Origin of the sequence: Herbaspirillum sp. YR522 (genome assembly GCF_000282575.1) — a bacterium.
Taxonomy (GTDB): domain Bacteria; phylum Pseudomonadota; class Gammaproteobacteria; order Burkholderiales; family Burkholderiaceae_D; genus Herbaspirillum.
Genome location: NZ_AKJA01000017.1, coordinates 1 through 56387, shown reverse-complemented (window position 1 = coordinate 56387; position 56387 = coordinate 1). Strand labels below are relative to the sequence as shown.

At 65.1% G+C, this 56387-nt stretch carries 55 protein-coding genes and 2 tRNA genes (1 of these 57 running past the window's edge); 22 read left to right on the top strand and 35 right to left on the bottom strand.

The genetic code is table 11. The features are described 5' to 3' along the window. Positions 1-122, bottom strand: partial view of a hydroxyacylglutathione hydrolase gene (gene gloB, locus PMI40_RS03565; RefSeq protein WP_008112171.1) — the beginning only. It extends 700 nt beyond the left edge of the window; only the first 122 of its 822 coding nucleotides appear in the window; it begins with the start codon at positions 120-122; its stop codon lies beyond the left edge, outside the window. A 12-nt stretch (positions 123-134) separates the two neighbouring features. Here gloB and PMI40_RS03560 point away from each other — a divergent pair, with 12 nt between their 5' ends. The 14 genes from PMI40_RS03560 (at position 135) to PMI40_RS03495 (ending at position 14239) form a co-directional block, all read left to right on the top strand. Further along, positions 135-914, top strand: coding sequence for a class I SAM-dependent methyltransferase (locus tag PMI40_RS03560; protein WP_008112170.1), 780 nt, complete (start codon positions 135-137; stop codon positions 912-914). Positions 915-960: 46 nt separating this feature from the next. Further along, complete coding sequence (gene rnhA, locus PMI40_RS03555) at positions 961-1395, top strand: ribonuclease HI (protein WP_008112167.1); 435 nt, start codon at positions 961-963, stop codon at positions 1393-1395. A 45-nt stretch (positions 1396-1440) separates the two neighbouring features. Further along, a complete protein-coding gene (dnaQ, locus tag PMI40_RS03550; protein WP_008112165.1) occupies positions 1441-2181 on the top strand; it encodes a DNA polymerase III subunit epsilon in 741 nt (246 codons plus the stop codon). Between the two features lie 114 nt (positions 2182-2295). Continuing rightward, positions 2296-2370, top strand: a tRNA-Val gene (locus PMI40_RS03545). Positions 2371-2763: 393 nt separating this feature from the next. After that, on the top strand, positions 2764-4173 hold the full coding sequence (locus tag PMI40_RS03540; protein ID WP_008112163.1) for a DHA2 family efflux MFS transporter permease subunit: 1410 nt from the start codon (positions 2764-2766) through the stop codon (positions 4171-4173). A gap of 162 nt (positions 4174-4335) precedes the next feature. Continuing rightward, positions 4336-4998 carry a response regulator transcription factor gene (locus tag PMI40_RS03535; protein ID WP_008112162.1) on the top strand — a complete coding sequence of 221 codons (663 nt, stop codon included), beginning with the start codon at positions 4336-4338 and terminating at the stop codon, positions 4996-4998. Between the two features lie 10 nt (positions 4999-5008). Beyond that, a complete protein-coding gene (locus PMI40_RS03530) occupies positions 5009-6379 on the top strand; it encodes a sensor histidine kinase N-terminal domain-containing protein (protein ID WP_008112159.1) in 1371 nt (456 codons plus the stop codon). 114 nt (positions 6380-6493) lie between these two features. Further along, positions 6494-6712 carry a hypothetical protein gene (locus tag PMI40_RS03525; RefSeq protein WP_008112157.1) on the top strand — a complete coding sequence of 73 codons (219 nt, stop codon included), beginning with the start codon at positions 6494-6496 and terminating at the stop codon, positions 6710-6712. Beyond that, on the top strand, positions 6709-7200 hold the full coding sequence (locus PMI40_RS03520; protein WP_008112156.1) for a hypothetical protein: 492 nt from the start codon (positions 6709-6711) through the stop codon (positions 7198-7200). Before PMI40_RS03525 ends, PMI40_RS03520 begins: the two co-directional genes overlap by 4 nt. A gap of 89 nt (positions 7201-7289) precedes the next feature. Further along, on the top strand, positions 7290-7943 hold the full coding sequence (locus PMI40_RS03515) for a DUF1345 domain-containing protein (protein ID WP_008112155.1): 654 nt from the start codon (positions 7290-7292) through the stop codon (positions 7941-7943). 189 nt (positions 7944-8132) lie between these two features. Then, positions 8133-11672 carry a response regulator gene (locus tag PMI40_RS03510; protein WP_008112154.1) on the top strand — a complete coding sequence of 1180 codons (3540 nt, stop codon included), beginning with the start codon at positions 8133-8135 and terminating at the stop codon, positions 11670-11672. Between the two features lie 13 nt (positions 11673-11685). Further along, the gene (locus PMI40_RS03505) at positions 11686-12513 is read left to right on the top strand and encodes a protein-glutamate O-methyltransferase CheR (RefSeq protein ID WP_008112153.1); all 828 of its coding nucleotides are present in this window, start codon (positions 11686-11688) and stop codon (positions 12511-12513) included. Then, entirely contained in the window at positions 12510-13124 is a 615-nt protein-coding gene (locus PMI40_RS03500; RefSeq protein WP_008112152.1) for a chemotaxis protein CheB, read from the top strand. The genes PMI40_RS03505 and PMI40_RS03500 overlap by 4 nt, the downstream gene beginning before the upstream one ends. Further along, a complete protein-coding gene (locus PMI40_RS03495; protein ID WP_008112151.1) occupies positions 13121-14239 on the top strand; it encodes a hybrid sensor histidine kinase/response regulator in 1119 nt (372 codons plus the stop codon). Before PMI40_RS03500 ends, PMI40_RS03495 begins: the two co-directional genes overlap by 4 nt. A 53-nt stretch (positions 14240-14292) precedes the next feature. Here the strand turns inward: PMI40_RS03495 and PMI40_RS03490 are convergent, their stop codons facing one another. Next, positions 14293-14550, bottom strand: coding sequence for a hypothetical protein (locus tag PMI40_RS03490; protein WP_008112150.1), 258 nt, complete (start codon positions 14548-14550; stop codon positions 14293-14295). A gap of 249 nt (positions 14551-14799) precedes the next feature. Further along, positions 14800-17562 carry a magnesium-translocating P-type ATPase gene (gene mgtA / locus PMI40_RS03485; RefSeq protein ID WP_008112149.1) on the bottom strand — a complete coding sequence of 921 codons (2763 nt, stop codon included), beginning with the start codon at positions 17560-17562 and terminating at the stop codon, positions 14800-14802. 877 nt (positions 17563-18439) lie between these two features. Here mgtA and PMI40_RS03480 point away from each other — a divergent pair. Further along, the gene (locus tag PMI40_RS03480) at positions 18440-18622 is read left to right on the top strand and encodes a hypothetical protein (RefSeq protein ID WP_008112147.1); all 183 of its coding nucleotides are present in this window, start codon (positions 18440-18442) and stop codon (positions 18620-18622) included. Positions 18623-18747: 125 nt separating this feature from the next. Here PMI40_RS03480 and PMI40_RS03475 read toward each other — a convergent pair whose 3' ends face one another. Beyond that, a complete protein-coding gene (locus PMI40_RS03475; protein WP_008112145.1) occupies positions 18748-20016 on the bottom strand; it encodes a diguanylate cyclase in 1269 nt (422 codons plus the stop codon). A 148-nt stretch (positions 20017-20164) separates the two neighbouring features. Between PMI40_RS03475 and dacB the strand changes: the two genes are divergently transcribed. Both dacB and pyrF read left to right on the top strand, forming a co-directional pair. Beyond that, positions 20165-21604: a D-alanyl-D-alanine carboxypeptidase/D-alanyl-D-alanine-endopeptidase gene (dacB, locus tag PMI40_RS03470; RefSeq protein ID WP_008112143.1), complete on the top strand. Its 1440-nt coding sequence runs from the start codon at positions 20165-20167 to the stop codon at positions 21602-21604. A gap of 59 nt (positions 21605-21663) precedes the next feature. Beyond that, complete coding sequence (gene pyrF / locus PMI40_RS03465; RefSeq protein ID WP_040501632.1) at positions 21664-22482, top strand: orotidine-5'-phosphate decarboxylase; 819 nt, start codon at positions 21664-21666, stop codon at positions 22480-22482. A 66-nt stretch (positions 22483-22548) separates the two neighbouring features. Here pyrF and PMI40_RS03460 read toward each other — a convergent pair whose 3' ends face one another. The 3 genes from PMI40_RS03460 to thiL form a co-directional block, all read right to left on the bottom strand. After that, on the bottom strand, positions 22549-23031 hold the full coding sequence (locus PMI40_RS03460) for a CinA family protein (RefSeq protein ID WP_008112139.1): 483 nt from the start codon (positions 23029-23031) through the stop codon (positions 22549-22551). Between the two features lie 106 nt (positions 23032-23137). After that, complete coding sequence (locus PMI40_RS03455; protein WP_040501612.1) at positions 23138-23683, bottom strand: phosphatidylglycerophosphatase A; 546 nt, start codon at positions 23681-23683, stop codon at positions 23138-23140. Beyond that, positions 23680-24645 carry a thiamine-phosphate kinase gene (thiL, locus tag PMI40_RS03450; protein ID WP_008112135.1) on the bottom strand — a complete coding sequence of 322 codons (966 nt, stop codon included), beginning with the start codon at positions 24643-24645 and terminating at the stop codon, positions 23680-23682. Before thiL ends, PMI40_RS03455 begins: the two co-directional genes overlap by 4 nt. A 434-nt stretch (positions 24646-25079) precedes the next feature. Here thiL and PMI40_RS03445 point away from each other — a divergent pair, with 434 nt between their 5' ends. The 4 genes from PMI40_RS03445 to PMI40_RS03430 all read left to right on the top strand — a co-directional run bounded on the left by PMI40_RS03445 (position 25080) and on the right by PMI40_RS03430 (position 32243). After that, positions 25080-27392 (top strand): NADP-dependent malic enzyme, encoded by a 2313-nt coding sequence (locus PMI40_RS03445; RefSeq protein WP_040501611.1) that lies wholly within the window; start codon positions 25080-25082, stop codon positions 27390-27392. Positions 27393-27686: 294 nt separating this feature from the next. Continuing rightward, the gene (locus PMI40_RS03440) at positions 27687-29015 is read left to right on the top strand and encodes an MFS family transporter (RefSeq protein ID WP_008112131.1); all 1329 of its coding nucleotides are present in this window, start codon (positions 27687-27689) and stop codon (positions 29013-29015) included. Between the two features lie 91 nt (positions 29016-29106). Continuing rightward, positions 29107-30918 carry an ATP-binding protein gene (locus tag PMI40_RS03435; RefSeq protein ID WP_008112129.1) on the top strand — a complete coding sequence of 604 codons (1812 nt, stop codon included), beginning with the start codon at positions 29107-29109 and terminating at the stop codon, positions 30916-30918. Beyond that, the gene (locus tag PMI40_RS03430) at positions 30915-32243 is read left to right on the top strand and encodes a sigma-54 dependent transcriptional regulator (RefSeq protein ID WP_008112127.1); all 1329 of its coding nucleotides are present in this window, start codon (positions 30915-30917) and stop codon (positions 32241-32243) included. The genes PMI40_RS03435 and PMI40_RS03430 overlap by 4 nt, the downstream gene beginning before the upstream one ends. Positions 32244-32267: 24 nt before the next feature. Here PMI40_RS03430 and PMI40_RS03425 read toward each other — a convergent pair whose 3' ends face one another. The 28 genes from PMI40_RS03425 to PMI40_RS03290 form a co-directional block, all read right to left on the bottom strand. Then, complete coding sequence (locus tag PMI40_RS03425) at positions 32268-32642, bottom strand: hypothetical protein (protein WP_008112126.1); 375 nt, start codon at positions 32640-32642, stop codon at positions 32268-32270. Positions 32643-32709: 67 nt separating this feature from the next. Continuing rightward, entirely contained in the window at positions 32710-33369 is a 660-nt protein-coding gene (locus PMI40_RS03420) for a DUF799 domain-containing protein (RefSeq protein WP_008112125.1), read from the bottom strand. After that, a complete protein-coding gene (locus PMI40_RS03415) occupies positions 33366-33743 on the bottom strand; it encodes a DUF4810 domain-containing protein (protein ID WP_008112124.1) in 378 nt (125 codons plus the stop codon). The genes PMI40_RS03420 and PMI40_RS03415 overlap by 4 nt, the downstream gene beginning before the upstream one ends. 24 nt (positions 33744-33767) lie before the next feature. Further along, complete coding sequence (locus PMI40_RS03410; protein ID WP_008112122.1) at positions 33768-34433, bottom strand: CsgG/HfaB family protein; 666 nt, start codon at positions 34431-34433, stop codon at positions 33768-33770. 132 nt (positions 34434-34565) lie between these two features. Next, positions 34566-35354: a hypothetical protein gene (locus tag PMI40_RS03405; protein WP_008112120.1), complete on the bottom strand. Its 789-nt coding sequence runs from the start codon at positions 35352-35354 to the stop codon at positions 34566-34568. 80 nt (positions 35355-35434) lie between these two features. Further along, positions 35435-36172 (bottom strand): 4'-phosphopantetheinyl transferase superfamily protein, encoded by a 738-nt coding sequence (locus PMI40_RS22855; protein ID WP_008112118.1) that lies wholly within the window; start codon positions 36170-36172, stop codon positions 35435-35437. 29 nt (positions 36173-36201) lie between these two features. Then, positions 36202-36648, bottom strand: a complete 447-nt coding sequence (locus PMI40_RS03395; protein WP_008112116.1) for a hypothetical protein — start codon at positions 36646-36648, stop codon at positions 36202-36204. A gap of 45 nt (positions 36649-36693) precedes the next feature. Then, positions 36694-37938: a beta-ketoacyl-ACP synthase gene (locus PMI40_RS03390; RefSeq protein ID WP_008112115.1), complete on the bottom strand. Its 1245-nt coding sequence runs from the start codon at positions 37936-37938 to the stop codon at positions 36694-36696. Continuing rightward, positions 37935-38672, bottom strand: a complete 738-nt coding sequence (fabG, locus tag PMI40_RS03385) for a 3-oxoacyl-ACP reductase FabG (RefSeq protein WP_008112114.1) — start codon at positions 38670-38672, stop codon at positions 37935-37937. Before fabG ends, PMI40_RS03390 begins: the two co-directional genes overlap by 4 nt. Continuing rightward, positions 38669-39142 (bottom strand): hotdog family protein, encoded by a 474-nt coding sequence (locus tag PMI40_RS03380; RefSeq protein WP_008112112.1) that lies wholly within the window; start codon positions 39140-39142, stop codon positions 38669-38671. Before PMI40_RS03380 ends, fabG begins: the two co-directional genes overlap by 4 nt. Positions 39143-39144: 2 nt before the next feature. Beyond that, positions 39145-40344, bottom strand: coding sequence for a beta-ketoacyl-[acyl-carrier-protein] synthase family protein (locus PMI40_RS03375; RefSeq protein WP_008112110.1), 1200 nt, complete (start codon positions 40342-40344; stop codon positions 39145-39147). 19 nt (positions 40345-40363) lie between these two features. Further along, positions 40364-40909, bottom strand: coding sequence for a DUF3261 domain-containing protein (locus PMI40_RS03370; RefSeq protein ID WP_008112108.1), 546 nt, complete (start codon positions 40907-40909; stop codon positions 40364-40366). Beyond that, the gene (locus PMI40_RS03365; RefSeq protein ID WP_040501610.1) at positions 40897-42138 is read right to left on the bottom strand and encodes an NAD(P)/FAD-dependent oxidoreductase; all 1242 of its coding nucleotides are present in this window, start codon (positions 42136-42138) and stop codon (positions 40897-40899) included. Before PMI40_RS03365 ends, PMI40_RS03370 begins: the two co-directional genes overlap by 13 nt. After that, a complete protein-coding gene (locus PMI40_RS03360) occupies positions 42135-44528 on the bottom strand; it encodes an MMPL family transporter (RefSeq protein WP_008112106.1) in 2394 nt (797 codons plus the stop codon). Before PMI40_RS03360 ends, PMI40_RS03365 begins: the two co-directional genes overlap by 4 nt. Beyond that, positions 44521-45138 carry an outer membrane lipoprotein carrier protein LolA gene (locus PMI40_RS03355; RefSeq protein ID WP_008112105.1) on the bottom strand — a complete coding sequence of 206 codons (618 nt, stop codon included), beginning with the start codon at positions 45136-45138 and terminating at the stop codon, positions 44521-44523. Before PMI40_RS03355 ends, PMI40_RS03360 begins: the two co-directional genes overlap by 8 nt. Then, positions 45135-45599: a thioesterase family protein gene (locus PMI40_RS03350; RefSeq protein WP_008112104.1), complete on the bottom strand. Its 465-nt coding sequence runs from the start codon at positions 45597-45599 to the stop codon at positions 45135-45137. Before PMI40_RS03350 ends, PMI40_RS03355 begins: the two co-directional genes overlap by 4 nt. Further along, positions 45592-47166: a histidine ammonia-lyase gene (gene hutH, locus PMI40_RS03345; protein ID WP_008112103.1), complete on the bottom strand. Its 1575-nt coding sequence runs from the start codon at positions 47164-47166 to the stop codon at positions 45592-45594. The genes PMI40_RS03350 and hutH overlap by 8 nt, the downstream gene beginning before the upstream one ends. Beyond that, positions 47144-48127, bottom strand: a complete 984-nt coding sequence (locus PMI40_RS03340) for an acyltransferase (RefSeq protein WP_008112100.1) — start codon at positions 48125-48127, stop codon at positions 47144-47146. The genes hutH and PMI40_RS03340 overlap by 23 nt, the downstream gene beginning before the upstream one ends. Beyond that, a complete protein-coding gene (locus PMI40_RS03335; protein ID WP_008112098.1) occupies positions 48127-48879 on the bottom strand; it encodes a glycosyltransferase family 2 protein in 753 nt (250 codons plus the stop codon). The genes PMI40_RS03340 and PMI40_RS03335 overlap by 1 nt, the downstream gene beginning before the upstream one ends. Next, entirely contained in the window at positions 48876-50615 is a 1740-nt protein-coding gene (locus tag PMI40_RS03330; RefSeq protein WP_008112096.1) for an AMP-binding protein, read from the bottom strand. The genes PMI40_RS03335 and PMI40_RS03330 overlap by 4 nt, the downstream gene beginning before the upstream one ends. Further along, positions 50608-51165 (bottom strand): hypothetical protein, encoded by a 558-nt coding sequence (locus PMI40_RS03325; RefSeq protein ID WP_008112095.1) that lies wholly within the window; start codon positions 51163-51165, stop codon positions 50608-50610. The genes PMI40_RS03330 and PMI40_RS03325 overlap by 8 nt, the downstream gene beginning before the upstream one ends. Next, on the bottom strand, positions 51152-51430 hold the full coding sequence (locus PMI40_RS03320) for an acyl carrier protein (protein ID WP_008112093.1): 279 nt from the start codon (positions 51428-51430) through the stop codon (positions 51152-51154). The genes PMI40_RS03325 and PMI40_RS03320 overlap by 14 nt, the downstream gene beginning before the upstream one ends. 8 nt (positions 51431-51438) lie before the next feature. Continuing rightward, positions 51439-51696, bottom strand: coding sequence for a phosphopantetheine-binding protein (locus PMI40_RS03315; protein WP_008112090.1), 258 nt, complete (start codon positions 51694-51696; stop codon positions 51439-51441). Between the two features lie 3 nt (positions 51697-51699). Next, positions 51700-52500, bottom strand: coding sequence for a 1-acyl-sn-glycerol-3-phosphate acyltransferase (locus PMI40_RS03310; protein ID WP_008112089.1), 801 nt, complete (start codon positions 52498-52500; stop codon positions 51700-51702). Then, complete coding sequence (locus PMI40_RS03305; RefSeq protein WP_081496396.1) at positions 52493-53275, bottom strand: beta-ketoacyl synthase chain length factor; 783 nt, start codon at positions 53273-53275, stop codon at positions 52493-52495. Before PMI40_RS03305 ends, PMI40_RS03310 begins: the two co-directional genes overlap by 8 nt. A gap of 384 nt (positions 53276-53659) precedes the next feature. Then, a tRNA-Leu gene (locus PMI40_RS03300) sits at positions 53660-53744 on the bottom strand. Between the two features lie 60 nt (positions 53745-53804). After that, the gene (locus tag PMI40_RS03295) at positions 53805-54239 is read right to left on the bottom strand and encodes a surface-adhesin E family protein (RefSeq protein WP_008112085.1); all 435 of its coding nucleotides are present in this window, start codon (positions 54237-54239) and stop codon (positions 53805-53807) included. 181 nt (positions 54240-54420) lie between these two features. Continuing rightward, on the bottom strand, positions 54421-55347 hold the full coding sequence (locus tag PMI40_RS03290) for a D-hexose-6-phosphate mutarotase (RefSeq protein WP_008112080.1): 927 nt from the start codon (positions 55345-55347) through the stop codon (positions 54421-54423). A gap of 207 nt (positions 55348-55554) precedes the next feature. Here PMI40_RS03290 and PMI40_RS03285 point away from each other — a divergent pair. Next, a partial coding sequence (locus PMI40_RS03285) for a glycoside hydrolase family 5 protein (protein WP_008112078.1) occupies positions 55555-56387 on the top strand: 833 nt, incomplete at its 3' end.

Here is a 56387-nt window from a genome sequence, read left to right as displayed (position 1 = left end):
ACGGCGGCCTGGTGGCCGTCATGGATCAGCCACAAATAGTTGTCGTCGAAGGCCGGCACGGCCAGGACGGCCAATGCAGATTTCGGATCCCGGGTGGCTGGCGTGGCTGGCTGCTCGGTCATAGGCGTGATTGAATGATTGAAAATGCGCAAGCGCAGATTATAGACCTGGCCTCCTGGTTGCAGACCCCGACCGGGACTTACCTGCGCCAGTGGGAGCAGCAGCATCTCAATACCCTCACGGCCGACATCTTCGGCTTCAACGCGGTGCAGCTCGGCTCGCCCCAGATCCACGCCTTGCAGGCCAACCGCATGCCGTATCGCTGGTTGACCGATAACGTGATGCCGGGCGAGAACCAGTCGCAGCTCGAGATACCGCAGGTGCTGGTGCATGATTTCTGCGAATTGCCGTTTGCCTCGCAGAGCCTGGACCTGGTGGTGCTGCCGCATGTGCTGGAATTTGCCGCCGAGCCGCACCAGGTGTTGCGCGAGGTCGAGCGGGTGCTGATCCCGGAAGGGCAGTTGATCATCTGCGGCTTCAATCCCAGCAGCTTGTGGGGGTTGCGCCAGGCGGGCGGGCGCCTGACCGGCGCCCATTTCTTGCCGCGCGATGGCGAGTTCATCCGCCTGCCGCGCCTCAAGGATTGGCTCAAGCTGCTCAACATGGAAGTCAATCGCGGCCATTTCGGCTGCTACGCACCGCCGTGCGAAACCGAGAAATGGCTGCAGCGGTTTGGCTTCATGGAACAGGCGGGCGACCGCTGGTGGCCTTACTTCGGCGCGGTCTACATCGTACAGGCGATCAAGCGCGTGCCGGGCATGCGCCTGGTCGGGCCGGCGCTGAGCCGGCAGAAGGTCAAGGCGCCGCGTGGCGTGCCGGCCACCAACCGCATTCACAAGTCCGACGGCCAGTGATCGGGTATGATCGCGGCCTCGCATTGATGCAACAACGGACAAGAGCATGGACAAGGTAGATATTTATTCGGATGGCGCTTGCAAGGGCAATCCCGGGCTGGGTGGCTGGGGTGCCCTGCTGGTGTTCAACGGCCAGGAGAAGGAAATCTTCGGTGGCGAACGCAATACCACCAACAACCGCATGGAGCTGATGGCGGTGATCCAGGCATTGACGGTGCTCAAGCGGCCCTGCGAAGTGGTGGTGCACACCGACAGCCAGTACGTCCAGAAGGGGATCAGCGAGTGGATCCACGGTTGGAAGGCGCGCGGCTGGAAGACCGCCGCCCGCGAGCCGGTCAAGAATGCCGACCTGTGGCAGGCGCTCGACGCGGCCCAGGCCGAGCACCAGGTCGAATGGCGCTGGGTGCGCGGCCACAATGGTCATGCCGGCAACGAGCGCGCCGACCAGCTGGCCAATCGCGGGGTCGAGACGGCACGCTGAGCCGGTCATCGAGCCAATCGAAAGTCTTCACCAGGAATAGCCCTCATGCGCCAGATCGTCCTCGATACCGAAACCACCGGGCTGTCGCCACGCGCCGGCAACCGCATCCTCGAAATCGGCTGCGTCGAACTGCTGAACCGCCAGCTGTCGGGTCGCAACTTGCACTTCTACATCAACCCCGAGCGCGACTCGGAAGAAGGGGCGCTGGCGGTGCACGGCCTGACCACCGAGTTCCTGTCTGACAAGCCGACCTTCAAGCAGATCGCCGCCGAGTTCCTGGACTACGTGCGCGGGGCCCAGATCATCATCCACAATGCACCCTTCGACGTCGGCTTTCTGGACGCGGAGCTGGCCCTGCTGGGCCTGCCCAAGTTCAGCGAGCACGTCGACAGCGTGATCGACTCGTTGCAGATGGCCAAGGAGCAGCACCCCGGGCGCCGCAATTCGCTCGATGCCCTGTGCGACCGCTACGGCATCTCGAACGCGCACCGTACCCTGCATGGCGGCTTGCTCGATGCGGCACTGCTGTCGGAGGTGTACCTGGCCATGACCCGCGGCCAGAACACGCTGACGATGGACCTGGGCAGCAGCGAGGACCAGGCGGCCAATGCCTTGGCGCTCGAGGCTACGCCACTGGCCGACATCATCGTGATCGCCGCCAGCGACGAGGAACTGGCCTTGCACGAAGGCGTGCTGAACCAGTTGGACAAGGAAGTCCGGGGCGCTTGCGTATGGCGCTTCGAACCGCCGCCACCGGAAGCGGTGGCGGATGCCGCGGCTGCCTGAGGACAGTGTGCGAACTATTTGAGAATTTTGTGAAGAGGGCTTGCCCGCTTTGCGAAAACTATGTAATATCTTGCCTCTCGACGCATGAGCAGTAACCAGTAGCGTCAAGAAAACGGAAGGTTAGCTCAGGGGTAGAGCACTGCATTCACACTGCAGGGGTCGCAAGTTCGAAACTTGCACTTTCCACCAAATTCAGAAAAGCCCGCCTAGTGCGGTAATGCCGTTCAGTCAACGCTGAGCGGCATTTTTGATTGATAGACCGTTCGCACTGAGGTGATGCGCAGGATGGCCTCTAAGGCGCGCTGGCGACAAAGTCAGCCGAGCCTTCGATACGCTGCCATGGCAGCTACCCAGTACGAACGGGAAATAGTTTACTGTTTATCGATCACCCAACCACCGTTCGGACTGAGGTGGTCCGCAGGACCGTATCGAAGGCGTACCGACGCCGAACGGAAAATAATCGCGGCGCGCCTGAGCGACACCGGCAAACGAACTAGAATAGCGGCTATCGCTTCGTCAGCAAGCACACGACCTCAAGGGGCACCGGAACGATTGGTGTCCCGTTTTTTCGCGCCCGATTCCATGTCATCGTCCTCGACAGACCATTCCACCGCATCCAGCCCAGACCGACAACAACCCCCCGCACAGCGCGCCCTGCTGTGGATCGTCGCGTCCGGCTTCTTCATGCAGACGCTCGACACCACCATCGTCAATACGGCCCTGCCAGCCATGGCCGGCAGCCTGGGCCAGCCGGTGCTGGCAATGCACCCGGTGGTCGTGGCCTATACCTTGACCATGGCCTCGCTGACCCCGGCCTCGGGCTGGCTGGCCGACCGTTTCGGCACCCGTCGCATGTACTTCGCCACCATCCTGGTGTTCGTGATCGGCTCCATCCTGTGCGCCACGGCCACCACCTTGCCGCAGCTACTGGCCGCGCGGGTGGTCCAGGGTATCGGCGGCTCGATGCTGTTGCCGGTAGGGCGACTGGCGGTGCTGCGCAGCGTGCCGGGCGCGCAATACATCGCGGCGCTGGCGTCGATCTCGATCGCCGGCCAGCTGGGGCCGGTAGTGGGGCCGGTGCTGGGTGGCTGGCTGGTGCAAAGCCTGTCATGGCACTGGATCTTCCTGATCAACGTGCCCATCGGCACCGTCGGCATGCTGGCGGTGCTGCGCTACCTGCCCGACGATTCGCTGCCGGCCGCGCCGCGCTTCGATGTGCGCGGCTGTGCCTTGCTCTCGGGATGCATGGTGGCCTTCTCGCTGGCGCTGGATGTGCCGGCCGAACAGCATCGGATGGCCTGGAGCGCGCTGCTCCTGACCCTGGCCGCGGCGGCGGTGTGGCTGTACGTGCGGCATGCCCGGCGCGACCCCGATCCGCTGTTCAGGCTGGGCCTGTTCGGCGAACCCAATTTCAGCATCGGCCTGGCCGGTAACCTGGTGTGCCGCATCGGCTCGTCGGCCGTGCCGTTCCTGCTGCCGCTGCTGTTACAGGTGCGACTGGGCTATACCCCGTTGCAGTCAGGCCTGGTGTTGCTGCCGGCGGCCATCGCCGGCACCATCGCCAAGCCGTGGATCGCGCCGCTGGTCAGGCGCCATGGCTATGACAGGTTCCTGCTGGTCAATACGGCAGTGGTGGGGTTGGCCATCGTCTCGTTCGCCTTGATCACGCCCAGCTGGCCGCTGGCGCTGGGCATCGCGCAACTGGCGATATTCGGGGCCGCCAATTCGATGCAATTTGCCGCGATGAACAGCGTCACCCTCAAGGGCCTGGGCCGGGCCGATGCCGGTAGCGGCAACAGCCTCTTCTCGATGGTGCAGATGCTGGCCATCGGCCTGGGCGTGACCATCGGCGGCGCCCTGGTGAACCAGTTCAAGGATGTCTCGGGCGCAGCCACCAGCCTGTCGTTCCAGATCACCTTCGTGATCGTGGGGCTGATCACGCTGGGATCGGCCTGGGTATTTCGCCGCATGGATGCGCGTTATTTCAGCTGAGGGTCATGGCTGCACTGACAAAACGCTGACTCCGGCAAAACTGGCACATAATCCCCGGCATGCGCGCGTACCGGGAAAACCCTGATTGGCAGGGCCGCCGCGCTTGAAATACGATGAACCGTGGCGCCGGATCTGGCGTTCTCCTTTCTGCCCTGAAGCCCTATGAACGTATTGCTGGTCGAAGACGATCCGGTACTCACCGACGGCCTGTCGCGAGTGCTCAATTCGCACGGGTTCACCGTGCATACCGTCAACAATGGTACCGATGCCCTGTCGCAACGCTTCAACGCGTCGGTGCTGGTGCTCGATATCGGCTTGCCCGACATCGATGGCTTCGAGGTGCTGCGGCGCATGCGCGCGGCCGGCAACAATACGCCGGTGCTGCTGCTGACTGCGCGCGACACCATCCCCGACCGGGTGCATGGCCTGGAACTGGGCGCCGACGACTACCTGGTCAAGCCCTTTGCCACGCCCGAACTGGTAGCGCGCATCAAGGCACTGATCCGGCGCAGCGCACCGCAGCCGGCGCAGCTGCTGGTCGGTGGCCTCTCGCTCGACAACGCCACCAAGCGCGCCGATATCAACGGCCGGCGCATCGAACTGTCGCTGCGTGAATGGACCGTGCTCGAATACCTGATGCAGCATGCCTCGCGCGTGGTGTCCAAGCAGCAGATCATCGATGCCGTGCTGCCCTGGGGCGAGGACTTCACCATCAATGCGGTGGAGGTGTATGTCTCGCGCATCCGGCTCAAGATCGCCGACTCGGGCGTGGCCATCCGCACCATCCGCGGCTTTGGCTACATGCTCGAGAAAAGCGATAACTGAGCCACCACCGATGGCGGCCTCGCACACCAGCATCCGGCGCAACCTGCTCAAATGGCTGATTGCGCCGCTGTTGCTGATCAACCTGGTAGGCGGCGGCGTGACCTACTGGCTGGCCTGGCTGCCGGCCCAGCACGCGTTCGACCAGAACCTGATGGATTCGACCTGGGCCCTGTACGCCCAGGTGCGGCATCGCCAGGAGCACACCACCGCCGAACTGACCCAGCAGGCCGAGCAGATCCTGCGCAGCAACCATTCCGACACCACCTTCTTCGCCGTGCGCGATATCGATGGCCAGATCGTGGTCGGCGATCGCGGCTTTCCGCCCATGGTCGAGAGCGACGTCTTCGACCGCCCGATCAGCTATGACGCCGTCATGCGTGGCGAACCGGTGCGCATCGCGGCGTTGCAGGTAAAGGTCAAGAACGGCGTGATCTCGATGGCGGTGGCCGAAACGGTGCGCAAGCGCAATCGCGCGCACTACACCATCCTGTTGTCGCTGCTCATCGCCGAAGGGGTGCTGACCTTCATCTCGGTGGCGGTGGTGATGCTGGCAGTGCGCCGCGGACTGCGACCGCTGCGCAGCCTGCAGCGCAATCTCGAGCAGCGTGGCCACGGCAAGCTGGGTGCCATCGACAATGCCGGTGCGCCGGTCGAGCTGGTGCCGTTGATCGGCGCCATGAACGAATTGATGGGGCGCATCAGCAAGGGCGAGCAAGCGCAGCAGAACTTCCTGGCCGATGTGGCGCACCAGTTGCGCACACCCTTGACCGGCCTCAAGCTGCAAGTCGAACTGTTGCATGCCAAGCATGCCGACGATGGCGACACCATCCGCTCGCTGGCGATGATGAATTCGTCGGTGGAACGGATGATCCGCCAGAGCCGGCAGTTGCTGGCGCTGGCGCGTTCCGAGCCGGGCCTGTTCGAGCAGCGCAAGCTCGAGACGCTGTCGCTGGACAAGCTGGTGGAAGAATCGATCCAGCATTTCATCGAGCAAGCCGACAAGAAGCAGATCGATCTCGGCTTCGACCTGATGCCGGCGCGCCTGGCGGGCGACCGTTTCCTGCTGCGCGACCTGATCGACAACCTGATCGACAATGCGATCCGCTATTCCCCCGCCGGCGGCAGCGTCACGGTGCGCTGCCTGGAACAGCAGGGCGCCACGCTGCTGAGCATCGAGGATAGCGGTCCGGGCATCGCCCCCGAGCACCGCGAGCGCATCTTCGACCGCTTCTATCGCGCCAACGACAAGGTCGCCGGCAGTGGCCTGGGGCTGGCCATCGTGCGCGAGATCGCCCATGATCATGGCGCCACCATCACGCTGGCCTGTGGCGAGCAGGGCGCGGGCACGGTGATCACCGTGCGCTTTGCGCAAGCAAGGTAATGTTAATTTTTTGTTAATTTAGTTTCTTTGATGAAACAGTGAGCTCGCCAGCGCTCGAACCACCGCACCGTCATTATGTCTAACTGCCACTTTGACCATCAGACCGGAGGCAGCATGAGCGACAAGGTATTGCAGAGCGGCACCCATATTGCCCGTTACGACGCCCAGAAGAATCCCGACGACACATTCGAGGCACAGGTCTTCGTACGGCTCTCGCGTGAGCCCGAACTGGCCGAGACGTATATTCCGGTCGGTATCTTCCCCACCGAGGCCGAGGCCCTGGCAGGCGCGCGCGAGCGCGCCGAGCGGGCCTTGAAGGAGCATGAGTTTTGAGCGCCGCCATCGCCACCCGCGGCGGCTGGCGCGGCGCGCTGGCGGCCGTCGCAGCGCTGGCCGTGATGGCCGGCTGCGCCAGCGGCGGCGACCCGAGGCCGGCCAGCCAGACGTTCGAGTTGCGTGGTGCCACCACCGCGCCCGCCGAAGGATGGACCAGGGCGACCAGCAATGATATTCCCGGCATGGTGGTCTACCTGGCGCCGCAACCCATCCTGGGGGCGGCCGATGTCGAGCGCGCCACCGTGCAAAAAGATGCGGCGGGGCGCTCGGTCCTGCTGCTGCAGTTCACGCCCACCGGTACCGCGCGATTGACGGCCGGCACCCGTGAGCTGGTCGGCCGCCAGTTGGCCGCCGTGGTCGAGGGCCGGGTGACCAATATCGCCAAGGTGACCGAGCCGATGACCATCAATACCATGGCATTGACCGGGTTTGCCAGTTTCGATGACGCCACCCGCGTGGCACATGCGATATCGGCCCGTCGCTAGGGGCCGCACGTTGATTGGCGACGGCTGAAACATGTTATGTTTCAGCCGTTTCGCCATGTGCGTCCACCATCACCACCCATCTTCTCCCTATGTCCGTCGCCCGCCATATCGTCCAGGTTCATCCCCGCTTGTTGGTCGCTGCCGCCATTGGCGTGGTCGCTGGCGTGTGCTGGCCTTCCGGATCCCTGATCTCGCAGTGCCTGATCGGGTGGAATGTCGGTGTCTGGCTGTACCTGTTCTTCCTGTGGTCGATGATGCTGCGGGCCGATGCCCTGGCGACCAAGAAGCGCGCCGAGCAGGAAGACGAAAGTGCGCAACTGGTGCTGGCGATGGTCTGCGTGGCGGCCATTGCCAGCCTGGTGGCGATCCTGCTGGAACTGGCCGGTGGCCAGGGGCAGCAGGGACGGTTGGGGCGCTACGCATTCACCGGCGCCACGGTGCTGGGTTCATGGCTGATGATCGGCACCATCTTCACGGTGCACTATGCGCGCCAGTTCTATGCCGATGACGATGATCCGTCGGCCTTGCCACTGCGCTTCGCCGATGGCGTGGCGCGTCCCGATTACTGGGACTTCCTCTATTTTTCGTTCACCATCAGCGTGGCCGTGCAGACCTCCGACGTCGGCGTGGCCACCCGTGCGCTGAGAAAGACGGTGCTGGCCCATTCGCTGATCTGTTTCATTTTCAATGCCGCCATCATCGGCTTGTCGATCAATATCGCCGCCAGCCTGGCCGGAAGCTGAGCGCCGGATTGAACCGAACCACGCAAGCCCGGTCCTAGCCGGGTTCGAGCCATTGCCGCGCTGCACGATGGCAGGCCTGAGCGCTAATAACCAAGTATAATTTTCGGCATTTTTGCCACGCAGAAATGCGCAGGGAGGGGGATCACGGTCCCTCACAGCTCACCAGAATCTATTAGAACGGAGCGCACCGTGCCGGTTTTTTCCAGCCAAGCCGAAGAACGCATTGCCACATTCAAGCGCCAGAGCAAGGGCGCATTCTCGGGGCCGCCGCTGCCGCCCGGGCCGCTGGTCGGGTTTGGCATCGCCGTCCTGGCGGTGATCCTGATCTCGATCTTCACCCTGCAAGCCTCGATCACCCGCACCGAGGCCGCCGATGCGGTCTCGCACACCATCGACGTGCGCGAGCAGCTGCAGGTGCTGATCTCGGCCATGAAGGATGCCGAGACCAGCCAGCGCGGTTTCCTGCTGACCGGCGCCGAAAGCTACCTGGCACCGTACAACCAGGCCCGGGCCTCGTTGCCGGGCGAATTCGACAAGTTGCGTCGCCTGGTGTCGGATAGCAGCGAGCAGTTGCAGCGGCTGTCCCAGGTCGAGTCGATCACCCGCGAAAAGATGGAAGAGCTGGGTGAGACCATCACCCTGCGACGCAACGGCGACTCCGCCGGCGCCTTGGCCGTGGTGCAGTCGGACCGTGGCAAGATGGCCATGGACCGGGTGCGCGCGGTGGTGCGCGAGATGGAAAACCACGAGCGCGCCCTGTTGGCCACGCGCCAGGGCGACTGGCAGGACGCGGTAGCGTTTTCCAGCATGGTCACCTGGGGCGGATCGGCGCTGCTGCTGCTGTTGATCCTGACGTCGGCCGTGATGACCTCGCGCGACTATCGCAGCCGCGAGAAGCAGACCTGGATCCGTTCCGGGCAGATGGGCCTGGCGCAACGCCTGCAAGGCGACCAGCGCCTGGAGCTGCTGGGTGACAACACCCTCAATTTCCTGGCCAACTATCTCAATGCGCAGATCGGTGCGATCTACCTGCGCAAGGGCAATGGCCAGTTCGAGCGCTTCGGTGCCTACGCCATGCCGGCCAGCGAAGGCGCGCTGGCCCTGCGCGACGGCGAAGGCCTGCTGGGCCAGGCGGTGAAGTTGAACCAGGCGATGCATATACGCGATGTGCCCCGGGATTATTTCACGGTGTCGTCGGCGCTGGGGCAACGCCCACCCAGGGAATTGATGATCGTGCCGGCGGCCGCCGAGGGCCAGGTACAGGCAGTGGTCGAACTGGGGTTCCTGCGTCGCATCCGACCCGAGGAAGAAGAACTGCTGGCGCGCCTGTCGGACCAGATCGCCATCGCCGTGCGCTCGTCCAAGGACCGCAGCCGCCTGGAAGAACTGCTGGAAGAGACCCAGCGCCAGGCCGAGGAATTGCAGGCCCAACAGGAAGAATTGCGGGTCAACAACGAAGAGCTGGAAGAGCAGGGCCAGGCCTTGAAGGCGTCGCAGCTGCGGCTCGAGACCCAGCAGGCCGAACTGGAAGAAACCAACGCCCAGCTGGAGGAACAGGCGCAATTGCTGGAAACCCAGAAGGACGACCTGGCCAAGACCCAGGTGGTGCTGGTGGACAAGGCAACCGAACTGGAACGCGCCAACCAGTACAAGAGCGAGTTCCTGGCCAACATGAGCCACGAGCTGCGCACCCCGCTCAATTCGACCTTGATCCTGGCCAAGCTGTTGGCCGACAACAAGCACGGCAATCTGACCGAAGAGCAGGTGCGCTTCGCGCAGACCATTTCGTCGGCCGGCAACGACCTGCTGGCGCTGATCAACGATATCCTCGACCTGTCGAAGATGGAGGCCGGCAAGCTCGATATCCTGCCCGAGCCGTTCCCGGTGGCCAAGCTGGCCGATGAACTGCGCGCCGTGTTTGCGCCCACCGCGCAACAGAAGGGCCTGGCCCTGCGCGTGAGTGTCGACCCGGCGGCGCCGACGCAGATCGAGACCGATATCCAGCGCCTGGGCCAGATCCTCAAGAACCTGCTGTCCAATGCCATCAAGTTCACCGACAAGGGAGAAGTGAGCCTGACCGTGCGCGATGCCGGCGCCAGCCATGTCGCTTTCGTGGTGCGCGACACCGGCATCGGCATCGGCGCCGAGCAGCACCAGTTTATCTTCGAGGCCTTCCGCCAGGCTGACGGCAGTACCCACCGCAAGTACGGCGGCACCGGGCTGGGATTGTCCATCTCGCGCGACCTGGCCCGCTTGCTGGGCGGCGATATCCAGGTGCAAAGTCGCGAGGGCGAGGGCAGCATCTTCACCCTGACGCTGCCGCGCGTGTATGCCGGCGACGGCGAGGCGCCCTCGGGCATGTCCGGCGCGCCGTCGTCGTCGCCATCGCTGGCGTGGCCCGGCGCCGCACCGACGCTGTCACCGGTCTCGGCCGGTGCGGTGGCGGCATCGCCCGATGTGCGCTCGCACCAGACCCATCCGCGCCAGGGGCTGACCGAGATCGCCATCGAGGATGACCGCCATCGTATCGAGCCCAATGCGCGCCTGATCCTGGTGGTCGAGGATGACACCGCGTTCGCCCTGATCCTGCGCGACCTGGTGCATGAGATGGGCTTCCAGTGCGTGCTTACCCACTCGGCCAACGATGGCGTGGCCGCTGCCGACATGTATCGCCCCAGCGCCATCCTGCTCGACATGAACCTGCCGGACTTCTCCGGACTGGGCGTGCTGGACCAGATCAAGCGCAATCCGCGCACCCGGCATATCCCGGTGCATGTGGTGTCGGTGGCCGACTATGCCCAGGAAGCGATGGAGCGCGGTGCGGTCGGCTATGCCTTCAAGCCGGTGCAGCGCGAAGAACTGGTTGGCGCCGTGCGCAAGCTCGAAGCCAAGTTCCTGCAGGACCTGCGTCACGTGCTCGTGGTCGAGGATGATGCGCGTCAGCTCGACAGCATCCGCCAGCTGCTCGCCGGCGAGAACATCAACATCGTCGGCGTGCATACCGCCGGCGATGCGTTGCGCCAGTTGCAGCAGACCACCTTCGATTGCATGGTGATGGATCTGAACCTGCCCGACCTGTCCGGCTACGAGTTGCTGGAAAAGATGGCCGAGCAGGACCAGGTGGCTTTCCCGCCGGTGATCGTCTATACCGGTCGTTCGCTCAAGGCCGAGGAAGAGCAGCGACTGCGCCGCTTCTCGCGCTCCATCATCATCAAGGATGCGCGTTCGCCCGAGCGCCTGCTCGACGAGGTGACGCTGTTCCTGCACCAGGTCGAGACCAAGCTGCCGGCCGAAAGCCAGCGCATGCTGAAGGTGGCGCGCGACCGCGAATCGGTATTCGAGGGACGCCGCATCCTGGTGGTGGAAGACGACGTGCGCAATATCTTTGCCCTGTCGTCGGTGCTCGAACCGAAGGGCATGAAGATCGAGATCGCCCGCAATGGCCTGGAGGCGCTGGCAGCGCTGGAGCGCAGTCGCACTGCCGAGCAGGGTGCCATCGACCTGGTGCTCATGGATATCATGATGCCCGAGATGGACGGCCTGACCGCCATGCGCGAGATCCGCAAGAAACCCGAATTCAAGAAACTGGCTATCATTGCCCTGACGGCCAAGGCCATGAAGGACGACCAGGAAAAATGCCTGGCCGCCGGCGCCAACGACTACATCGCCAAGCCACTGGACGTGGAAAAGCTGTTGTCGCTGGTGCGGGTGTGGATGCCCAAGTCGTGATCGGACATTGCGCATGACTGACAAGCACTTCGACATCGAGATGCAGTTGCTGCTCGATGCGATCTATCTCAAGTACCACTGCGATTTTCGCGGTTATGCCGGCTCGTCGCTCAAGCGCCGCCTGACCACGGCGCTGGGCCGCTTCGAGTGCACCACGTTGTCGCAGCTGCAACACCGCGTGTTGCACGATGCGACGGTTTTTCCGGCATTGATGGATTACCTTACGGTGCAGGTCAGCGAGATGTTTCGCGATCCGACCTACTTCCTGTCGCTGCGCGAGAAGGTGGTGCCGCTGCTGCGCACGTATCCCTCGCTCAAGATCTGGGTGGCTGGTTGCAGTACCGGCGAGGAGGTCTATTCGCTGGCCATCCTTCTGCGCGAGGAAGGCCTGCTCGAACGCACCCTGATCTACGCCACCGACATCAACCAGGCGGCGCTGAAGAAGGCCGAGGCCGGCGTGTACGACCTGGACCGCATCGCCGGCTTCACCAGCAACCACCAGAAGTCGGGCGGCAAGACCTCGCTTTCGGATTACTATACGGCGGCCTATGGTGCGGTGGTGTTCGACAAGTCGCTGCGCCGCAATGTGGTGTTCTCGGATCACAGCCTGGCCACCGACAGCGTATTTGCCGAGATGCAGCTGGTGTCATGCCGCAACGTGCTGATCTATTTCAATCGCCAGTTGCAGGAACGCGCGCTGGGCCTGTTTCGCGAGTCGTTGTGCCGCAAGGGCTTTCTTGGATTGGGATCGAAGGAGTCGCTGCGGTTCTCGGCCCATAACAGCGCCTTCGATGAAGTGGTGCGCGAAGACCGTATCTTCCAGAAGAAGGGCGAGCTATGACCCCGGCCATCGATTGTTCGGCAGTCGAGGCGGTGGTCATCGGTGCCTCCGCCGGTGGGGTCGAGGCACTGCTCGAGGTGTTGCCGGCGCTGCGCGCCGGGGTCGCGCCGCCGACCATGGTGGTGCTGCATATTCCGCGCGAGCGGCCCAGCCTGCTGGCGCAGATTTTCGATGCCCGCTGCGCCCTGCCGGTGGTCGAGGCCCAGGACAAGGACCCGCTGCTGCCGGCGACGATCTATTTTGCCGCGCCCGACTACCATCTGCTGGTCGACGGTAGCGATGCGGCGCCGTTGCTGGCCATGTCCAATGACGAGGCCGTGAATTTTTCGCGACCGGCCATCGATGTGTTGTTCGAGTCGGCCGCCGATCATTTCGGCCCGCGCCTGCTGGGCATCGTCCTGACCGGCGGCAACCAGGACGGCGCGGCCGGCCTGCAGGCGATCCGGGCCGCCGGTGGCATGACGATGGTGCAGGACCCGGGGCAGGCCCAGGCGCCCTACATGCCCGAGCAGGCGATCGCGGCCGGACCGATAGATTATGTATTGACGCTGGCTCGGATCGCCGATGTGCTGGCATCGCTGAGCGTCAAGGGTGAAAGGAAAAGCAGGTGATTGACAAAACCAAGGGACAGCCCCTGCCGCGCGTGAAGTTCTTGCTGGTCGATGACCTGGCCGAGAACCTGCTGGCCTTGTCGGCGCTGCTGCAGCGCGACGACGTGGAACTGCTGCAGGCACGTTCCGGCTTCGAGGCGCTCGAGCTGCTGCTGGTACATGACGTGGCCCTGGCCCTGATCGACGTCCAGATGCCGATGATGGACGGCTTCGAGCTGGCCGAGCTGATCCGGGGCAGCGAGCGCACGCGTAACATCCCGCTCATCTTCGTGACCGCCGGCACCCGCGACGAGCACCGCATGTTCAAGGGCTACGAAAGCGGGGCCGTCGATTTCCTGTACAAGCCGATCGAGCCGCACATCCTGCGCAACAAGGCCGAGGTGTTCTTCCAGCTGTACCGCCAGAAGCAGCAACTGGCGCTGGAACTGCGCGATCGCACCGAGACTCTGCGCACCAACGAGATGTTCGTGGCGATCCTCGGGCACGACCTGCGCAATCCCTTGGGCGCGGTGATGATGGCGGCCACGCTGCTGCAGCGGACCTATAGCGAGGAAGTGGCGCAAAAAGCCTCGCAGCAGATCCTCAACAGTGGCCGGCGCATGGCCAAGCTGATCGAGAACATGCTCGATCTTGCCCGGGCACGGCTGGGTGGCGGCATTGCGCTCTCGCGCGAGCAGATGGTACTGGGCGAGATGGCCGGCAAGGTAGCGCAGGAGTACCGCGCCACCTATCCGGACTGCGTCATCCTCAGCAGTTGCGTGGGCGACGATACGGGGCACTGGGATCCCGAGCGACTGGCACAGGTGGTAGCCAACCTGCTCGGCAATGCGCTGCAGCATGGCGTGCCGGGACAACCGGTGAGTGTGCGCATCGATGGCGCCGGTGAGCATGAGGTGATACTGCAGGTGGCCAATCAGGGGGTGATACCGGCCCATTTGCTACCGTCCATCTTCGATCCGTTCCGCGGTGGCGACAGTACCGAAGGCAACCGCCAGGGCCTGGGACTGGGCCTGTATATTGCCCAGCAGATCGTGGCAGCGCACGGTGGCCGGGTCGATGTGATGTCCAGCCGGGAGACGCAGACGGTGGTGTCGGTGCACCTGCCGCGCCATTGAAGGCCGGAGCCGGCGCGGTGCGTCGATCGCGTCGGTCAGGCAGTGGTAACGGCTCAGACCTGCTCGCCCAGGGCGGCCTGGATCGATGCCACGACATGGGCGCGCACCAGCTCCTGCAATGAATGGCCGGACAGGATGTTGTGCGAGATCGATCCCACCCGCGACAAGGCCTCGCGCGCGCCCCAGGTGACGCTGGCGCTCCACGAGATCGATTCGCCGCCGCGATAGTCGGCACGGTACTGGTATATCTTGCCGTCGGTGATGCTTTTGTAACTGCCTTCGCAGTTGCCTTCATGCAGAATTGCGTTCATTGATGCCCTCGGCTGCGCCGTGTCTTTTCGTGAGTTTTGTTCGATGTCGAGAGATTAACGACCACGTGTCAAGCGCACTATCGGGGAAACCCTGAACTTCAAGGTAAAAAAGCTTACCCCCTTGCCTGGGAGTAAGCTTTTTTGGTTTTACCGCATTATTTTCGCTCTGGCGTTCGAACGATCGCTAGCCGGGACGCGGCTTTCGCTGCGGCGCCGATCGAATGGATGCACGCCTGTCCGCAACGTCCGTCACTGCCATCCGTAACGTCGCGCGTACCAGTTCTTCATGACCTGGATCAGTACTGCATAGGCCAGCAGGATCGCCGCCAGCCAGCCGAAGTAGGCCAGCGGCAGCGCTTCGAGCTTGAAGTAGTGCGCCAGTGGCGACATCGGCAGGAACACGCCGGCGGCCATGATGACCAGCGTCATGCCCATCAGCGGCCAGGCGGCACGGCTCTGGAAGAACGGAATGCGGCGGGTGCGGATCATGTGGACGATCAATGTCTGCGACAGCAGGCCCTCGATGAACCAGCCCGACTGGAACAGGGTCTGGTGTTGCGGCGAGTCGGCGCCGAACACGAACCACATCAGCGCGAAGGTCGAGACATCGAAGATCGAGCTGATCGGGCCAAAGAACACCATGAAGCGGCCGATGTCGGCTGGATCCCAGCGCTGCGGACGGTCCAGGAATTCGCGATCGACGTTGTCGAAAGGGATCGCGATCTGCGACACGTCATACAGCAGGTTCTGCACCAGCAGATGCAAGGGCAGCATCGGCAGGAAGGGCAGGAAGGCGCTGGCGATCAGGACCGAGAACACATTGCCGAAGTTCGAGCTGGCCGTCATCTTGATGTACTTGAGCATGTTGGCAAAGGTCTTGCGGCCTTCCAGCACACCTTCTTCCAGCACCATCAGGCTCTTCTCGAGCAGGATCAGGTCGGCGGCCTCCTTGGCGATATCGACGGCGGTATCGACCGAGATGCCGATATCTGCCGCACGCAGCGCGGGTGCGTCGTTGATGCCGTCACCCATGAAACCCACCACATGGCCCTGGTCGTGCAACACGCGCACGATGCGCTCCTTGTGGGCCGGGCTCAGCTTGGCGAACACGGTCACTTTCTCGGCCGCCACGGCCAGCTCCTGGTCGCTCATCTTCTCGACGTCGCCACCCAGCAGCATGCCGTCGACTTCCAGCCCCACCTCGCGGCAGATCTTGGCGGTGACCAGCTGGTTGTCGCCGGTCAGGATCTTGACCGCCACGCCGTGCGCGCGCAGTGCCGCCAATGCCGGGGCGGTCGATTCCTTCGGCGGGTCGAGGAAGGCGATGTAGCCGACCAGCACCAGGTCCGACTCATCGGCCAGGCCGTAGGTTTCCTTGGTGGGAGGCAAGTCCTTGGCAGCCACCCCTACCACGCGCAGGCCTTCGGCATTGAGGCGCCCGGTGGTGGCGTGGATCTCGGCCAGTAGTTCCGGCGTGAGCGGCACCACGCGGCCGTCATGGCGGGCATGGGTACAGACCGAGACGATTTCCTCGACCGCGCCCTTGCAGATGAGCTCGTGATGGTCTTCCCGTTCGCTCACGACCACCGACATGCGGCGCCGCTGGAAGTCGAACGGGATCTCGTCGACCTTGCGATAGGCCGAGGCCACCGACATCTCGCGTTGCAGTTCGGCGTGCTCCAGCACGGCCACGTCGAGCAGGTTCTTCAGGCCGGTCTGGTAATAGCTGTTGAGGTAGGCGTACTGCAGCACTTCATCGTCGCGCTCGCCCCGGATGTCGGTATGGCGTTCGAGGAAGATCTTGTCCTGGGTCAGGGTCCCGGTCTTGTCGGTGCACAGCACGTCCATGGCACCGAAGTTCTGGATGGCGTCGAGCCGCTTGACGATCACCTTCTTGCGCGACAGCGCCACTGCGCCCTTGGCCAGGGTCGAGGTGACGATCATGGGCAGCATCTCGGGGGTCAGGCCCACCGCCACCGACAGCCCGAACAGGAAGGCCTCGACCCAATCACCCTTGGTGAAACCATTCAGGAAGAACACTACCGGCGTCATCACCAGCATGAAGCGGATCAACAGCCAGCTGACCTTGTTGACGCCCGACTGGAACGCGGTGGGGCTGCGATCGGTGGCCGTCACGCGCTCGGCCAGGGCACCGAAGTAGGTGCGCTTGCCGGTGGTGACCACCACCGCCGTGGCCGAGCCGCTGACCACGTTGGTGCCCATGAAGCACAGGTTGTCCAGCTCCAGCGGGCTGGCGGTGTTGAGATTGCTGGGGGTGGCGAATTTCTCGACCGGCAGCGATTCGCCGGTCATGGCGGCCTGGCTGACGAACAGGTCCTTGGCGCCCAGCAGGCGCAGGTCGGCCGGCATCATGTCGCCCGCCGACAGCAGCACGATATCGCCGGGCACCAGTTGCCGGATCGGTACCTCGACCCGACGCGCGCCACGCGAGTGCAACTGCACGTCGAAGTAGCGGCGCGCCTCTTCGGCGATGTCTTCGCGCAGGTCGTGGCGCATCACGGTGGCGGTGTTGCTGACCATTTCCTTGAGCTTGTCGGCGGCGGTGTTGGAGCGCGCCTCCTGGACGAAGCGCATCAATGTCGATACCACCACCATGGTGCCGATGACGATGGCCGCCTTCATGTCTTCCGTGTAGAACGAGACCGCCGCCAGCAACGTCAGCAGCAGGTTGAACGGGTTCTTGTAGCAGTGCCACAGGTGCACCGGCCAGGACAGCGGCTTTTCGTGCTCGACTTCGTTGGGGCCGACCTCGGCGCGGATGGCCTCGGCTTCGCTTTCGGTCAGGCCATCTGGGCGCGAGCCCAGGCGCTGCAGCAGCTCGGCACTGTCGGCGTGGGCCGCCTGGTGCAGTTGCTCGGCCAGCGTCTGGGGTACGTCGCGGCTGACCGGGGCGCTGCGGAACATGTCCATGCCCAGGCGGCGGAAATGACGATCCATGCCGCGGGCGCGGATGAAGGTGACGAAGGTTTCTTTCAACAGGTTCAGATTCATGATGCACTTCTTTTCTTGTTGTCTGCGCACTTCAGGTGCGCGGGGCTTGCCATCGGGCGCTGCGATGAGCGCTCGTCGTGTCGGCCGCAGGCCAGGTGGTCGACGGGAGATTCATGGTGGTTCCTGTTGCATCACAGCCTCCGCTTGGGTCGCAGGGAGCGCCTGTCGTTGGTACCTGGGACGCGACGCCGGCACCGCCGTCAAGCGGCGTCCGTCAGCAAATCGTCAGCATTGGCCTGCCCATGTGCATCCGTTCCCGGCGCCGTGAGGGCAGGGAGTGCATGTGGCCGCGTGAGCAGCAAAGGGATGGCCAAGCCGGGACGCTGTAGGCGTAGCGGTCGATCGTCGATCTGTCGTTGTGGGGAATGACGATGCGTGTGAGGCGATGCGCGTTGGTGCGCGGCCTGCATCGTTATGCCGTCATCTGCGCTGGGCAAAATGACGACAGGAGGAGTCCTGCGGAAATCTTGCCTGGCTTTAACCGGTAATTAACCGGCAACAACTGTCACCCGAACAAGTACCCATGAGAGGGACTCCATTTAATGAGAACGGACGAATTCTACGCTCGCGCTCAAAAATGGGTCAAGGCAATTCGCCCGTGAAAACTAACTTTTGTGCGTTCGCAACATCATTTGATTCGCGTTGTTGTCGCTGCTATGCAGCAACGAAAGTTCTAACAGATGCTTGTGTTATTGGGCATGAGGCCTATACTCGAATCAACAAGGGCAACAGCAAAGCCAAGGCCAGAGCCGGTTTCAGGTCTTTGTCAGGTTTTGCCAGTCAAGTCGGGCAACGTAGTGTTGGTTACGTGCGCCGCTTGGGCTGGTGGACGCCCGAGAGAACTCGAGAATGAGACAGGCCAATGAGGAGACGCATCATGCCTAATATCATCATGAACAACCTGGTGTTCTTTGTCCCCATGACCCTGGCGGGTCTGTTACTTTGCGGTGAAGTGCCGGTGGCCTCGCGTGCCATCCGTGTGTCACTGCGAACGATTGGCGCGGTGGGTGGCGCGCTGATGGCGCTTTTGGTACTGGAGGCTCTGCCAGTACTGATCTGACGGGCTTGATAGGCCCGTCTTGCCGCTAGCTGCGGCTGGCGGGGCATCGGCTACAGACCAGGGTCGTACGTTGGTCTGATTGAACCAGCCGGTAGTCCCGCCCTGATTTCCCTAGGTCGATATCTTCACAGTGGCCTCGTGGCGGCCCCGAAGGTGTCGGCCTTTTTTGCGTCCGCGGGATGGCGCTGGTCGGGCGCGGGCCATGTGCCGCCGGCGCCGTCGTCGTGCCATGCGACGACGCAATCGCGGCCGTTTTCCTTGGCGCGATACATCGCATGGTCGGCCCGCTGCAACCACACGTAATGCGCTTCCATGCCGTGGTCGAACGGCACCAGGCCGGCACTGACGGTGCATCCGCGCAGGCCGCCCGGGATGACCTGGTAACGCCGTACCTCGTCCACCAGGCGCTGCGTCAGCTGCCAGGCTTCGCTGGCGCTGGTGTCACGCAGGATGACCACGAATTCTTCCCCGCCGTAGCGACCGATGGCATCCTGCTCGCGCAGGTTGCTGCGCAGCAGGGTAGCGAACCTGCGCAGCACTTCGTCGCCCACCAGATGGCCATGGGTGTCATTGATCGACTTGAAATGGTCCAGGTCCAGCAGCAACAGGCAGGCATGCCGGGGCTGGTCGGACTTGCCGCAGCGCTCGAATTCCCAGATCAGCAGGTTTTCCCAGTAGCGGCGGTTGAATAGTCCCGTCAGGCCGTCGGTCTGGCTGACGAGCTCGAAGGCACGCGAGCGCTCGGCCAGCTTGCGCGACATGTCATAGGTGGTCTTGCCCAGTGCCAATGGATAAAGCGCGAGCATCGGCAGGCTGGCCAGGATGGTGGTGAGGTTGGCGTGGGGAGCGAAGTCGAAGCCCAGCACCAGTGCGCCCAGTGCGAAGCCGGTGAGGTTGGCGTACAGACCGCGCATGAACAGGCGCACGCCGCCGGCGGCGATGTTGTCCATCGAGACCATGGTGATGATGACGGCCGAGGGCACCAGGCTGGCGTGCATGGCCGCGACCCAGAAGCCGGCGTAGACCGAGTCGATCACCAGGTTGCGACGCTCGGCGCGGTAGGGAATGCGGCAGCGCAGCGCCCAGATGCGCGCCGCCTGCGGCCATACCAGGGCATGCATCAGGAGCAGGGTCCAGGCCAGCCAGCCGGCGTGCTGTTCGACCAGCCCGGCGCCCACGCACAGCAGGCCGGTGGCCACGCCGACCATGCGCATGCGATAGATGCGCTCGACAAAACGCACACCACGCCCGATCAGCTCCTGGGGCGCCGGATCGTCCAGGCGCGTCGGGCGTCGTGCGAACAGCGTCAACGGATTGAGCAATGCCAGCAGCGACGCCGGGTCGAGCCGTCGTCTGCGTGATTGATCGCGGGCTTGCTTGATATCGGTTGGCATATTGTCAGTCTGCTGCCGACGGCCCCTCAGCACGTCGGTTTGCGGGACGCGAATTATCGCATGGCCTCCGCGCCGCGCGATGCGTTGTCATGGCAAATCGCGCGGGGCATCTCTCCTATAATGCGTGATCCCCATTTTCGGTTGAATCATGTCACGCCTGTTTCCGTCTTCCCGTGTTTCCCGGTTCCTGGTTGCCGCCTCTTCATTGCTGCTGTGCAATTTTCCATTGCTTGCCCAGAGCCTGCCGCCGCCGGTGGTGGGCGCGCTACGGGTGGCGCATATCCCGCAGCAGAACGTGGGGGTGCTGGTGCTCGATGCCGATAGCGGCACGCGGGCGATGGTGTCGACCAATGTCAGCCAGCCATTCAATCCGGCGTCGGTGATGAAGCTGGTCACCACCGACGCGGCGCTGGAGTTGCTGGGGCCGACCTTTTCCTGGAAGACCCAGGCCTATGTCGATGGCAGCCTGAACCAGGGCGTGCTGCAGGGCGACCTGATCATCAAGGGGGGCGGCGATCCCAAGCTGGTGATGGAAAACTTCTGGCTGCTGCTGCGCCAGTTGCGCGCGGCCGGCTTGCGCCAGATCAGCGGCAATCTGGTGCTGGATCGCAGCTACTTTGCCGACAATGTCTACGATCCGTCGCAGTTCGACGGCGATCCGCAGAAGCCTTATAACGTCGGCCCGGATGCCTTGTTGCTGAACTACAAGACCATCGCCTTTCGCTTTACGCCCGATGCAACCACCAATAGCGTGACGGTCACCACCGACCCGCCGCTGGCCGGCTATGCCGTGACGCCCCCGCGCTTGAGCGCGGAGCCGTGCCCGCCAGACTGGCAGAGCCGGCTGATGCTGGGCAACGACGCCGGTGCCGCCGCGTTCGCCGGCACCTACGCGGCCGACTGTGGCCCGCGCAGCTGGTATATCAATCCCTATCGCATGACACATGTGCAATATGTGGGCCAGGCTTTCCAGCAGATGTGGGCGGACCTGGGGGGCAGTTTCTCGGGGCGGGTGGTCAATGGCCTGGTGACGCCCTCGGCGCGCCTGCTGGCGCAATGGCAGTCGCCGACCTTGCCCGAGGTGATCCGCGATATCAACAAGTACAGCAATAACGTGATGGCGCGCCAGGTATTGCTGAGCTTGGCCGCCGAGCTCGGCGGCCAGCCCGGCGATGCGGTCAATGGTGCGCGCGCGGTGCGTGCCTGGCTCAACGACAAGGGGATCGACACGGCCGCGCTGGCCATCGAGAACGGCGCCGGGCTGTCGCGCATCGAGCGGGTCTCGCCCATGTTGCTGGGCCGCATGCTGGTGCAGGCCTATCGCTCGCCGCTGATGCCGGAATTCGTCTCGTCGTTGCCGCTGGTGGGCTACGACGGCACCATGCGGCGGCGCCTGAAGAGCCAGGGCGTCGCCGGCCAGGCGCACATCAAGACCGGCACCCTCAATGACGTGCGCTCGATCGCCGGGTTCGTGCAGGCCGCCTCGGGCAAGACCTATGTGGTGGTGTTCCTGATCAACCATGCGGCCGCGCCCAATGGCCAGAAGGCCCAGGATGCATTGCTGCAATGGGTCTACGAGAACGGCTGAGACCCGCCGGCGACCGCCGCCGCGATACAATATCGGATCTTTACCATCAAGGCATGACCGTGACATTCATCGACAAGCTCAACGGCGCGTGGAAGACGCGCAACTCCCTGCTGTGCGTGGGGCTGGACCCCGACGTCAAGAAGATTCCCGAGGAGTTGCGCGGCAAGTCCGACGCCATCTTTGAGTTCTGCCGCGCCATCGTCGACGCCACCGCTGACGCCGCCTGCGCCTTCAAGCCCCAGATTGCCTACTTTGCAGCGCTGGGCGCCGAAGACCAGCTGGAGCAGATCTGCGCCTATATCCGCCGCCATTATCCCGATATCCCGCTGGTGCTCGATGCCAAGCGCGGCGACATCGGCGCCACCGCCGAACAATATGCCCGCGAAGCCTTCGAGCGCTACAACGCCGATGTCGTCACCGTGAGCCCCTACATGGGCTGGGATTCGGTGGCGCCCTACCTGGAATACAAGGATCGCGGCGTGATCGTGCTATGCCGTACGTCCAACGCCGGCGGTTCGGACCTGCAGTTCCTCGATGTCGAAGGCCGGCCCCTGTACCAGCACGTGGCGCGCCTGGTGGCCGAGAAATGGAATACCAATGGCCAGTGTGGCCTGGTGGTCGGGGCCACCTTCCCGCAGGAACTGGCCCAGGTGCGTGCCATCATCGGCGACATGCCCTTGCTGGTGCCGGGTGTGGGCGCCCAGGGTGGCGATGTCGAGGCCACCGTCAAGGCCGGTCGCACCGCGGGCGGCACCGGCATGATGATCAATTCGTCGCGTGCCATCCTGTACGCGGCGTGCGAAGCGGGTGAAGACTATACCGCCGCAGCCCGCCGGGTGGCGCTGGAGACGCGCGACGCGATCAACAGGTATCGCTAGCACGCAGGGGCAGATGCCGCCCCGGCCAGGGCGGCAGTGGGGGCGACCGGCCGGCCGGTCGCGATCTTAGTCCGACAGCAACTTGAGCAAGCCCTTGAGCGCATGCACCACGGTCTGCTCGCGCACCGCATGCCGGTCGCCCGCAAACACCAGGCGCTCGGTATAGGTCCTGTCGGCCACGCGCCAGCCAAAACAGACGGTGCCGACCGGCTTGCCGGGCACCGCGCCGCCAGGTCCGGCGATGCCGGTGGTGGACACGGCCACATGCGAGCTGCTGTTGGCAACGGCGGCCTCGGCCATGGCCCCGGCGATTTCTTCGCTGACCGCGCCATGCTGGGCAATGAGCGACTCGGCAATGTCGAGCAGCTCGTTCTTGGATGCGTTGGAGTAGGTCACGAAGCCGCAATCGAACCATTCGGACGAGCCTGCGATCTCGGTGATGGCGTGCGCCACGCCGCCTCCGGTGCACGATTCGGCGGTGGCCAAGAGCAGGCCGCGGGTCTTCAGGGCCTGGCCTACACGGGCGGCTAAGTCGATCGTGGTATCCATGAATGTCATCCTCGGTTAGGCCACGCGGACACGCTGAAGTGACCGGCGGCATTGATCGGAACCATGCACCTGCAAGCATACTCCGCTGGTGGCCTTTGTTGAACCGTCAGCCGTAGACGCGCCAGAAGGCAAATACCAGCAAGGTGTAGAACGCGGCCAGGATGTCGTCCCACATGACCCCGAATCCACCCTTGAAGCGACGGTCGAACCAACCGATCGGTGGCGGCTTGACCATGTCGAAGAAGCGGAACACGACGAAGGCGGCGAACTGCTCCTTCAAGTTCGCCGGCGACACCATCAGCAGGACCAGCCAGATGGCGATCATCTCGTCCCATACCATGCTGCCGTGGTCGGGCGAACCGAGCGCGCGGCCGGTGCGGTGGCAGGCCCAGATGCCGATGACGAAGCCGGCCACCACGATGGCCAGCCAGTTGGTGGTGGTGAATACCTGGGGCCAGCGCGCCGTGAGCACCGCGTAGCAAAGCCAACCGAACAGCGTGCCGGCGGTGCCTGGCATGATGGGCGACAGGCCGCTGCCGAAACCCTGGGCGATCCAGTGCGCCGGATGGGCCAGCATGAAGCGCGCAGTGGCGCGGCGGCCGCGCGGCGCGCGCAACTCGGCCATCGTGCCTGGAACAGTATCTTGGGTCATGAACGAAAATGGTCGAAGGAGTCTGGTGCAAATGTAAGGGCCTGGCCGCCGGCGTCGACGATGCGCAAGCCGGCCACGGCCTCGATGCTGCCTACCCGCGCCACCTCCACGCCCACCGCGTGCGCGGCCTTGAGCACCGCCTCGCGCAGGCGTACCGGCGCCGTGAAGCACAGTTCGTAGTCGTCGCCGCCGGCCAGGGTAAAGCGTCGACGCAGGTCGAGCTCGCGCTGTTGCAGCACATTGCCGGGTGGCAGGGCGTCCACGTCCAGCGTGGCGCCCACGCCCGAGCTGGACAGGATATGGCCGAGGTCGCCGGCCAGGCCGTCCGAGATGTCGATGGCGGCGTGGGCGATGCCACGCAATGCCACGCCCAGCTCGACCCGTGGCGTCGGCTCGTGCATGCGTGGCGCCGCCCGTAGCAGGTCGGTGTCGGACAACACGATTTCGTTGCGATAGGCAGCCAGCGCCAGGCGGGCGTCACCCAGCGAACCGGAGACCCAGATATCGTCGCCTGCGCGCGCGGCATCGCGGCGCAGCGATTGCTGGGGTGGCACTTCGCCAAGGATGGTGATGGAGATCGTCAGCGGCCCGCGCGTGGTGTCGCCACCGATGAGTTCGCAACCGTGGCGGTCGGCCAGCGCCAGCATGCCGGCCGAAAACGGCGCCAGCCAGGCCGGATCGGCCTGCGGCAGCGCCAGCGCCAGCGTGAAGGCAATCGGCTGGGCACCCATCGCCGCCAGGTCCGACAGGTTCACCGCCAGGCACTTGTGGCCCAGCGCCTGGGGATCGGCATCGGCAAAGAAATGGCGGCCGGCTACCAGCATGTCGCTGGAAATGGCCAATTGCATGCCCGGCGCCGGCGTCATCAGTGCGCAATCGTCGCCCACACCCAGCGCGGTGCGACTGTCAGGCGCAGGCGGGCGTTGAAAATAACGCGCGATGAGTTCGAATTCGGAGAGCATGAGCCGATTGTAACCAATCCGTCATCGCATCTGGCGCACAATATCGCCGGATGGCGAGGCATCGAGGAGAACTTTTCTAAATGTCATGACTTATTCGTCGTGGCATGGTGCACCGCAATATGCACTGAAAGGGCGCGCCGCAAGGGCGAGTGCGGCCTAGGGGGTATCCATGGCGCGGCGCGCCGATAGCCCCATGCGGTGGGACGCCGCGCCTGCCTGGCTTGCGCGAACGTGCTTGCATCGCGCCACGAACAGCCGTCAATTGCACCGTCAAAGGGCATGTTCGCGGACATCACGCACCGTCGCTGGTGGCGCGCAAAGCCTGTGCCGTACTGGCTTTGCGCGCAGCAGCATGAGGCCGGCGGCCTATGATTGGGGGGCGACCTCTGCTAGAATCACCGGTCTTCGCAAGTCAATAGAGAGAATACAGAGTTATGGATTCGATGATCAGTAAGAAAGAAGAAGTGCGTCAGCAACTTCGTCAGGCAGCGCTGGACTACCATGAGTTTCCAACGCCGGGCAAGATCAGTGTCACGCCCACCAAGCTGCTGACCAACCAGCGCGATCTCTCCCTGGCTTACTCTCCCGGCGTGGCCGCGGCTTGCGAAGAAATCGTCGCCGATCCGCTCAATGCGTTCAAGTACACCGCCCGCGGCAACCTGGTGGCCGTGATCACCAACGGCACTGCCGTGCTGGGCCTGGGCAACATCGGTGCGCTGGCCTCCAAGCCGGTGATGGAAGGCAAGGGCGTGCTGTTCAAGAAGTTCGCCGGCATCGACGTGTTCGACATCGAGATCAACGAGAACGACCCGGACAAGCTGATCGACGTCATCGCCGCGCTGGAACCCACCTTCGGCGGCATCAACCTGGAAGACATCAAGGCGCCCGAGTGCTTCTACATCGAGCGCAAGCTGCGCGAGAAGATGAAGATCCCGGTCTTCCACGATGACCAGCATGGCACCGCTATCATCGTCGGCGCGGCCATCCTCAATGGCCTCAAGGTCGTGGGCAAGAACATCAAGGACGTCAAGCTGGTGGTCTCGGGTGCCGGTGCGGCCGCGCTGGCCTGCCTGGACCTGATCGTCGACCTCGGCTTCCCGATCGAGAACATCTACGTCACCGACCTGGCCGGCGTGGTCTACAAGGGCCGCCAGGAGCTGATGGATCCGGACAAGGAGCGTTTCGCGCGTGAAACCGACGCCCGTACCCTGGCCGACGTCATCCCCGACGCCGACATCTTCCTGGGCCTGTCGGCCGCCGGCGTGCTCAAGCAGGACATGGTCAAGCAGATGGCGCCGCGTCCGCTGGTGCTGGCGCTGGCCAACCCGACCCCTGAAATCCTGCCGGAAGACGTGATGGCCGTGCGTGACGACGCCATCATCGCCACCGGCCGTTCGGACTATCCGAACCAGGTCAACAACGTGCTGTGCTTCCCGTACATCTTCCGCGGCGCGCTCGACTCGGGCGCCACCACCATTACCCGCGAGATGGAAATCGCGACCGTGCACGCCATCGCCGAGCTGGCCCAGGCCGAGCAGTCCGACATCGTCGCCGCCACCTACGGCGTGACCAACCTGTCGTTCGGCCCCGAGTACATCATTCCCAAGCCGTTCGATCCGCGCCTGATGATCAAGATCGCGCCGGCCGTCGCCCGTGCCGCCGAGACCTCGGGCGTGGCTGCCCGTCCGATCCAGGACATGGGCGCCTACATCGAGAAGCTGGAGCAGTTCGTCTATCACAGCGGCACCGTGATGCGCCCGATCTTCCAGGTCGCCAAGAAGGCCGCCGAAGCCCAGAAGCGCATCGTCTACGCCGAAGGCGAAGAAGAGCGCGTGCTGCGCGCGGTGCAGGTGATCGTCGACGAGAAGTTGGCCAAGCCGATCCTGGTAGGCCGTCCGGAAGTGCTGGAACAACGCATCAAGAAGTTCGGCCTGCGCCTGCGCGCCGGCACCGACTTCGAGGTGATCAACCCGAACTTCGACAACCGCTATCGCGACTACTGGCAGAGCTTCCTGGAGCTGTCGCGCCGCAAGGGCGTCACCGAGCAGTACGCCAAGCTGGAAATGCGTCGCCGCCATACCCTGATCGGCTCGATGGCGATCCACAAGGGCGACGCCGACGGCATGATCTGCGGCACCTACGGCACCACCCAGCTGCACCTGCACTACATCGACCAGGTGCTGGGCAAGCGTGCGGGCGTGAATGTCTATGCGGCGATGAACATCGTGATCCTGCCGAACCGCCAACTGGTGCTGGTAGACACGCACGTCAACGAAAACCCGACTGCGCAGGAACTGGCCGAGATCACCATCCTGGCCGCTGAAGAAATGCGTCGCCTGGGCCTGCAACCGCGTGCCGCGCTGCTGTCGCATTCGAACTTCGGTACCAGCAACAGCGCCTCGGCCATCAAGATGCGCGAAGCGCTGGCGATCATTCGCGACGTCGCGCCCGACCTGGAAGTGGACGGCGAGATGCACGGCGACACCGCGCTCGACAGCAAGCTGCTCAATGCCGCGATCCCGGATTCGCCATTGAAGGGCGATGCCAACCTGCTGGTGATGCCCAACATCGACGCCGCCAACATCGCCTACAACCTGCTCAAGACCGCATCGGGCAATGGCGTGGCGATCGGCCCGATCCTGCTGGGTTGCGCCAAGCCGGTACATATCCTGACGCCATCGGCGACGGTACGTCGCATCATCAACATGACCGCCTTGTGCGTCATGGACGCATTGTCGGAGCGTTGATCGCCTGAGTCCTCCCTGGAAGGTCAGGTTGCAACGGCGCATGCTGCAAGGCATGCGCCGTTTTCATTTTCGGGCCGCGAGGCGCTGGATGGAAATCCGCGCAAGCCCAGGCGACATCGTGGCGGATATCCGCACAGTTGCTGCGACGCCGCAATTATGCGGCGCAAAAATCACATAAAAATCAAAGACTTGCCTGTCGTGACGGAGGTGCCCGGGGCTGGCACAAAGCCTGCAATAAGCCCTGCAAACATCGCTTCCAACACCAAGGCGCGCAGCGCCAAACCAGGAGATATCATGAGTACCACCACCAGCAGACTCAGCCCGGCTGAGTACCGCAAGCGCATCTTCGCCATCCTTGGCGCCTCGTCCGGCAACCTGGTCGAATGGTTCGACTTCTACGTCTATTCCTTCTGTGCGATCTATTTCGCACCGGCGTTCTTCCCCAAGGGCGACCCCACCACCCAGTTGCTCAATACCGCCGGCGTCTTCGCCGCCGGCTTCCTGATGCGTCCCATCGGCGGCTGGCTGTTCGGACGCATCGCCGACAAGCACGGTCGCAAGACATCGATGCTGATCTCGGTGCTGATGATGTGCGGTGGCTCGCTGGCGCTGGCATTGATGCCGACCTACGCCATGATCGGCGCCTGGGCGCCGGCACTGCTGTTGCTGGCACGCCTGGTCCAGGGCCTGTCGGTGGGCGGCGAATACGGTACCTCGGCAACCTACATGAGTGAGATCGCACCCAATGGCCGACGCGGCTTCTTTGCATCGTTCCAGTATGTGACGCTGATCGGCGGCCAGTTGCTGGCGGTGGTGGTGCTGTTCGGCATGCAGCAATGGCTGTCGCGGGAAGAGCTGATGGAATGGGGCTGGCGCGTGCCGTTCGCGCTCGGTGCGGCCGGCGCCTTGGTGGCGATGTACCTGCGCAGCTCGCTGGCCGAGACGGCCTCGTCGGCGGTGCGCAAGAGCCGCGACGCCGGCACCTTGAAGGGGCTGCTCAAGCACAAGCGCGCCTTCATCAACGTGGTCGGTTTCACCGCCGGCGGTTCGTTGATGTTCTATACCTTCACCACCTACATGCAGAAATACCTGGTCAACACGGCCGGCATGGACCCCAAGCTGGCCAACGGCGTGATGACCGGCGCCCTGCTGGTCTACATGATCCTGCAACCGATCTTCGGCGCCATCTCCGACAAGATCGGCCGGCGTAACTCCATGCTGTGCTTTGCCTTCCTGGGCATGCTGTGCACCTTCCCGATCCTGCACCTGCTCAAGGATGTCACGAGCCCCTATGCGGCGTTCGGGCTGGCGATCCTGGCGCTGACCATCGTCAGTTTCTATACCTCCATCGGCGGCCTGATCAAGGCCGAGATGTTCCCGGCCGAGGTGCGTGCCCTGGGCGTGGGCCTGTCGTATGCGGTGGGCAATGCGATCTTCGGCGGCTCGGCAGAGTTCGTGGCGCTGTCGCTGAAGTCGGCCGGCATCGAGTCGGCGTTCTACTGGTATGTGACCGCAATGTGCCTGGTGGCCCTGATCGTCACCCTGCGCATGCCCGATCCGCAACGCGATGGCCATCTGAAGGATGATGTGCTGGTCGACGAGAGCGCGGGCAAGCCCGCATGATGCCAGCGCGCAGCCAATGCGCGCTATCATCTTGTCTTTCATGCGGCGCCTGCTGGGCGCCGTTTTCCATTGGCGGCCCAGGGCGCACCCTATGCAATCCCGACGAAACCTGCTGTTGACGGCGTTCCTGGCGGCCAGCCTGCTGGTGTGCGGCGCGACCTATCAACTGGCGCTGCGACGCGCGCTGGCCGACCAGCAAGGCCAGGGCGCGGCGCAGCTGCAGATCGTGGCCCTGGATCTCGAATCGATCCTGCAGAAGTACGAGACCCTGCCGTTCGCGCTGGGATTCCAGGCCGACGTACGGCAGGTGCTGGCCGATCCGGGCGATGCGGCTGCGGTGGACCGCCTGAACCGCGCCTTCAAGATCATCCAGCAGCAGTCGCGCGCGGTACATATCTTCATGCTCGACGCCGGTGGCATGACCCTGGCGTCGAGCAACTGGGACGAGGAATTCAGTTTCGTCGGCCGTGACTTCGGTTTTCGCCCTTATTTTCGCGAGGCCATCCAGGGCCGTGCCGGACGTTTCTACGGTATCGGCAACATCTCCAGCGAACCGGGCTACTTCATTGCCCAGCCGATCTACCGCCGTCCCGACCAGGCGCCCTCGACGCCGTCGGCGCCGCCCATTGGCGTGGTGGTGGTCAAGGTCGACCTGGCCGAGTTCGAACACACCTGGCGCAGCAGCGAAGCGCCGATCGCCCTCACCGATGGCGGTGGCGTGGTGTTCCTGAGCAACCGCCAGCAGTGGAAGTATCACAGCCTGGACCAGCTATCGGGCACCCAGCAGCGCGAGCTCGAGGGCACGCACCAATACGCCGACCTGCCCATCACGCCGGTGGCGGCGTTGCCGGCCACCCTGCGCGAAGGATTCGGCCCGCATGTGGCGCGTCCGGTGACGCAACTGGGTTGGCAGTTGCGCCTGTTCCCGTCGCAGGCGCGCATGATGCGCTCGGCCACGTTGGCCACGCTGGCCGCTGCCTTGTGCATGCTGGCACTGGGCATCTCGCTGTTGGCCTGGTACCAGCATCGCAGTCGCATGCAGGAGCGCCGGCAGTCGCGCGCAGCCTTGCAGCGCGCCGCGCTCGAACTGGACCAGAAGATCGCGCTGCGGACCCAGGAGTTGACGGCGGCCAACCAGGCCATCGCCGCCAGGTTCGAAAAACTGCAACAGACCGAATCCCTGCTGCGCACCACCCAGAACGAACTGGTGCAGGCCGGCAAGCTGGCCATGCTGGGCCAGATGGCCGCCGGCGTGACCCACGAGCTGAACCAGCCGCTGGCCGCGATCCGGGCCTTCGCCGACAACTCGGTGAAGTTCCTGGCGCGCGGGCAGACCGAGCAGGTGGCCGAGAACCTGGAACATATCAGCAGCGCCAGCGCCAACATGGGCAAGATCATCGGCCAGTTGAAGGGCTTCGCCCGCAAGAGCGGCGGCCAGGTGGCGCAGGTGGAGTTGCCCCATGCGATCGAGGCGGCCGTACTGCTGCTGGCTCGCGACATCGAACAGCAGGGCGCGACGGTAACGCGCGAAGTCCGTCATTGCGCCCATATCCTGGGCGACGCCGTACGTATCGAGCAGGTGCTGGTGAACCTGTTGCGCAATGCGCTGGATGCGGTCGAGGAAGCCCCCGTCAAGCAGGTGCGGGTGCTGCTCGATATCGAGCACGGGCAGGCCGTATTGCGCATCCGCGATTCGGGCGGTGGCATCTCCGACGAGGTCGCGCCGCACCTGTTCGAGCCGTTTTTCACGACCAAGGCCGGCAGTCGCGGCCTGGGCCTGGGACTGGCGATCTCGTCATCGATAGTCCAGGCCATGAACGGGCAGCTCAGTGCCCACAACCATGAGCAGGGCGGCGCCGAATTCGTGCTGCGCCTGCCTTTGCTGCAAGCTCCAGGCCCATGAACCAAGATACCAAGAACATCAAGCGCGCGATCCTGGTCGAGGACGAGCAGTCGGTGCGTCGCGCCACCGCACAGGCACTCGAACTGGGCGGCTTCGAGGTCACCGCCTGCGAGCGCGCCGAGCCGGCGCTGGCGCTGTTGGGCCGTGACTTCGACGGCATCGTGGTCAGCGATGTGCGCCTGCCCGGCATGTCCGGGCTGGAACTGCTGGCCGCCGCCGTGGCCATCGACGCCGACCTGCCGATGATCGTGGTCACCGGGCATGGCGACGTCGGCATGGCAGTCGACGCCATGCGCGGCGGCGCCTACGATTTCATCGAAAAGCCGTTTGCCAGCGACCGCCTGCTGGAAGTGGCCGAACGCGCCAGCGAAAAGCGCAGGCTGGTGATGGAAAACCGGCGCCTGCGCGAGGCCTGGGCCAGCCACCCCGAACTGCCACCGTTGATTGGCCAGTCGCCCGCCATGGAGCGGGTGCGCGAATTGATCCAGGGCCTGGGGACGGCCGAGGTGGACGTACTGATCAATGGCCAGACCGGCAGCGGCAAGGAAGTGGTGGCGCGCCAGTTGCACGCCGCCAGCGGCCGGCGCGGCGCGTTCGTCGCGCTCAACTGCGGCGCCTTGCCCGAATCGGTATTCGACAGCGAGATATTCGGCCACGAGGCCGGTGCCTTCACCGGTGCCCAGAAGCGCCGCATCGGCAAGCTCGAATACGCCAATGGCGGCACCCTGTTCCTGGACGAGATCGAAAGCATGCCGCTGGCCTTGCAGGTCAAGCTGCTGCGGGTGCTGCAGGAACGGCGGCTGGAGCGCCTGGGCGGCAACGAGTCGATCCCGATCGACTGCCGGGTCATCGCCGCCAGCAAGTCCGACCTGTTGCAGCTCAGTGCCCGCGGTGAATTTCGCGAAGACCTGTATTACCGTATCGGCGTGGTCAGTATCGACTTGCCCACGCTGGCCCAGCGGCGCGACGATATTCCCTTGCTGCTGGCCCATTTCTGCCAGGCCGCAGCGGTACGCTATCGGCGCCCGGCGCCGGCCTGGAGTGCGGCCCAGATGCAGCAGTGGCAGCGGCGCGAGTGGCCGGGCAATGTGCGCGAACTGCGCAATTTTGCCGATCGGTGGGTATTGGGGGTGGCCGAGACGACGGTCGCATCGCCGCCTGGCGATTCCATCTCGTTGCCGCAGCAGGTCGACGAATTCGAAGCCGGCATGATTGCCTTTGCGCTGCGCGAATGCGACGGCAGCGTGGCGCTGGCAGCCCAGCGCCTGGGAATCCCCAGGAAGACGCTCTACGACAAGATCAAGAAATACCAGTTGGCCGACTGAGCCGGCGTCGCGGCAGCGACCCGGCTAGCGCCCGGTCTTGCAATCGACATTGCCGAACTGGCGCATGCAGGTGTCCTGGGCGCAGGCGGAGATGACGGTGTCGCGTGCGATTTCATTGAGATCGACGGTCACCAGCACCGGTGTGTCGATGTAGCGTATCTCGCGCAACGGTTCGCAGATGCTTTCGGTACGACCATTGCCGATGTCGCGGTTGACGCAGCGCGTGCGGCCGGTAGACACCTCTACCGGCCGCACGCGGCTTTCCCAGCGCTGCTGGTACACCACCGGATATTGCCGGTACGCCGGCGCCCGGCAATAGGACTCGGCATTGCGGTATTCCTGGGTGGCGCAGCCCACCAGGGCAAGCAAGGTCAACAGGACGGGCGACAGCGGTTTCATGCGGGACTCGCGGTGAGGGCGACAAGGGCGTATGGCGTGATGATACGCAATTGTCGCCCGCCCCGCGTCAGTCTTTCTGGTATTGCGGCGAACGCGGGCCATACAGCATGCCGTTGGCACGCCCTGCCATCAGCAGCCGTTGGCTGGTCATGCCGGCGATCTTGAAGCTGGCGTCGCTGAGCGTGTCGGAGATCTGGTTGATCACTGCCGACACCAGCATGCCGATGAGTCCATTGCCTTGCTGCTGGTTTTCGGCGCTGGAGGCGGTGGCCGTGCCTTGCCACAGCACCTTTGCCGAGCGCAGGTCGAGCAGCTTAGCCTCGGCCGTCACCACCGTATTGCTGCTGATGACCTGGTACGACGTGCCGTAGGCCTTGACTTCCACATACAGCGCGGCGTCGGCACCGAAGATCTCGCGCAGCCTGGCCGGCGGTACATTGTGGATGTCGCCGGCGCTGGCCAGCCCGTTCTGCTTGAAGGTCTCGGCTGCCAGCGCCACCGGGATCACGTAATAACCGGATTCGGCCAGCGGGTAGGTGAGCTGCGACAACATGCCGCTGGTGGCGCCCACCTCGGGCGAGCTGTTCAGGGGCGGCAGTACCAGGATCGAAGCAGGGCGTGCCTGCTTGAACTCGGCATAGTCGTAGGGCGTGCGCTGGGTGGCGCAACCGGTGGCCAGCATGGCCGTCGCCAGCAGCAAGGCGAGCAGCTTGAATGTACGCATCATTTGGTCACCTGTGCGGTCGGGTTCTGGTATTTGCGCAGCAGGAAATCCATATAGGGCTGCGATTCTGGAAACAAGCGTTTCTCGGCTTCCAGTTCGCGCATCATCTGGTCATCCTGTCCGACCGAGGCGTACAGCATGCCCAAGTGGGCGTGGTAACCCGGTGGCGCGTTGGCCCCGCGTGCCTGCATGCGCTGCAGGCCTTTTTCCAGCGTCGAGATCTGCTGCTCCGGGCTGGCACCGTCGTCCTTCAGATAGGTGTAGACCTGCTCCTGGTAGTTGTCCCAGCCGTAGATCGGCGGCACCCGTTTCTGGGCGCAGCCGCAGGCGGCCAGCACCACCCCTGCCAGCAAGCCGGCACTGATGAATCTGTTCATGAATCCCCCATGACTTCGTGAATGTTATTGCGGCTTCCAGGCGCCGCTGTCGATGGCGCTGACCAGGTTGTTGACCGCCTCGCGGATGGCCAGGTCGAGCACCTTGCCGTTGAGCGTGGAATCGTAGCTGGCGGTGCTGCCGAAGCCGATGACCTCGCGGTTGTCGAGGCTGTACTCGCCCGCGCCCTGGGTCGAATACACGACCTGGGAAGTGCTGACGTTGACGATGTTCAGGTTGACCTTGGCATAGGCGATCTGCGACTTGCCGCGGCCCAGGATGCCGAACAGCTGACGGTCGCCCACTTCCTTGCGGCCGAATTCGGACACATCGCCGGTGACCACGAAGGCGGCGCCCTTGAGGTCCTGGGCCTGGCGGTTCAGCTTGGCTTCCTGTGCGATCTCGGTCATGTTGTCGCGGTCCATGACCGAAAAGCGCTGGCTCTGCTGCAGGTGCGTGATGAGCACCGTCTTGGCCTGGCTGCCCAGGCGATCGTTGCCGTCAGAGAACAGGCCGCGCATGTAGCTCGACCGGTTGTCGAACTTGCCCACCGAGAGCGGGCTGCGCGCGCCCTGGTAAGGCTGGTTGGCGGTATTGACCTGCGCTACCGGCAGGGCGCGCGATTGCTCCTGGGCGGCGCAGCCGGCCAGCAGGGTGGTGGCCACGGTCATGGCGATGATGGCTTTATTCATGAGAACCCTCTTGTGCAACGATGCAAGCGCCGGGCGCAAGCGACCCGGCATGATGGAAAAGAACGGAAAGGAATGGAACGACCCAACCGCGGCCGGTCACGCCCCCGCGTGCCCGGCCCCGGCGATCCGGGCTCAGCCCAGGTCGGGACGCAACACCGGCAACAGCTCTTTCAACTGCGTGCCGCGCACCGAGCAGCTCACGCGCGTGCCGGGAAACGCCGGGTCACGCGAGACGTCGATGGCAAACACGCGTTCGCCGGCGAGCTTGGACTGGTTGCGGAAGTAGTCGAAGCGGGTGGTGCGACGCCAGTTGCGGCCATCGTAGATGTCCATACGGAGCATCGCGCCGCCGACATCCTGGCGCACCTGCTTGTAGCCGGCAATGCGTGCCCCCAGCACCGACGACACGGTCGCCACTGATGCCGGAGAATAAAAGCCCCAGGAGATCTTTTCAGGTTGGCCGCCGATGATCGTGGCCTCGTCGAAAAAGCCCGAAACCGGCACGCCCATTACCTGCGCCTGCCCGGCCACCGGTACGCTGGAACGACCCGGGATAGCGCGGTCGGCTACGCCCAGGGACGCGCCGTTGGCCTTGGCGACCACCGGTACCTGGGGCGCGAGCTGGGTGACGAACTGCTTGAGCGTGGCCGGCAGGCTGGCGTCGCAACTGGCCAGCGCCTTGATCACGTTGCCCAGCGGCGTGTCGAGGTCTGTCACGGCTTGCGCCGACCCGTCACCGACGGCACCGGTGCCAGAGGTGTCGTTCATGCGCGCGGCGCGCCGCTCGTTGATCTGTTGCGCGCGCAGTTCCAGCTGCTGCTGCTTGATCTGCAGCTTGGCCATGCGCTCTTCCGGCGTGGCGCAGGCGCTGACCAGCAGCACCGCCGAGGCTGCAAGCAGCCATTTGTTTGAATGTGACATGATTCCCCCGAACAAGATATTTTGGTTGGCATGATGGCAAGCCCGGGCGCCAGAACAACAGGCAAGGCGCGGCTTGGTCATCAGCGTACGCGAATCCTAGATGATTTATTGCTCTGCGTGAACCTTTTCATCAGGTCTTCCATTCGTATTTTTTCTGTGATCAGCTCCGTATCGACCGGGCAGCACATCGCCAGGTGCAGGCCTGGCGTGCTGTCATCCAGGATCAGGGCAGCTCCCGCCGCCGATGGTGGCGCGCCCGCATCGTCGCACCGCAATGGCGGCAATCGCGCCTCGGCCTGCAACCCGGCATTGCAACGATATTTGTAGAACGACTCCTTGCCGCACCAGAGCTGGTAGAACGCGTTGGCGCATTCGCCCTGCGCATCGACCCAGCGGCGCTCTTGCTCGCTCAGGGCTGTTTGCGCCAGCGCCCGCAGGTCGCGCCCGGCGTCGTCGGCCTCGATATCGATACCCAGCGCGAAGCCGACCCCGATCGCGCAGGCTATCCAGCCGCCGCCGTGTGACAGGCTGGCCTGTATCGGCTCGCCGTGGCTTGCCGGTACGGTGACCTGCGGCCCGGCGCCGGCGCGTTCGCTCACCTCGATCCGCTCCACGGCACAGGTGCTCACACGCGCCACGCCATGGCGCAACAGCAGCCGCCCCAGGATGAACTCGCGCCGCCGCCTTGGTCGCACAATGCCGGACAGGCGCGCCTGTTCGGCCGCGCCCAGGTGCTGTGCCAGCGACCGCAGCAGCGTATCGTCGGCGCCGGCCACGAGCTCGGTGGCCTCCAGCAGCAAGAGCCATGCGGTGGCCATCGTCGCGTGCCGTGATGCCTGCCGGTCGCTTATTTGTCGCCGATCTTGACGATGTCGCCCTTGAGCGCCACGCCCGCCATCACCGCGCCGGCATGGCATTCGAATTTCTCGCTGTCGGCCAGTTCGTTCTTCTTGTAGTAGCTCACCAGGTTCACCACTGCATTGCCGCCCAGTTGCTGGGCCTTCTTCTGGAACTGCACCAGCGTCGACAGGAACACCCATTTGCAGGCTTGCTCATCGGACTTGCCGAATGCGTTGGTCTTCTGGTTGGAGATATCGGTGCCTAGTTTCTGCAGCACTACCGGATGCTTCTGGCCGGCAAAGTAGAACTTGACCGAGCCGTCCAGGACGCCGTCCCTGTCCTTCATCTGGATCGCATCGGCGATCGGCAGCAGGTGCTGGGTGTCACGGGCATGGGCCGAGACCTGGGCGACGCACAGGACGACGGTGACCAGCGAGAGGGACAGCGCTTTCATGGAGGGCTCCTCGTTATCGATGAATGGGTTGTGCCGGGCGCCGGTTCAGGGCCAGCGCTTGAAGATCAGCGACGTATTGATACCGCCAAAGGCGAAATTGTTCGACATCACGTATTCGCAATCGATCTCACGGCCGCTGCCGGTGAGGTAATCCAGTTCGGCGCATTCGGGGTCCGGCTGGCTCAGGTTGATGGTCGGGGCGAACCAGCCATGGCGCATCATCTCAATGGTCAGCCAGGCCTCGAGCGCACCGCAGGCGCCCAGCGTATGGCCCATGTAACTCTTGAGTGAACTGATCGGCACGCGCTGGCCGAATACATTGGCCGTGGCGTTCGATTCGGCCACGTCGCCCTGGCGGGTGCCGGTGCCGTGCGCGTTGATGTAGCCGATGGCGGTGGCCGGCAAGCCGGCATCGGCCAGTGCCATCTCGATGGCGATCTGCATGGTGGCCGCGTTGGGGTTGGTCACGTGGCTGCCATCGCTGTTGGTGCCGAAGCCGACCACCTCGGCGTAGATGCGGGCGCCGCGCGCCTGCGCATGCTCGAGTTCTTCCAGGATCAGGCTGCCGGCGCCTTCGCCCAGCACCAGGCCGTCGCGCTGGCGGTCGAACGGGCTGGGCGTCCGGTCCGGCATGTCGTTGCGCACGCTGGTGGCGTACAGGGTGTCGAAGACGGCCGCCTCGGTGGCGCACAGTTCTTCCGAGCCGCCGGCCACCATCGCCAACTGGCGGGCGCCGCGGATCGCCTCGAAGGCGTAGCCGATGCCCTGGCTGCCCGAGGTGCAGGCACTGGAGGTGGTGATGATGCGGCCGGTGATGCCGAAGAACACGCCCATGTTGACCGGCGCGGTATGCGCCATCATCTTCAGGTAGGTATTGGCATTGATGTTGCGGGTGCTCTTCTCGGCGAACATCATGGCGAAATCGGCAATCGCATTGGGGGTGCCGGCCGACGAGCCATAGGCGATCCCCAGCTTGCCGCTGGCCAGCAAGGGATGCTCCAGCAGGCCGGCATCGTCCAGTGCCCATTCGCTGGCGCGGGTGGCCATCAGAGCCACGCGTCCCATGCTGCGGGTGGTCTTGCGGTTGTACCTGTCCGACAGCGCAAACTCGGCCGCCGGTGCGCCCAGGCGCGTATGCAGGCCGCTGTATTCATCCCATCCCGGCATCACCCGCACGGCATTGGAGAACGTCTTCAGGTGCGCCAGCGCGCTGGCCCAGTCGTTGCCGATCGGGCTGATGCCGGCCATGCCGGTGACCACGACGCGTCGTGCATGGGTGCCCGCGCTCATGCCAGGCCTCCGTTGACCGAGATCACCTGCCGCGTGACGTAGGCGGCATCGGGATGCATCAGGAAGGCGACGGCGGCGGCGACTTCCTCGGGCCTGCCGGGGCGCCGCGCCGGGATCATCTTGACGATGTCGTCGAGCGGCGCGTCCTGGGCCATGTCGGTGTCGATCAGGCCGGGGGCGACGCAGTTGACGGTGATGTCGCGCTTGGCCAGTTCCAGCGCCAGCGCCTTGGTGGCGCCGATGATGCCGGCCTTGGCGGCGCTGTAGTTGACTTGGCCGCGATTGCCGATCAGGCCCGACACCGATGCCATGGTCACGATGCGGCCTGGCGCACGGCGCCGCACCATCGGCATGACCAGCGGGTTGAGCACATTGTAGAAACCGTCGAGATTGGTGCGCAGCACGCTGTCCCAATCCTCGGCCGGCATCGCCGGAAAGGCATTGTCGCGCGAGATGCCGGCATTGCATACGACGCCGTAATAGGTGCCATGCCGTTCGACGTCTTCCAGCAGGACCTGCGCTGCGAGCGCGCGATCACCGATGTCGAATTGCAGCACGCGTGCCTGGCGGCCCAGCGCTTCGATCTCGCGCGCCACCTGGTCGGCCGCGGCGCGCCCCTGGTGGCAGTGCACTGCGATGTGATAACCGTCGCGCGCCAGGCGCAGCGCGATGGCGCGGCCGATGCCCCGGCTCGAGCCGGTCACCAGTACGGTGTGTTGGGCGGGTGTTGTCATGCCGTGCTTTCTTCAAGATATTGTTTGGCGTCGTGCGGCTGGAACACCGACACGGTGGCTTGCGCCAGTTCTTGTTGTGTCTGCGCATCGATGATGGCGCAGTCGAACGAGCCCAGGCCGTTGTCGGCCTGCAGCAGCAGGCGGGCCGTGACCCGCAATTGCATGGCGTTGGCGAATTCGGGCACGCTGCACCGATAGCGGCGCGCCCCCAGCAGGAACCCGAGCTTGGCCGGCTGGCCCTGCTGGCGTTCCTGGTAGCCGGCCCAGGCGGCAATCGCCTGCGCCATGTATTCGATGCCCACCCAGGCGCCCACGCCACTGCCGCTATTGAACAGGCTGTGGACGCCGATGGTGACATGGGCTTGGAGCGACTCGGCGTCGACGTGGCTGACGCCGTCGAGCAGGATCATCGGCGCGGCGTGCGGCAGCAATTCGGCAATCGGCGGCAGGGAAGGGGGGGCTTGCGACATTTCTAGCGGTCCTGGCGGGTCAGCAGCAGCGCTACGTTGCTGCCGCCGAAGGCGAATGAATTGGAAAGTACCGCACGCGGCGGGCGTCCCAGCGCGCGACCGCGCTCGACGATGTCGAGCCTCGGCAGTGCCGGGTCGGGCACGCCGTCCCACAGGTGCGGTGGCAGCAGGCCCTGGTGGTTGGCCTGCTGCATCGCCAGCCAGCACAGGCCGGCTTCGATGGCGCTGGCCGCGCCCAGGGTGTGGCCGGTGAAGGGCTTGGTCGAACTGACCGGGACCTGCGCGCCGAATAGCGCATGTACCGCGTTCGACTCCATGACGTCGTTCTGGGGCGTGGCCGTGCCGTGCAGGTTGATGTAGTCGATCTGGTCCGGCGCCATGTGCGCGCGCGCCAGCGCGCCGCGCATGGCGCGCAGCGCACCGCCGCCGCTCGGATCGGGGGCCGAGATGTGATGCGCATCGGACGACTCGCCCCAGCCGGCAAGCGCCACCATGGCCGGCTCGCGGCTCATCAGGAACAATGCCGCGCCTTCGCCGATGTTGATGCCGCAGCGATTGCGTGACAGTGGATTGCAGCGTGCTGGGCTGACCGATTCGAGCGCCGTGAAGCCGGCAATGGTGAAGTCGCACAGGCTGTCGACACCGCCGCACAGGACCGCATCGCACAGGCCCATGTTGATCAGGCGCGCGGCGGCCGCCATCGCCTTGCCGCTCGAAGAGCAGGCGCTGGAATGCACGTGGGCCGGACCCATCACGCCCAGGGTCGCGGCCAGCGCGGCCGCCGGCGAGCCCAGCTCCTGCTGGCCGTAGTGGAAATGCGCGGGAAAGGCGTCGCCATGCTGGCGCCACCGGAATGCGGCCTCGCCCTCGGCGATGCCCGAGGTGCTGGTGCCCAGCACGATGCCCACGCGATGCGCGCCGAAGCGCGCGATGGCGGCGTCGACCTGGTCGCGGATCTGGGACAGCGCCTGCAGTGCCAGGCGATTGTTGCGACTGCGGTCCGGCAGCGGCAGCAAGGCATCGCTGGGTAGCGCGGCGTCTTCCAGCGGGATCGCGCCCAGCGCCAGCGGCGTGCCGTCGAGGCCAGGCCGCATCGCGTCGGGCAGTACGCCGCTGTCACCCTCGAACAGCCGGGTGCGGATCGCGTCATGGGACTGGCCAAGCGGGCAGATGATGCCCAGGGCGTTGAGAAAGAGCGTCATGCAGTGGTGGGCGTGCGGTTCATTGCGGGTTCACGACGGACTGGATGGTCAGTTTGTAGCGGTAGCGCAGGTTGGTCAGGACCACCCGGCCACCCCATGGCTTGCGGTCGGGGTAATCGATCACTGCAATCGGTTCTCCACCCTGCAAGAGGGTACGTTGCCCCTCGCTTTCGCGCAACTCCCAGCCAGCGGGAAGGGCCGAGCGGATGCTCTCGGCCGGCCACAGCGTCAATTGCACATCTTGCAATACGTCTTCGCCCTGCACCTGCGCCGGTAGCATGAAGTGGCGCCAGGTAGTGAGTTCGCGGCCGTCGTAATGCAAGCTCATCACCCGCTGGCCGAATGCCAGGCCGACCAGGTCCAGCTGCCTGGCGTCGATTTCGAGCACGGTGTCGAGCTGGTCGGTGCGGCCCTCGCGTTGCACCGTCAGGTGCTGCTGCAGGCTGATCTCGGCGCCCAGCGCGGCCGGTGCCAATCGCAGCTGGAGTCGCGCCGATGGCGCCGGGCCGGGGCTGGCGCAGGCGGCCAGCAGCAGGCTCGCCAGCCACAGTGTCAGCGACCGCATAGCGACTCCAGTGCGTCCAGCCGGCGGCGGCTTTCGGCCACGAACGGATTGCTGGTGTCCCAGGCATAGCCGGCCAGGATCGAGGAGATCATGCGCCGGATCTGCGGTTGCTGCTGCCGATGGAAGATGACGTCCTGGAAACCGCCGGCGTACCACGACTCGACGAAGGTGCGGAAGGTGTCGACCCCGGCCTTGAGCGGGGCGGCGTAGTCGGCTTCCCAGTCCACGACCTGCCCGGCCAGCTGGCGCTCCAGCGCGGCGGCCGCCAGCGAGGCCGATTTCATGGCGATGGTCACGCCCGACGAGAAGATCGGATCGAGGAATTCACCGGCATTGCCCAGCAGCGCATAGCCTCGCCCATGCAGCGAGGTGACATTGGCGGCGTAGCCGGTCAGGCGCCGCGCCGGGGTATCCCAGGTGGCCGCAGCCAGCAGCGCGCGCAAGCTCGGGTCTGCATGCACCAGGCGCTGTAGCGTGGCCGTTTCGTCGGCGGCCGGCAGCGACTGGATGAAACTGTCGCTGGCGACCACGCCGATCGAGCTCCTGCCGTCGGAAAACGGAATGAGCCAATACCACACGTCGTGGTGCTGCGGGTGTACGGTAATGCGAATCTTGTTGCGGTCGAAGTGCGGGCCCAGGATACCGTCGGCGATATGCGTGAAGTGCGCGGTGCGCACCGGGAACCCGCTCGGCTGCTCCAGCGCCAGCAGGCGCGGCAAGACGCGGCCGAAGCCGCTGGCGTCCAGCACGAAGCGCGCCTGCACGGTGTAGGCGCGCGGCGCGGCAGCGCTGTCGTCGAGCACCGACAATACCGGCTGGGCGCCGCTGAAGTCGGCATCGGTCACGCCATGCCGATAGCGCACGATGGCGCCGAAGCGCTCGGCCTGGCATGCCAGGAGGTGATCGAACTCGCCGCGCGGGACCTGGTAGGTGGTGCCCCATCCGGCCGAGTGCTTGTCACGGAAGTCGAACGCGGTGTGGTCGTCGCCCCTGACGAAGGAGGCGCCATTCTTGAACTGGAAACCGTGTTCGACCACCGCCTGCAGCATGCCGGCCTGCTCGATGAACTGCATGCTTTGCGGCAGCAGGCTTTCGCCAATCGAAAAGCGCGGAAACCGTTGCTGCTCGATGACCAGGACCTGGTGGCCCTGCTGGCGCAACAGCGCCGCGGCAACGGCGCCGGCAGGGCCGGCTCCGATGATGACGACGTCATGCCGTTCGATATTCATGAAGGTGTCCGTGTAGGCGCCGTAGCGATGAAACAGGGGGCCAGCAGCCATACCAGCAGCATGCCGACCAGCATGGTCAATCCAAAGGCGTGCAGCGGCGGGCTGCCGCTGCACGCCAGCAGGCCGAACGAGAGCAGCGCGCTGATGGCCGACAGCCCCACGGTAAGCCAGGCGAAGCGCCGTTCGCGCTGCGACGGCTCCAGCAGGAAGATGCCGTAGTCCACGCCCAGTCCCAGCACCAGCAATGCGGCCAGTACGTGGAACAGCTGCAGCGGCTGGCCGCTCCAGCCGAACAGCGCCAATGTCAGCAGCGTGGCCAGCAAGGGTGGTGCAATGGCGCGCCAGGCCTGGCGCCGGTAGCGCAGCGACAGCAGCACCAAGATCGCCAGGTAGGCCGCCGCCAGTGCCCAGCTCATGTACTGCCGGTAATACTTGAGCACGGCCGAGATATCGCCCACCTTGTCGACCCATTGCACGCCGTCCACGCCAGCCGCCACCGCCGCCAGGCGCGGCAACTGGCGATAGTCGGCCAGGCCGCGAATGGCCACGATACTGGCCGCGCCCTGCGGCAACGGCAGCCACAGGTGGCGTGCGCTGTCGCCGGCGGGCGAAGCCAGGAACGCCTCGGGCGTGAGCCATCGGGCATGCGCGCGCACCCGGCTGCGCATGTCGGCGATCCATTGCGGAGCTTCGTCGATGGCGCGCGCCACCTGCTCGATGGCCGCCGGCTGGCCGTTGCGGGCTTGCATCAGCGCCGTATCGACCAGTGCCAGGTTGGCGCGCTGGGTGCGCTGCGATGGCACCCAGTTCGACACCGCCTGGACGCCGCCGATCACGCCTTCGGCCACCAGCGGTTGCAGCTGCTGGCGCAGCCGCTCTTCTTTTTGCAATACATCTTCGTCCGACGCGCCACGCACCAGGTAGAACTGCACCGGCGCGGCCATGTCGAGCAGCTTGCCCACCCGGATCTGGTCATCGAGCAAGGCCTGCGGCGTCTTCTGCAGTGCCCGGATGTCGTCGCTCACGTGCAGTCGCGCCAGGCCCGAGACGCAAAAGCCGACCACGAATACTGCCGCGGCACCCTTCAGGTGCCAGCCGCGCATGCTGGTCAGGCGCGGCCAGCCATGGATGCTGCGGCTGCAGGCATGTGCCAGCGGTGTTGCGCGCAGGGTAGCGGGGCCCACCAGCGCGGGAAACCAGCAGACCACGGTCAGCCACGCGAACACCAGTCCCAAAGCGGAAAACACGGCCATCTGCTGCAGCCCCGGAAACGGCGTGGCGGCCATGCCGAGATAGCCGATCACCGCCGCCAGCAGCATCAGGCACAGGCCCGGCAGCAATTGGCGCAGCAAGCCGTGCGAGGCCAGCGTGGTGGGCGAACCCAACCGTGCGCACAGGAAATAGATGGCGTAGTCCTGCGCCACGCCGATCAGGCTGGCGCCGAACACCAGCGTGAGCAGGTGCACATGGCCGAATACCAGCCAGCTGACCGACAGCGCACCCATGCAGCCGATGGCGATGGAGATCGCGATGTAGGCAATCGGCTTGAACGAACGGAAGCTCAACCACATCAGCAGCAGGATGCCGACCAGCGAACCGGCGCCGATGGTGGCCATCTCGCCGCTGGCCTGGTCGCTGGCGGCGGCGGCATGCAACACCACGCCGGCGGTGAGCAACTGGCCATGCGGCAATTGCGCCAGCGCAGCACGACGGGCCTGCTCCAGCAGCGGGATCAACTGGCGCTGGGCCGCCATCGAAAAGGCCGGCGCCTTCAGCTCGAGCAGCAGCAATACATAGGAACGGCCGTCGCGCTCGACGAACAGGCGGCCATCGCGCGGACGCACCGGGGTTTCCTGCGCACGCTGTTGCAGCCAGCCGGAAAACAGGTTGAATGGATCGTCCACCCAGGCGCCCAGCCGCGGGCCGGAAAATGCACCGTACAGGCCGGCCAGCGCCTGGCGGCTCCATTGTTCGGGCGAGTCGTTGGCCAGTTGCCGCGCCTGGGCATCGGTCAATAGCACGCTGCGGCTGGTATCGAGCGCGGCCAGCCACTGCTGCTGCAGTTCGCCGGCGTTGCCGGCGGCCGGGGCGATGAGCGCGGCGTGCGGCTGCAACGTGGCGGTATAGGCATCGGCGGCGCGGGTGGCGCGGTTCCAGTCGGCATCGCCCACCAGCACCACCACCTTCTGCTGGGCGGCGTCGACCATGTGCGAAAACGCCTGCTGCAGTACCGCGTCATTGCGCGCCGAGGGCAGCAGCGCCAGGATGTCGGTGTCGGGGCTGGCACGCTGCACCAGCCACAGCCAGGCGTTGTGGGCTCCCACCAGCAACACCACCAACAGCCAGCACGTCGCCAGGCCACGACGCAGGAAAGCGGCGGGCCTAGTCAAACAGCGCTCCTTCGGCGGCAGTCATGGCGCCGGCCCCGGTCTTGATGTCCGAGAACACGATGTCGGTGCGGTCGCCGCTGGCTTCCTGCATCAGCACCCGCTCGACATAGGCGCCGCCTTCCAGGGTGATGTCGCCGATGGCACGGGCCAAGGCCGGCTGGCGTGCCTTGAGCGCCACCTTCCAGTGGCCGTTGCTGATCTGGCCGTCCAGTGCGAACAGTGCATCGAGCTGGGACAGGTCGCCCGCCAGCAGCGAGAACAGCACGCTGTTGATCATCTTGACCACCGGTTCCTGCTGGGCGTCGAGTTTCATCGCCACCCGGCCATCCTGCATCTGCTGGATCGCGTCGCGGGTGATGCGCAGGGTGTTGGGGAAGGGCTGCAGCGCCTGCCACAGGATGCCGCGGCCGGCGATGACGCAGAAGCGCCCATTCGATTGCAGCGGCTTCTTGATGCCGGTCAGTTGCTTGGTCTGGTCGAAGCGGCCGCACATCTGCGCCGGGCGCGCCAGCGTGGCCTGGATCTGCTGTACGGGGGCCTCGGCCAGGGCCGGGGCGGCCAGCAGCGATGTCGCCAGCAGCGTGGCCAGGGTAAGGAAGTGTCTGATCATGGGGTCGGGGGAGTCAATCCAAGTTTGTGCCACAGCACGGGAGGCGAGACGAAGCACATGTCGCGCGTGTCGATTCGCACCGCCACCTGGCTGGTGGTGGCGCGCGTGAGGCGCTGGCCGCTGTGGGCGTCGCTGAGCAGGTAATCGATCCGCAGACGATGTTCCCATTCGACGATGGCCGCGCGCACCCGCACTCGCTGGCCGAACACGGCCGGTTGCACATAGCGCAGGTTCATCTCGATGATCGGCCAGGCATAGCCGGACTCCTTCATCGTGGTGTAGTTGTAGTCGATCTGGTCGAGCAGGGCGCAGCGAGCATCTTCCAGGTACTTGACGTAGTTGCCGTGCCAGACGATGTCCATCGGGTCCAGGTCGTAGAACTGGATCTTGACCTCGATCTCGGCGCTCCAGGGCGAATTGGCCAGCCGCAGGCCGCCGGTGGGCAGGATGGTATTACTCATACAGCGTCCAGGCCTGGGCACGGATGGACGACAACAGCGCGCGCAGGTCGGGTTCCAACATGCGGTCTTCCTCGACCGCCGCGATTTGCGCGCCCAGCGCCTGCTGCATGGCGGCCAGTCGCTGGCCCGGCAGCGCCTGCAATGCCGCCTGGCCATCGGCCTGTTGCCGGGTACGCAGCCAGACGCCCTGGCGCACCGTGACCAGCATGGCGGCCGTCACCTGTTCGGTCAGTTCCAGTACCCGCAGGCAGTCGCGCGCGGCGATGGTGCCCATGCTCACCTTGTCCTGGTTGTGGCATTCGGTCGAGCGCGAGAACACCGAGGCCGGCATGGTCAGCTTGAGCGCTTCGGCGGTCCAGGCCGAGGCACTGATCTGCAGCGCCTTCAAGCCATGGTTGATGGCTGCGCGCTCGCCGACGGCGCCCGACAGGTTCGATGGCAGGCCGTTGTTGTAGCGGCCGTCGACCAGGAGTGCCATCTGCCGGTCGAGCAGGTCGGCGATATTGGCCACGGCGTTCTTCATGCTGTCCATGGCAAAGGCGATGTGGCCGCCGTAGAAATGGCCGCCGTGCAGTACCCGCTCGTGGTCGGGATCGATGATGGGGTTGTCGTTGGCGCTGTTGAGTTCGTTCTCGATCGAGCTGCGCAACCATGGCAGGGCATCGGCCAGCACGCCGATGACATGCGGCGCGCAGCGGATCGAATAACGGTCCTGCAGGCGCTTTTCATTGCGGTGTGGCTGGTCGCACGACAAGTCTTGCTGCAGCCAGGAAGCCACCCGCTGCTGGCCGGGGTGCGGCTTGACCGAGAACAGCGTGGCGTCGAAATGGTGGGCATTGCCGTCCAGCGCGAAACTGGCCATGGCGGTGATGCGGGTGGCCAGCTGGGTGAGGTAGCGGGCGCGGTCGAACGCCAGGCAGGCCAGGGCGGTCATGACGGCAGTGCCGTTCATGATCGCCAGCCCTTCCTTGGGACGCAGCCGCAGCGGCGTCAGTCCTGCCTCGGACAGGGCCTGGGCCGCCGCCACCGGGGCGCCGTCGCGCCAGACTTCGCGTTCGCCGCACAGCACCGCCGCCAGGTACGACAGCGGGGTCAGGTCGCCGCTGGCGCCGACCGAGCCTTCGCTGGGGATCAGCGGCAGCAGGTCGCGCTGCAGCAGCGCCTCGATCTGCTTGAGCAGCGCCACGCTGACGCCGGAGTATCCCTGGGTCAGCGAATTGAGGCGTGCCGCCAGGATGGCGCGGGTCTGCTGGGGCGAGAACAGCGCGCCCAGCCCGCAACCGTGATAGGTGTACAGGTGATGTGGCAGGTCGGCCACCAGCGCTGCCGGCACGGTCACGGTGCAGGAGTCGCCGTAGCCGGTGGTGACCCCATAGATATTGCCATCCTCGCGCAGCAGCCGGTCGAGGAAGTCGGCCCCGCGCTGGATGCGCGCCAGGAACGCCGGGCTATCGGACAACGCCGGCCGCACGCGCGCCTGCGACAGCGCCACCACGTCTTCGATACGCAGTGCCGCAGCGCCAAAGGTGACAGCGCGGGGGGATTCAGTGTGGTGCAGGTCGGTCATGCGTGTCGTCCAGTGCGGGCTGTGCCCAGAAGTGATAGAAGTTGAACCATTGGTAGGGCGCTTGCAGGCAATGCGCTTCCAGCCGCGCAGCGTACTGGCCGGCTAGCCGGTCCAGGTGCTGCGGGCGCTCTTTGCGTGGCAGTTCCACGCGATCGCTGAAGGCTTCGAAGTCGAGCCGCGCACCGTCGGCGGTGCGTCGTGAAAACATCAGAAATACCGGACATTGCAACAGGCTGGCCAGGACAAACGGACCCACCGGAAAGGCCGCGCTGCGGCCCATGAAGCTGGCCTGCGCCACGCGCGGCGAGGCCGACACCGGCACCCGGTCGCCGGCGATCACCACGAATTCGCCTTGCGCCACCTTGTCGGCCAGCATCATGGCGGTGGCCGGGGACATCTCGGTCACCTGCAGCAGGTTGAGCTGGCTGCCCGGATCGAGTTGCGCCAGCATGCGGTTGAAGGCCTGGGCGTGCCGGGTATGCACCAGCACCGTCAGGCGTACCGCGGGATAGCGCCGTGCCATCACCCGGCACAGCTCGAGGTTGCCCAGGTGGGTGCAGATCAACAGGCCGCCACGACCGGCCGCGATGGCGTGCGCGATGTGTTGCTGGCCGTGCAGCTGGACCCGGTCCAGCGCAAACAGCCCACCCCACAGCAGCATCTTGTCGAGCAGGCTCTCGCCGAAGGCGCGGAAGTGCCGGAACACGCCAACCAGGTCGGCGCGTACCCCGGCTTGCGGGCGCCAGCTGGCCACCTGTTGCAGGTAATCGCGCGAGGCGCGGCGGGCGCGGCCGTTGACGGCGATGTACCAGCCCAGTACCGGGTATAGCAGCAGCCGGAACGGCCCCCGTCCCAGCAGCCGGTAGACCGCGAACAGCAGGCGCATGCCCGTCACGAAGCTGACTTCGTTGATCTGCGCCCAGTGGCGGCTGCGTTCGGAGGCATGCGAGGGCTTGCGCATCAGCGTGCTCGCAGGCGGCGCCACAGCAACCGTGGCGACCGCAGCAACATGCCCACGAACAGCCGCGCATGCATGCGCGAGATCAGCACGTTGTCGAGCCACAGCTTGAAATGCGAGACCCCATCCAGCGGATAGCGCACGCGGGTAGGCAGGTTGACGACCCGCAAGCCGCGCCAGTGCAAGCGCACCAGGATATCGGTATCGAAGTCCATGCGCTGGCCGATACGGGCACTATCGATCAAGCCCAGGGTACTGGCCACCGGATAGACGCGAAACCCGCACATCGAATCGCGGATGTCCAGCGAGAGGGTATTGATCCACACCCAGACGTGGGTCAGGTAGCGCGCGTACAGGCGAGTGCGCGGCACGCTCTGGTCGTACACCGGCTGGCCGTTGATCACCGCCAGCGGGGCGGCGGCGCTGGCGCCGATGAAGCGGGCGATGTCGGCGGCGTCGTGCTGGCCATCGGCGTCGATCTGCAATGCATGGCTATAGCCGGCCGCGGCCACATGCCGCAGGCCGGTCATCACGGCGGCGCCCTTGCCACGGTTGTGCGGGTGCACCAGCAGCGTGACGCGCCCGGCGTGGTGCTGTGCCAGCTGGCGCAGCACCGCCGCGCAACCGGCCTGGCAGCCATCGTCGACCAGCACGCAGTGCAGGTCATGGCGCAGTACGGCATCGACCACCACGCCGATGGCATGTTCGTGGTTATAGACCGGGATCACGGCCGCCATGCACTGCGCGCCGGTCATGCCGCGTGCCCCAGCAGGAAACGGCCGCTGGCGTGCTGCTGGCCCTCGGAATGCAGCTGGAACGACAGCGCCTGGCGCTCGGTGTCGTGTTGCAGCTCCAGCGTGACGCTGGCGCCGGGTACGATCACGCGCTGGAACTTCAAGGCCTGCAGGCCCAGGAAGCGTGGCGGCAACGCAAAATAACGCCGTCCCAGGGACAGTGCCCAATCGGTCTGGACCACTCCGGGCAGGATCGGTGTAGCGGGGAAATGTCCGTCGAAGTAGAGCAGGTCGAGCGGCACCTGCAAGGCCAGCACCACACGGTGCTGGCTGCGTTCGATCTCGCGCACCTGCGGCTGGGTCGGGCGCGCCGGCGGCGTGGGCGCGGCGTCCAGCAACGCGCTCAAGGCGGCCTGCGTCAGCTTGCCCTGGGCATTGACCGGCATGGCGTCGAGATAGCGCCACAGGCGGGGCAGCGCCAGGCCCTCGATGGCCCCGGCCAGTATCGTCCGCAAGGCGGCATTGAGTTGCCCCCGGCCTTGCGCGAGCAGCACGCGCCCGGCCGCCGTGGGCACCACGAAGGCAGCGATCAGCTGGCGCTGGCGACGGCCCTCATGGACCAGCACGCGGCATTCGGCCACCAGCGGGGAGGCCAGCAGCAAGCGTTCGATCTGGTCCAGCGAGATGCGTTTTTCTTCCAGCTTGACGATGCGATCGGCGCGCCCATGCAGCGTGAAGCCGGCTACATCCAGGCTGGCGCGGTCGGCCATGGCGAACCATTGCCCATCGGGCAGGTGCGGTGAACGCACTTCGAGCGTGGCGTCGGCGCCAGCGCGTACCTCGACCCCGGGCATGGGCTGCCAGTGCTCGGCGCGCAATGCACCAACGTGCGGTTGACGCCAGGCGATGCCACCGGTCTCGGAACTGCCGTAGACCTCCAGCGCGCGCTGGCCGAATACCTCTTGCACGCCCCGTGCGGCATCGGCGGTGAGCGGCCCGCCGGACGAAAACAGCGCCTGCAGCAGGCGCGTCTCGGGCCGCGTCGGTTGCTCGGGAAAACGCTTCAGGTGTGCCGGCGATGACAGCAACGCCCATGGACGCGGTGGCACCAGCCGCCGCAGGTCTTCCGGGAAGAACGCGCTGTGCGCCTGCACCGGGCGTCCGGCCGCCAACGGCCACAGCACCTTGAACAGCAAACCGTAGATGTGCTGGTGCGAGACGGTCGAGACGATCTCGGCCTGGCCCAGCTGCTGGCCGAACAATGCCTCCAGCGTGGCTACTTCGCTGGCCAGTTGCATCATGCTCTTGGCAATGGCCTGGGCGTGGCCGGTGGTGCCGGAGGTGCTCACCACCAGCGCCGCGAAAGACGGCGCCAGCGGCGGCCAGTCGGCCGCGTCACCCGGCGCGGCCGGGGCGGGGGCGGGCAGGGGGGCGAGCGTGGGCTCGAACTCGCCGATGAAGGCGTCGACATCGCGCGCCAGCGCGCCGCAGGTGTCGGGCAGCGCATCGCCCGGCAGGTAGACGGTCTTGGCGGCCAGCCAGGCACCGAACAGGGCGGCGGCGAAATGCAGGGTATCGGCGTGGAACAGTGCGAAACGCTGCCCGGGATGGGCCAGCAGCCGGTCGCGCCAGCCCAGCACCTGGCGCTGGAAGCTGCCGTTGTCGACCGGCACGCCACCGCGCCAGCCAATGATGTGGGTATCGTCGCGGCGGCGCAATGGCCACTGCAGCAGGTCGAGGGGGACAGCGTCAGGCATGGTGTTGCCGCTTGAGATAGATACGTACCAGGTATTCGCCGGCAAACAGGACGCCCATCATCAGGTACGACACCAGGCCGGTATAGAGCGACCACACGGCGGGCGGCGCCCATAGTGCCGTGCCCAGTGCGATGCTGCCATTGAGGGCGAAGAAGCCGCACCAGACCTGGGTCACGCGACGGGTATAGGCGATGGCGAAGGGCGGCAGCGCCGGGTCGCGCAGGCGCGCCAGGCGCTCGATGATCGACGGTGGACGCAGCAGGCTGGCGCCGAACAGCACCAGCATGCCCATGCTGATGAGCACCGGGTACAGTTTCAGCGGCAGCAGGTCGTTCCACAACAGGGCCGGCGCGGCCAGCAGCAGCGCCGCCAGGCCCGGCCATACCAGCTTGATCGCCCATCTTGCCGCCAACAGCCGCACCGCGCCGATGGCCAGCAGCAGCAGTGCCAGCTGGCGCGGTTCGAGGCGACCGTGCGCGCTCCAGATCAACAGCGGGTAGAGCAGGATCAGCAACGTGCCCAGCAGGGTGGGCAGGTCAGGCTTTTTCATCCGCGCCGATCAGCGTGTCGAGCACATCGACCACATCCTGCACCGTGCGCACGGTACGGAACACATCGGGCTGGATGCGCTTGCCGGTGATCTGGTTCAGCTTGACCACGATATCGACGGCATCGATGCTGTCGATGTCGAGATCGGTATAGAGGTTGGACTGGGGCGTGATGGCCGCCTTGTCGATCTCGAACATCTCGTGCAGCATGTCGATGATCCACAGGGTGATCTCGTCCTTGTTCATGGTGGGGGCCAAAGTGGTCATCATGAGCCTCATTGATTGTGATTGGCGACCAGCGCCGCCAGCGCCTGCACCGATGCGAAGTGCTTGCGGGTTTCTTCCGAATTGGCCGACAGCGTGATGCCGTAGCGTTTTTGCAGGGCCACGCCCAGTTCCAGTGCATCGATCGAATCGAGGCCCAGGCCGTCGCCGAACAGCGGGGCGGCGCTATCGATGTCGGCCGGGCCGATGTCTTCCAGCTGCAGAACCTCGATGATCAGTTCCTTGATGTCTTCTTCGAGCGTTTGCATCGACTAGCTTTCTTTCATGAAATAGTGTTGCAGGTAATGGGTGAGCCGGCGCGCGGCCGCACCCGGGTTGTCGATCTCGACGGCTGCGGTGTCCGGGCAGGCGGCGTCGATGGCTTGCCGCAGGTCGATATCCTGGCCGATGTCGATGCTGAAATGGGCTGTGGTGGGCGGCACGTCCCACCATTTGCAGCCCTTGCCCAGGGTCGCCGGGGTGCAGCGGATCACCACCGGGGTGATGGCGCACACGCCTCGCACGGCCACATTGGCCGCGCCACGCTTGAAGCTGATGTTGCCATCGCGCGGGGTGCGCGTGCCTTCCGGAAAGATGATCAGGTTGCTGCCGGCGCGGATCGAATTGATGCAATCCTCGATCAGCTCCGGTCCCTGGTCGTTGCTGATATACCCGGCCGCCTGCACCGGCCCGCGGGTGAACGGATTGCGCCATAGCGCATTCTTGACGATGCAATCGGCATGCCGCACGAAGGCCATCAGCAGCACCGTGTCGATCAGTGTCGGGTGGTTGGCCAGGATCAGCAGGCCCGTGCGCTGCAGTCGTTCCAGCCCGGTGATGCGGTAACGGATCACGCCGGTGGCGCGCATCAGTTCGACAAAGCCACGCATGGCCAGCTGGATCAGCCGGCGCGCGGCCAGCACCTGGCGTTGCCGGTCGCGCACCAGCAGCGCCAGCAGCGGAAAGGCGAACAGCCGCATCACCAGCCCGCCCAGGCCGAATACGGCAAAGCAAAAGCCGGTAGCGGCGATGCGCCAGATGCGGGCCAGCCGTTGCCGGATCGGCCTATGCATGACGGATCCAGTGCCAGCGGCGGCCGTTGGCGCGACGCACCAGGCCGGCCGTGTCCGGCGCCGACAGGAACAGCCGCAACACTTCCACCCCGCCTGGCGCCCTCGATGCAGGTTCCGCGGGCGGCAGGTCGTCGCCGCTCCATCGCAGCGACAGCGTGGGCAGGGCGCCATCCTGGCTGGCGCCCTGGACCAGCCAGGCCCAGCCGAAGGGTTCATCGTCGCAATCGCGAAAGTTGCCGAACACGGGCGGCAACGGGCCATCGGCCATCACCACCAGCACCTGCCGGGCGCCATCGGCCAGCAGGCCGCAAGCCTCGATGAGGGCGTGCTCGACGGTGCTGGCGCCGGCGGCGATGGCGATGCCATTGCCGCGCATGCCGCGCGCGATCGAAAACAGGCCGACATTGGCGTTATGGACCGACAGGCTGAACGCGGTGGGGGACAAGGCGCTGCCGGCCACCAGCGCCTGCAGCAACTCGACCGAACGGCCGCATTCGCCATGGCGCGAGGCAAATACCAGCGGGATGTCATGGTCGCCCGCGGCGTCGGGCTGGGGCGGCAGGGGGTGTGCGGCGTAGGCGGTTTCGAGTGCGATCTTGCCGGCCGGGCTGGCGCGGCGGCGGAGCATGGGCGGCATGCTCTTGACGGCAGGTTCTCCCGAACCCGCTGCCGCGCGATGGCCGTTGACCCATTGCTGCCAGGCTTCTGCGGAATCGATTCCCGGAACCCATGCCGCATGCGACGCAACCGAAAAGCTGACATCCCCAAAAAGCATATTCTCTAAAAGCCCGAAGGCTTTTGTATATGGCTATGTGTTACCCGGACCCCCGCTGTCGCGGCCGCTGGCGCCGGCGCAAACGATGCGCTGCGGTCATGCGGCTGTTCGGTCTAGCCCCCCGCCTGCTATTGTTGTTTGCTGTGCAGGCTGGATCCGGTGGCGTTTATATAAAGCTGCGTTATTTTCACAGACATGAATCAATGCTACGGCATCATGCCTTAAATATACGTAAATTTACATTTGATTCGTGGTCGAAAAAAAAGGCGGGAACGAGTTCATCGTACCCACCTGTCTTTGTGTGGCTGGCGCACCACGGATGTCACCCCCTTGCATGACCTTGCACCGTTATCGCGCCACCTTTATTTCTTGCAACCAAATCTCTGGTGCCGGGAGCCGGAATCGAACCGGCACGCCTTGCGGCGCGGGATTTTGAGTCCCGTGCGTCTACCTATTCCGCCATCCCGGCAACGCAAGCCCGCGATTATGACGACTTTTTCTACATAGGGCAAGGCCCGGCCACTAGAATTTACCTGCCGCACACCGCGTCGATGGCCCGTTCGCCGGTGGAGCCGGGCGGCGGGTCCGACAGCTTGACGTCGGAATACGAAAGCTGCGGCGCCAGCAGCACTTGCCCGCGACCATCCGGTTGCGCGTACATCTTGCGGCTGCCAAAACCGAGCTGGTGGTTGGCGCAGTCGAAATAGGCGGTCGAGATCTCGGAGGTGTAGTAGGTCTTGCTGCCCTGGCCCATCAGCAATTGCGGGCGGGTCCAGTTGAGCAGGATCTGCGCCTGGCGTATGCCGCGCGTGGCCACGATGCTGCTCTTGTCGATGAAGAAGCTGCCGATGCTGTTGTCGCCCAGCGGCAGCCATTCGGCGCGCGCCGGGAGCGCCGCGCCGCCCAGCAGGGCCAGCAGCGCGGTCGCCAGCAGGCGCCTGGAGCAGGGCAGGAGTGAAGACATGTTGATCAAGGCAGTGCGATCAGCTGAACATGCAGGCCAGCATGGCCACATCGTCTTCCAGCATCAAGGTCAGCATGACGCTCCAGAACAAGGTGCTGGCCAGGATGTTGTGGGCGGCGCCGCGCAGCCTGGGATGCATGTTCGCGAAAGTGTTAGTTACAGTTGTCAGCATCCTAACACGTCAGGCCATCGGCTCGCCGGTCAGTGTCACGCCCAGGGTATGTTCTTCACCGGGTGCCAGTTCGACCAGGTCCTTCATCACATTGGCCGTCTCGATGCACAGCATGCGCTGCCAGGCATCGTCGGCAAACTGCGACAGCCGGCGCGCCTTGCTGACCCAAGGGTTCCACACCACGGCCGAGGTCGAGCCGGTGGCGTCGATATGGATGCGGCGGTTCCAGCCGTCGTCGCGCAGCGTCAGGCGTGGCGGCAGGTCGAGATAGATGCGGTCGGTTTCGCTGCTGACCACCAGGTCGCGTTTCTGCTGGCGTTCGGCCCACCCTTCCAGCGTCTCGATGTAGCTCTGCCCCTCCAGCCCCTCGACCGTCACATTGATAATGTCGGACACGGCGAAGTAGCTGTGCAAGGCCTGCGTGATCGCCAGGTGCTGTTGGCTGTCGTTGCGCGTGGTCAGCTTGAGGTGCAGCTGCTCGTCCAGCACGATCTCCAGCAGCAGTCCCAGCCCACGCGGCAGGTGCCGCAGGCTGGGCGAGTCGGTGGTGGCAGGGATGGCCAGCAGCAGTCGCACCCGGTCGCCCTCGATGGCGCTTTCCTGCAAGGTCCATTCGATGGTGCGCACCAGGCCATGCGCCGGCAGGCGGCCGCCGGAATGCAGCGACTGCACCTGCGGCGGATTGCGCATCAGGTCGCCGAACCAGGGCCAGCAGACCGGAATGCCGCCGCGCACCGCGTTGCCGGTCTCGAAGGCGGCTTCCTCGCTGAGCCAGATCAGGGGTTCCTGGCCGTGTTGCTGGTAGCGCAGTACCTGCGCACCTTGCAACGCCAGCAGCAGCTCGCCGCGCGAGTTCTGTACCCGCAGGCATTGCAACTGGTTGACTTCGATCTGCTGGATGTGCGGGATTTCGGGAGGGACTTCGGTAAGGCTCATGCCAGACAACTCCAGGGAATTTATGTCGATGGCGCAAGCCTGCCACATTTCGGCGCGCTGCGGTACGGTCGTGGCGTGATTCAATCCAGCGACAGATTGTCGTTTTTATATCAAGCATGGGCGGTATAAGGGTATTTGATGTCCACAATCGAATACATTCTGGTCCATTGGCGACTCTAATGGCTGTTTGCCAAGGACCCTGCCGCCATGCCTCGCCTGTTGCCGTTCCTGTTATTGATGCTTGCCTGTGTTGCATGGCCCGCGCGCGCGGCCGACGACCCGCTGGCGTTCTGGGATAGCCAGCGCCGCGGCGGCAACAGCTTCAACCGCCTGCCACCCGGGCAGTCCTATTTCGATGCGCTGCGTGCCCATGGTGCGCGCTGGGTTCGTCTTTCTTACGACAAGTGGCCGTCCGGCCGACGTGATTTCCTCATTGGCGACGCCGACCACTACCAGGCGCTCGACCCGCATGACCTGGCCACCCTCAGGCAGGTGCTGGACCGCATCGAGCGTGCCGGTCTCAAGGCGGTGATCGCACCGCTGTCGCTGCCGCTATCGCGCTGGCGGCAACACAACGGCGGCAAGTTCGACGACCGCCTGTGGCAGCAGCGTGTGCATTGGCAGCAGGCCGCGCGCTTCTGGCGCGACCTGGCACTGGCCTTGCGCGGCCATGCGGCATTGGTCGGCTATAACCTGGTCAATGAACCCGCGCCCGAATATCGCGGCGGGCTGGCCGAGCACGCCAGTGCCGACGCCATGCGCCAGTGGTATGCCGGTCACCGGGACGGGCCGCGCGACCTGCCGGCCTTCTATGGCGAGCTGATTGCGGCCATCCGGGCCGTCGACGACACCATGCCGCTGATGGTCGATGCCGGCTGGTACGGCGCGGCCGACGCCTTCAGCTACTGGCCGGCGCGGTTGCCGGACGCGCGGGTGCTCTACAGCTTCCACATGTACGAACCCTATGCCACCACCAGTGCGCCCAATGCGCGCCGTGCCCAGCCATACCGCTATCCCGGCGCCAGCCGCTTTGGCGGGGG

Excerpts from the sequence above, each read along its gene's own strand:
- PMI40_RS03560 (WP_008112170.1), top strand. The coding sequence starts at position 135 with ATGATTGAAAATGCGCAAGCGCAGATTATAGACCTGGCCTCCTGGTTG.
- rnhA (WP_008112167.1), top strand. The coding sequence starts at position 961 with ATGGACAAGGTAGATATTTATTCGGATGGCGCTTGCAAGGGCAATCCC.
- dnaQ (WP_008112165.1), top strand. The coding sequence starts at position 1,441 with ATGCGCCAGATCGTCCTCGATACCGAAACCACCGGGCTGTCGCCACGC.
- PMI40_RS03540 (WP_008112163.1), top strand. The coding sequence starts at position 2,764 with ATGTCATCGTCCTCGACAGACCATTCCACCGCATCCAGCCCAGACCGA.
- PMI40_RS03535 (WP_008112162.1), top strand. The coding sequence starts at position 4,336 with ATGAACGTATTGCTGGTCGAAGACGATCCGGTACTCACCGACGGCCTG.
- PMI40_RS03530 (WP_008112159.1), top strand. The coding sequence starts at position 5,009 with ATGGCGGCCTCGCACACCAGCATCCGGCGCAACCTGCTCAAATGGCTG.
- PMI40_RS03525 (WP_008112157.1), top strand. The coding sequence starts at position 6,494 with ATGAGCGACAAGGTATTGCAGAGCGGCACCCATATTGCCCGTTACGAC.
- PMI40_RS03515 (WP_008112155.1), top strand. The coding sequence starts at position 7,290 with ATGTCCGTCGCCCGCCATATCGTCCAGGTTCATCCCCGCTTGTTGGTC.
- PMI40_RS03505 (WP_008112153.1), top strand. The coding sequence starts at position 11,686 with ATGACTGACAAGCACTTCGACATCGAGATGCAGTTGCTGCTCGATGCG.
- PMI40_RS03500 (WP_008112152.1), top strand. The coding sequence starts at position 12,510 with ATGACCCCGGCCATCGATTGTTCGGCAGTCGAGGCGGTGGTCATCGGT.
- PMI40_RS03490 (WP_008112150.1), bottom strand. The coding sequence starts at position 14,550 with ATGAACGCAATTCTGCATGAAGGCAACTGCGAAGGCAGTTACAAAAGC.
- mgtA (WP_008112149.1), bottom strand. The coding sequence starts at position 17,562 with ATGAATCTGAACCTGTTGAAAGAAACCTTCGTCACCTTCATCCGCGCC.
- PMI40_RS03480 (WP_008112147.1), top strand. The coding sequence starts at position 18,440 with ATGCCTAATATCATCATGAACAACCTGGTGTTCTTTGTCCCCATGACC.
- PMI40_RS03475 (WP_008112145.1), bottom strand. The coding sequence starts at position 20,016 with ATGCCAACCGATATCAAGCAAGCCCGCGATCAATCACGCAGACGACGG.
- dacB (WP_008112143.1), top strand. The coding sequence starts at position 20,165 with ATGTCACGCCTGTTTCCGTCTTCCCGTGTTTCCCGGTTCCTGGTTGCC.
- PMI40_RS03460 (WP_008112139.1), bottom strand. The coding sequence starts at position 23,031 with ATGGATACCACGATCGACTTAGCCGCCCGTGTAGGCCAGGCCCTGAAG.
- PMI40_RS03455 (WP_040501612.1), bottom strand. The coding sequence starts at position 23,683 with ATGACCCAAGATACTGTTCCAGGCACGATGGCCGAGTTGCGCGCGCCG.
- thiL (WP_008112135.1), bottom strand. The coding sequence starts at position 24,645 with ATGCTCTCCGAATTCGAACTCATCGCGCGTTATTTTCAACGCCCGCCT.
- PMI40_RS03445 (WP_040501611.1), top strand. The coding sequence starts at position 25,080 with ATGGATTCGATGATCAGTAAGAAAGAAGAAGTGCGTCAGCAACTTCGT.
- PMI40_RS03440 (WP_008112131.1), top strand. The coding sequence starts at position 27,687 with ATGAGTACCACCACCAGCAGACTCAGCCCGGCTGAGTACCGCAAGCGC.
- PMI40_RS03435 (WP_008112129.1), top strand. The coding sequence starts at position 29,107 with ATGCAATCCCGACGAAACCTGCTGTTGACGGCGTTCCTGGCGGCCAGC.
- PMI40_RS03430 (WP_008112127.1), top strand. The coding sequence starts at position 30,915 with ATGAACCAAGATACCAAGAACATCAAGCGCGCGATCCTGGTCGAGGAC.
- PMI40_RS03425 (WP_008112126.1), bottom strand. The coding sequence starts at position 32,642 with ATGAAACCGCTGTCGCCCGTCCTGTTGACCTTGCTTGCCCTGGTGGGC.
- PMI40_RS03420 (WP_008112125.1), bottom strand. The coding sequence starts at position 33,369 with ATGATGCGTACATTCAAGCTGCTCGCCTTGCTGCTGGCGACGGCCATG.
- PMI40_RS03415 (WP_008112124.1), bottom strand. The coding sequence starts at position 33,743 with ATGAACAGATTCATCAGTGCCGGCTTGCTGGCAGGGGTGGTGCTGGCC.
- PMI40_RS03410 (WP_008112122.1), bottom strand. The coding sequence starts at position 34,433 with ATGAATAAAGCCATCATCGCCATGACCGTGGCCACCACCCTGCTGGCC.
- PMI40_RS03405 (WP_008112120.1), bottom strand. The coding sequence starts at position 35,354 with ATGTCACATTCAAACAAATGGCTGCTTGCAGCCTCGGCGGTGCTGCTG.
- PMI40_RS22855 (WP_008112118.1), bottom strand. The coding sequence starts at position 36,172 with ATGGCCACCGCATGGCTCTTGCTGCTGGAGGCCACCGAGCTCGTGGCC.
- PMI40_RS03395 (WP_008112116.1), bottom strand. The coding sequence starts at position 36,648 with ATGAAAGCGCTGTCCCTCTCGCTGGTCACCGTCGTCCTGTGCGTCGCC.
- PMI40_RS03390 (WP_008112115.1), bottom strand. The coding sequence starts at position 37,938 with ATGAGCGCGGGCACCCATGCACGACGCGTCGTGGTCACCGGCATGGCC.
- fabG (WP_008112114.1), bottom strand. The coding sequence starts at position 38,672 with ATGACAACACCCGCCCAACACACCGTACTGGTGACCGGCTCGAGCCGG.
- PMI40_RS03380 (WP_008112112.1), bottom strand. The coding sequence starts at position 39,142 with ATGTCGCAAGCCCCCCCTTCCCTGCCGCCGATTGCCGAATTGCTGCCG.
- PMI40_RS03375 (WP_008112110.1), bottom strand. The coding sequence starts at position 40,344 with ATGACGCTCTTTCTCAACGCCCTGGGCATCATCTGCCCGCTTGGCCAG.
- PMI40_RS03370 (WP_008112108.1), bottom strand. The coding sequence starts at position 40,909 with ATGCGGTCGCTGACACTGTGGCTGGCGAGCCTGCTGCTGGCCGCCTGC.
- PMI40_RS03365 (WP_040501610.1), bottom strand. The coding sequence starts at position 42,138 with ATGAATATCGAACGGCATGACGTCGTCATCATCGGAGCCGGCCCTGCC.
- PMI40_RS03355 (WP_008112105.1), bottom strand. The coding sequence starts at position 45,138 with ATGATCAGACACTTCCTTACCCTGGCCACGCTGCTGGCGACATCGCTG.
- PMI40_RS03350 (WP_008112104.1), bottom strand. The coding sequence starts at position 45,599 with ATGAGTAATACCATCCTGCCCACCGGCGGCCTGCGGCTGGCCAATTCG.
- hutH (WP_008112103.1), bottom strand. The coding sequence starts at position 47,166 with ATGACCGACCTGCACCACACTGAATCCCCCCGCGCTGTCACCTTTGGC.
- PMI40_RS03340 (WP_008112100.1), bottom strand. The coding sequence starts at position 48,127 with ATGCGCAAGCCCTCGCATGCCTCCGAACGCAGCCGCCACTGGGCGCAG.
- PMI40_RS03335 (WP_008112098.1), bottom strand. The coding sequence starts at position 48,879 with ATGACCGGCGCGCAGTGCATGGCGGCCGTGATCCCGGTCTATAACCAC.
- PMI40_RS03330 (WP_008112096.1), bottom strand. The coding sequence starts at position 50,615 with ATGCCTGACGCTGTCCCCCTCGACCTGCTGCAGTGGCCATTGCGCCGC.
- PMI40_RS03325 (WP_008112095.1), bottom strand. The coding sequence starts at position 51,165 with ATGAAAAAGCCTGACCTGCCCACCCTGCTGGGCACGTTGCTGATCCTG.
- PMI40_RS03320 (WP_008112093.1), bottom strand. The coding sequence starts at position 51,430 with ATGACCACTTTGGCCCCCACCATGAACAAGGACGAGATCACCCTGTGG.
- PMI40_RS03315 (WP_008112090.1), bottom strand. The coding sequence starts at position 51,696 with ATGCAAACGCTCGAAGAAGACATCAAGGAACTGATCATCGAGGTTCTG.
- PMI40_RS03310 (WP_008112089.1), bottom strand. The coding sequence starts at position 52,500 with ATGCATAGGCCGATCCGGCAACGGCTGGCCCGCATCTGGCGCATCGCC.
- PMI40_RS03305 (WP_081496396.1), bottom strand. The coding sequence starts at position 53,275 with ATGCTTTTTGGGGATGTCAGCTTTTCGGTTGCGTCGCATGCGGCATGG.
- PMI40_RS03295 (WP_008112085.1), bottom strand. The coding sequence starts at position 54,239 with ATGTCTTCACTCCTGCCCTGCTCCAGGCGCCTGCTGGCGACCGCGCTG.
- PMI40_RS03290 (WP_008112080.1), bottom strand. The coding sequence starts at position 55,347 with ATGAGCCTTACCGAAGTCCCTCCCGAAATCCCGCACATCCAGCAGATC.